Source organism: Micromonospora cathayae, from assembly GCF_028993575.1.
In the GTDB taxonomy this organism is placed as follows: Bacteria; Actinomycetota; Actinomycetes; order Mycobacteriales; family Micromonosporaceae; genus Micromonospora; species Micromonospora cathayae.
Genome location: NZ_CP118615.1, coordinates 2,158,737 through 2,214,396 on the forward strand (window position 1 = coordinate 2,158,737; position 55,660 = coordinate 2,214,396).

General features: G+C 72.6%; 53 protein-coding genes, 1 tRNA gene and 1 pseudogene (2 of these 55 only partly in view). 23 read left to right on the forward strand and 32 right to left on the reverse strand.

Annotation, left to right across the window (positions count from 1 at the left end; genetic code table 11):
• From PVK37_RS10005 to PVK37_RS10030, 6 genes are all read right to left on the reverse strand, one after another.
• Nucleotides 1-411, reverse strand: partial view of a hypothetical protein gene (locus PVK37_RS10005; RefSeq protein WP_275033543.1) — the 5' portion only. 294 nt of this gene lie to the left of the window's left edge; the window shows 411 of its 705 coding nt (coding positions 1-411); it begins with the start codon at nucleotides 409-411; the stop codon falls past the left edge of the window.
• Nucleotides 412-445: 34 nt separating this feature from the next.
• The gene (locus PVK37_RS10010; RefSeq protein WP_275033544.1) at nucleotides 446-1,489 is read right to left on the reverse strand and encodes a MarR family transcriptional regulator; all 1,044 of its coding nucleotides are present in this window, start codon (nucleotides 1,487-1,489) and stop codon (nucleotides 446-448) included.
• Between the two features lie 139 nt (nucleotides 1,490-1,628).
• Nucleotides 1,629-2,021, reverse strand: coding sequence for a VOC family protein (locus tag PVK37_RS10015; RefSeq protein WP_275033545.1), 393 nt, complete (start codon nucleotides 2,019-2,021; stop codon nucleotides 1,629-1,631).
• A gap of 31 nt (nucleotides 2,022-2,052) precedes the next feature.
• A complete protein-coding gene (locus tag PVK37_RS10020; protein WP_275033546.1) occupies nucleotides 2,053-2,508 on the reverse strand; it encodes a GNAT family N-acetyltransferase in 456 nt (151 codons plus the stop codon).
• A gap of 85 nt (nucleotides 2,509-2,593) precedes the next feature.
• The gene (locus PVK37_RS10025) at nucleotides 2,594-3,049 is read right to left on the reverse strand and encodes a lamin tail domain-containing protein (protein ID WP_275033547.1); all 456 of its coding nucleotides are present in this window, start codon (nucleotides 3,047-3,049) and stop codon (nucleotides 2,594-2,596) included.
• Nucleotides 3,050-3,301: 252 nt separating this feature from the next.
• Entirely contained in the window at nucleotides 3,302-3,526 is a 225-nt protein-coding gene (locus PVK37_RS10030; protein WP_275033548.1) for a GntR family transcriptional regulator, read from the reverse strand.
• A 481-nt stretch (nucleotides 3,527-4,007) separates the two neighbouring features.
• On the opposite strand from PVK37_RS10030, the gene PVK37_RS10035 reads away from it, so the two are divergent.
• Nucleotides 4,008-5,279 carry a helix-turn-helix domain-containing protein gene (locus PVK37_RS10035; RefSeq protein ID WP_275033549.1) on the forward strand — a complete coding sequence of 424 codons (1,272 nt, stop codon included), beginning with the start codon at nucleotides 4,008-4,010 and terminating at the stop codon, nucleotides 5,277-5,279.
• Nucleotides 5,280-5,303: 24 nt separating this feature from the next.
• Here PVK37_RS10035 and PVK37_RS10040 read toward each other — a convergent pair whose 3' ends face one another.
• Nucleotides 5,304-5,603 (reverse strand): type II toxin-antitoxin system HicB family antitoxin, encoded by a 300-nt coding sequence (locus tag PVK37_RS10040; RefSeq protein WP_275033550.1) that lies wholly within the window; start codon nucleotides 5,601-5,603, stop codon nucleotides 5,304-5,306.
• 261 nt (nucleotides 5,604-5,864) lie between these two features.
• Between PVK37_RS10040 and PVK37_RS10045 the strand changes: the two genes are divergently transcribed.
• Nucleotides 5,865-6,449 carry a hypothetical protein gene (locus PVK37_RS10045; protein WP_275033551.1) on the forward strand — a complete coding sequence of 195 codons (585 nt, stop codon included), beginning with the start codon at nucleotides 5,865-5,867 and terminating at the stop codon, nucleotides 6,447-6,449.
• A gap of 120 nt (nucleotides 6,450-6,569) precedes the next feature.
• Here PVK37_RS10045 and PVK37_RS10050 read toward each other — a convergent pair whose 3' ends face one another.
• Complete coding sequence (locus tag PVK37_RS10050) at nucleotides 6,570-6,971, reverse strand: hypothetical protein (protein WP_275033552.1); 402 nt, start codon at nucleotides 6,969-6,971, stop codon at nucleotides 6,570-6,572.
• Nucleotides 6,972-7,264: 293 nt separating this feature from the next.
• Here PVK37_RS10050 and PVK37_RS10055 point away from each other — a divergent pair, with 293 nt between their 5' ends.
• Entirely contained in the window at nucleotides 7,265-9,049 is a 1,785-nt protein-coding gene (locus tag PVK37_RS10055; protein ID WP_275033553.1) for a M4 family metallopeptidase, read from the forward strand.
• A 77-nt stretch (nucleotides 9,050-9,126) separates the two neighbouring features.
• Here PVK37_RS10055 and PVK37_RS10060 read toward each other — a convergent pair whose 3' ends face one another.
• Nucleotides 9,127-10,200, reverse strand: coding sequence for an alkene reductase (locus tag PVK37_RS10060; protein WP_275033554.1), 1,074 nt, complete (start codon nucleotides 10,198-10,200; stop codon nucleotides 9,127-9,129).
• A 124-nt stretch (nucleotides 10,201-10,324) separates the two neighbouring features.
• Between PVK37_RS10060 and PVK37_RS10065 the strand changes: the two genes are divergently transcribed.
• Nucleotides 10,325-10,702 (forward strand): MerR family transcriptional regulator, encoded by a 378-nt coding sequence (locus tag PVK37_RS10065; RefSeq protein WP_275033555.1) that lies wholly within the window; start codon nucleotides 10,325-10,327, stop codon nucleotides 10,700-10,702.
• Here the strand turns inward: PVK37_RS10065 and PVK37_RS10070 are convergent.
• Nucleotides 10,656-11,459, reverse strand: a complete 804-nt coding sequence (locus PVK37_RS10070; RefSeq protein ID WP_275033556.1) for a GNAT family N-acetyltransferase — start codon at nucleotides 11,457-11,459, stop codon at nucleotides 10,656-10,658. The genes PVK37_RS10065 and PVK37_RS10070 overlap by 47 nt on opposite strands.
• A gap of 192 nt (nucleotides 11,460-11,651) precedes the next feature.
• Between PVK37_RS10070 and PVK37_RS10075 the strand changes: the two genes are divergently transcribed.
• The gene (locus PVK37_RS10075; RefSeq protein WP_275033557.1) at nucleotides 11,652-14,372 is read left to right on the forward strand and encodes a PQQ-dependent sugar dehydrogenase; all 2,721 of its coding nucleotides are present in this window, start codon (nucleotides 11,652-11,654) and stop codon (nucleotides 14,370-14,372) included.
• Nucleotides 14,373-14,443: 71 nt separating this feature from the next.
• Here the strand turns inward: PVK37_RS10075 and PVK37_RS10080 are convergent, their stop codons facing one another.
• The 3 genes from PVK37_RS10080 to PVK37_RS10090 form a co-directional block, all read right to left on the reverse strand.
• Nucleotides 14,444-15,664, reverse strand: a complete 1,221-nt coding sequence (locus tag PVK37_RS10080; protein WP_275033558.1) for a S8 family peptidase — start codon at nucleotides 15,662-15,664, stop codon at nucleotides 14,444-14,446.
• A gap of 284 nt (nucleotides 15,665-15,948) precedes the next feature.
• Nucleotides 15,949-16,374 (reverse strand): hypothetical protein, encoded by a 426-nt coding sequence (locus tag PVK37_RS10085; protein ID WP_275033559.1) that lies wholly within the window; start codon nucleotides 16,372-16,374, stop codon nucleotides 15,949-15,951.
• A gap of 30 nt (nucleotides 16,375-16,404) precedes the next feature.
• Nucleotides 16,405-16,902 carry a GNAT family N-acetyltransferase gene (locus PVK37_RS10090; protein ID WP_275033560.1) on the reverse strand — a complete coding sequence of 166 codons (498 nt, stop codon included), beginning with the start codon at nucleotides 16,900-16,902 and terminating at the stop codon, nucleotides 16,405-16,407.
• A gap of 54 nt (nucleotides 16,903-16,956) precedes the next feature.
• On the opposite strand from PVK37_RS10090, the gene PVK37_RS10095 reads away from it, so the two are divergent.
• Nucleotides 16,957-17,499: a DUF6817 domain-containing protein gene (locus PVK37_RS10095; protein WP_275033561.1), complete on the forward strand. Its 543-nt coding sequence runs from the start codon at nucleotides 16,957-16,959 to the stop codon at nucleotides 17,497-17,499.
• A 46-nt stretch (nucleotides 17,500-17,545) separates the two neighbouring features.
• Here PVK37_RS10095 and PVK37_RS10100 read toward each other — a convergent pair whose 3' ends face one another.
• Nucleotides 17,546-18,757, reverse strand: coding sequence for a DUF4352 domain-containing protein (locus tag PVK37_RS10100; protein ID WP_275033562.1), 1,212 nt, complete (start codon nucleotides 18,755-18,757; stop codon nucleotides 17,546-17,548).
• A 290-nt stretch (nucleotides 18,758-19,047) separates the two neighbouring features.
• Between PVK37_RS10100 and PVK37_RS10105 the strand changes: the two genes are divergently transcribed.
• Nucleotides 19,048-19,563: a DUF6624 domain-containing protein gene (locus tag PVK37_RS10105; RefSeq protein WP_275033563.1), complete on the forward strand. Its 516-nt coding sequence runs from the start codon at nucleotides 19,048-19,050 to the stop codon at nucleotides 19,561-19,563.
• 62 nt (nucleotides 19,564-19,625) lie between these two features.
• Here the strand turns inward: PVK37_RS10105 and PVK37_RS10110 are convergent, their stop codons facing one another.
• The 5 genes from PVK37_RS10110 to PVK37_RS10130 form a co-directional block, all read right to left on the reverse strand.
• Entirely contained in the window at nucleotides 19,626-20,288 is a 663-nt protein-coding gene (locus PVK37_RS10110) for a 4'-phosphopantetheinyl transferase family protein (RefSeq protein ID WP_275033564.1), read from the reverse strand.
• Nucleotides 20,289-20,488: 200 nt separating this feature from the next.
• On the reverse strand, nucleotides 20,489-21,265 hold the full coding sequence (locus PVK37_RS10115; RefSeq protein ID WP_275033565.1) for a peptidase: 777 nt from the start codon (nucleotides 21,263-21,265) through the stop codon (nucleotides 20,489-20,491).
• Nucleotides 21,266-21,270: 5 nt separating this feature from the next.
• Nucleotides 21,271-22,587 (reverse strand): VWA domain-containing protein, encoded by a 1,317-nt coding sequence (locus tag PVK37_RS10120; protein WP_423791068.1) that lies wholly within the window; start codon nucleotides 22,585-22,587, stop codon nucleotides 21,271-21,273.
• Between the two features lie 215 nt (nucleotides 22,588-22,802).
• Nucleotides 22,803-23,456, reverse strand: a complete 654-nt coding sequence (locus PVK37_RS10125) for an HNH endonuclease family protein (RefSeq protein WP_275033567.1) — start codon at nucleotides 23,454-23,456, stop codon at nucleotides 22,803-22,805.
• Between the two features lie 490 nt (nucleotides 23,457-23,946).
• Nucleotides 23,947-25,728: a dolichyl-phosphate-mannose--protein mannosyltransferase gene (locus tag PVK37_RS10130; protein ID WP_423791022.1), complete on the reverse strand. Its 1,782-nt coding sequence runs from the start codon at nucleotides 25,726-25,728 to the stop codon at nucleotides 23,947-23,949.
• A gap of 17 nt (nucleotides 25,729-25,745) precedes the next feature.
• On the opposite strand from PVK37_RS10130, the gene rsmI reads away from it, so the two are divergent.
• A complete protein-coding gene (gene rsmI / locus PVK37_RS10135; RefSeq protein WP_423791023.1) occupies nucleotides 25,746-26,612 on the forward strand; it encodes a 16S rRNA (cytidine(1402)-2'-O)-methyltransferase in 867 nt (288 codons plus the stop codon).
• Between the two features lie 50 nt (nucleotides 26,613-26,662).
• Here rsmI and PVK37_RS10140 read toward each other — a convergent pair whose 3' ends face one another.
• Nucleotides 26,663-27,778 (reverse strand): hypothetical protein, encoded by a 1,116-nt coding sequence (locus tag PVK37_RS10140; RefSeq protein ID WP_423791024.1) that lies wholly within the window; start codon nucleotides 27,776-27,778, stop codon nucleotides 26,663-26,665.
• Between the two features lie 151 nt (nucleotides 27,779-27,929).
• On the opposite strand from PVK37_RS10140, the gene metG reads away from it, so the two are divergent.
• Nucleotides 27,930-29,732, forward strand: coding sequence for a methionine--tRNA ligase (metG, locus tag PVK37_RS10145; protein WP_275033571.1), 1,803 nt, complete (start codon nucleotides 27,930-27,932; stop codon nucleotides 29,730-29,732).
• A gap of 58 nt (nucleotides 29,733-29,790) precedes the next feature.
• On the opposite strand, the gene PVK37_RS10150 is transcribed toward metG, so the two are convergent.
• From PVK37_RS10150 to PVK37_RS10165, 4 genes are all read right to left on the reverse strand, one after another.
• A complete protein-coding gene (locus PVK37_RS10150; RefSeq protein ID WP_275033572.1) occupies nucleotides 29,791-30,219 on the reverse strand; it encodes a VOC family protein in 429 nt (142 codons plus the stop codon).
• A gap of 10 nt (nucleotides 30,220-30,229) precedes the next feature.
• Nucleotides 30,230-30,688: a helix-turn-helix transcriptional regulator gene (locus PVK37_RS10155; protein WP_275033573.1), complete on the reverse strand. Its 459-nt coding sequence runs from the start codon at nucleotides 30,686-30,688 to the stop codon at nucleotides 30,230-30,232.
• 44 nt (nucleotides 30,689-30,732) lie between these two features.
• Nucleotides 30,733-31,584, reverse strand: coding sequence for an alpha/beta fold hydrolase (locus tag PVK37_RS10160; RefSeq protein WP_275033574.1), 852 nt, complete (start codon nucleotides 31,582-31,584; stop codon nucleotides 30,733-30,735).
• Between the two features lie 116 nt (nucleotides 31,585-31,700).
• Nucleotides 31,701-32,948, reverse strand: coding sequence for a hypothetical protein (locus PVK37_RS10165; RefSeq protein ID WP_275033575.1), 1,248 nt, complete (start codon nucleotides 32,946-32,948; stop codon nucleotides 31,701-31,703).
• A gap of 89 nt (nucleotides 32,949-33,037) precedes the next feature.
• On the opposite strand from PVK37_RS10165, the gene PVK37_RS10170 reads away from it, so the two are divergent.
• Nucleotides 33,038-33,934 carry a TatD family hydrolase gene (locus tag PVK37_RS10170; RefSeq protein WP_275033576.1) on the forward strand — a complete coding sequence of 299 codons (897 nt, stop codon included), beginning with the start codon at nucleotides 33,038-33,040 and terminating at the stop codon, nucleotides 33,932-33,934.
• 18 nt (nucleotides 33,935-33,952) lie between these two features.
• Here the strand turns inward: PVK37_RS10170 and PVK37_RS10175 are convergent, their stop codons facing one another.
• The 7 genes from PVK37_RS10175 to PVK37_RS10205 all read right to left on the reverse strand — a co-directional run bounded on the left by PVK37_RS10175 (nucleotide 33,953) and on the right by PVK37_RS10205 (nucleotide 41,837).
• Complete coding sequence (locus PVK37_RS10175; protein ID WP_275033577.1) at nucleotides 33,953-35,047, reverse strand: Lrp/AsnC family transcriptional regulator; 1,095 nt, start codon at nucleotides 35,045-35,047, stop codon at nucleotides 33,953-33,955.
• Nucleotides 35,044-35,892: an alpha/beta fold hydrolase gene (locus tag PVK37_RS10180; protein ID WP_275033578.1), complete on the reverse strand. Its 849-nt coding sequence runs from the start codon at nucleotides 35,890-35,892 to the stop codon at nucleotides 35,044-35,046. The genes PVK37_RS10175 and PVK37_RS10180 overlap by 4 nt, the downstream gene beginning before the upstream one ends.
• A 5-nt stretch (nucleotides 35,893-35,897) precedes the next feature.
• A complete protein-coding gene (locus tag PVK37_RS10185) occupies nucleotides 35,898-37,058 on the reverse strand; it encodes a M24 family metallopeptidase (protein ID WP_275033579.1) in 1,161 nt (386 codons plus the stop codon).
• A gap of 7 nt (nucleotides 37,059-37,065) precedes the next feature.
• Entirely contained in the window at nucleotides 37,066-37,998 is a 933-nt protein-coding gene (locus tag PVK37_RS10190) for an ABC transporter permease (protein ID WP_275033580.1), read from the reverse strand.
• A complete protein-coding gene (locus PVK37_RS10195) occupies nucleotides 37,995-38,960 on the reverse strand; it encodes an ABC transporter permease (protein ID WP_275033581.1) in 966 nt (321 codons plus the stop codon). Before PVK37_RS10195 ends, PVK37_RS10190 begins: the two co-directional genes overlap by 4 nt.
• Before the next feature lie 67 nt (nucleotides 38,961-39,027).
• Nucleotides 39,028-40,629, reverse strand: coding sequence for an ABC transporter substrate-binding protein (locus tag PVK37_RS10200; RefSeq protein WP_275033582.1), 1,602 nt, complete (start codon nucleotides 40,627-40,629; stop codon nucleotides 39,028-39,030).
• Entirely contained in the window at nucleotides 40,629-41,837 is a 1,209-nt protein-coding gene (locus tag PVK37_RS10205) for a dipeptidase (protein ID WP_275033583.1), read from the reverse strand. The genes PVK37_RS10200 and PVK37_RS10205 overlap by 1 nt, the downstream gene beginning before the upstream one ends.
• Before the next feature lie 134 nt (nucleotides 41,838-41,971).
• Here PVK37_RS10205 and PVK37_RS10210 point away from each other — a divergent pair, with 134 nt between their 5' ends.
• The 7 genes from PVK37_RS10210 (at nucleotide 41,972) to PVK37_RS10240 (ending at nucleotide 49,672) form a co-directional block, all read left to right on the forward strand.
• Nucleotides 41,972-43,096, forward strand: a complete 1,125-nt coding sequence (locus PVK37_RS10210) for an ABC transporter ATP-binding protein (RefSeq protein ID WP_480212895.1) — start codon at nucleotides 41,972-41,974, stop codon at nucleotides 43,094-43,096.
• Complete coding sequence (locus tag PVK37_RS10215; RefSeq protein ID WP_275033585.1) at nucleotides 43,083-44,168, forward strand: ABC transporter ATP-binding protein; 1,086 nt, start codon at nucleotides 43,083-43,085, stop codon at nucleotides 44,166-44,168. Before PVK37_RS10210 ends, PVK37_RS10215 begins: the two co-directional genes overlap by 14 nt.
• 181 nt (nucleotides 44,169-44,349) lie before the next feature.
• A complete protein-coding gene (rsmA, locus tag PVK37_RS10220) occupies nucleotides 44,350-45,225 on the forward strand; it encodes a 16S rRNA (adenine(1518)-N(6)/adenine(1519)-N(6))-dimethyltransferase RsmA (RefSeq protein WP_275033586.1) in 876 nt (291 codons plus the stop codon).
• Nucleotides 45,226-45,302: 77 nt separating this feature from the next.
• Entirely contained in the window at nucleotides 45,303-46,250 is a 948-nt protein-coding gene (locus PVK37_RS10225; protein ID WP_275033587.1) for a 4-(cytidine 5'-diphospho)-2-C-methyl-D-erythritol kinase, read from the forward strand.
• 345 nt (nucleotides 46,251-46,595) lie between these two features.
• On the forward strand, nucleotides 46,596-48,401 hold the full coding sequence (locus PVK37_RS10230; RefSeq protein WP_275033589.1) for an ABC-F family ATP-binding cassette domain-containing protein: 1,806 nt from the start codon (nucleotides 46,596-46,598) through the stop codon (nucleotides 48,399-48,401).
• A gap of 168 nt (nucleotides 48,402-48,569) precedes the next feature.
• Nucleotides 48,570-49,025, forward strand: coding sequence for a DUF4383 domain-containing protein (locus tag PVK37_RS10235; protein ID WP_275033590.1), 456 nt, complete (start codon nucleotides 48,570-48,572; stop codon nucleotides 49,023-49,025).
• Nucleotides 49,026-49,201: 176 nt separating this feature from the next.
• Nucleotides 49,202-49,672 carry a DUF4383 domain-containing protein gene (locus tag PVK37_RS10240; RefSeq protein WP_275033591.1) on the forward strand — a complete coding sequence of 157 codons (471 nt, stop codon included), beginning with the start codon at nucleotides 49,202-49,204 and terminating at the stop codon, nucleotides 49,670-49,672.
• Nucleotides 49,673-49,726: 54 nt separating this feature from the next.
• Here the strand turns inward: PVK37_RS10240 and PVK37_RS10245 are convergent, their stop codons facing one another.
• Nucleotides 49,727-50,362 carry a TetR/AcrR family transcriptional regulator gene (locus tag PVK37_RS10245; RefSeq protein ID WP_275035067.1) on the reverse strand — a complete coding sequence of 212 codons (636 nt, stop codon included), beginning with the start codon at nucleotides 50,360-50,362 and terminating at the stop codon, nucleotides 49,727-49,729.
• A 390-nt stretch (nucleotides 50,363-50,752) separates the two neighbouring features.
• Here PVK37_RS10245 and PVK37_RS10250 point away from each other — a divergent pair.
• The 6 genes and pseudogenes from PVK37_RS10250 to PVK37_RS10275 form a co-directional block, all read left to right on the forward strand.
• Nucleotides 50,753-50,824 (forward strand) — tRNA-Gln (locus PVK37_RS10250).
• A 163-nt stretch (nucleotides 50,825-50,987) separates the two neighbouring features.
• A pseudogene (gene glmU / locus PVK37_RS10255) lies at nucleotides 50,988-52,456 on the forward strand (bifunctional UDP-N-acetylglucosamine diphosphorylase/glucosamine-1-phosphate N-acetyltransferase GlmU).
• Nucleotides 52,457-52,496: 40 nt separating this feature from the next.
• A complete protein-coding gene (locus tag PVK37_RS10260) occupies nucleotides 52,497-53,477 on the forward strand; it encodes a ribose-phosphate diphosphokinase (RefSeq protein ID WP_275033592.1) in 981 nt (326 codons plus the stop codon).
• 346 nt (nucleotides 53,478-53,823) lie between these two features.
• The gene (locus PVK37_RS10265; RefSeq protein ID WP_275033593.1) at nucleotides 53,824-54,513 is read left to right on the forward strand and encodes a 50S ribosomal protein L25/general stress protein Ctc; all 690 of its coding nucleotides are present in this window, start codon (nucleotides 53,824-53,826) and stop codon (nucleotides 54,511-54,513) included.
• Nucleotides 54,514-54,713: 200 nt separating this feature from the next.
• Nucleotides 54,714-55,304: an aminoacyl-tRNA hydrolase gene (gene pth, locus PVK37_RS10270; RefSeq protein WP_275033594.1), complete on the forward strand. Its 591-nt coding sequence runs from the start codon at nucleotides 54,714-54,716 to the stop codon at nucleotides 55,302-55,304.
• A 95-nt stretch (nucleotides 55,305-55,399) separates the two neighbouring features.
• On the forward strand, nucleotides 55,400-55,660 hold the beginning of the coding sequence (locus PVK37_RS10275) for an inositol monophosphatase family protein (protein ID WP_275033595.1). 579 nt of this gene lie beyond the right edge of the window; the window shows 261 of its 840 coding nt (coding positions 1-261); it begins with the start codon at nucleotides 55,400-55,402; the stop codon falls past the right edge of the window.

Below are 55,660 nucleotides of genomic sequence, written 5' to 3' on the forward strand. Positions count from 1 at the left end.
CGGTCCAGGTTCGGCGACATCGACTGCAAGGTCGGGCGCAGGGGTCGCCCGTATGGTCACCGGAGTCGCACTGCTCGCGGCCCACGCGTGGGACATGACGTGCAGCCGGTCCGTGGGGTCGTCCGGCAGGTGTGCGAGGTCGGCGTCGGTCACTTCGAGAATGTCGACCTGAACCTGCCCGGCGTCGGTCGGGATCATAGCTCCGGATGGACCGCTAGGAGCCGCTCCGCTTGCCAACAGAAGTTCGAGTTGGGCGGGTGCATTGGCGTGCCGCCGGTCCACGGTGTCCAGGTCGCTGGTTGCGCGGTACGGACGCGCCAACCGGCAGATGACCGCAAGGCCGCCCACCACGATGACATCACGTCCAGTGCGTTTCGCGATCTCCGGGATGGCAAAGGCGAGCGCGGACATCGTGGTACCGGCGAGGTCGACAGCCGGTCGATCGTCACCAGACACGAGGGCCCGTCTCATGGGGAGGAGTCCAGCCTTCGAGGATTTCGCGGCCCCGTCCCGGGTCGCTGGCGAGATCGAGCGCCACGAACAGCGGGCGAGCCAGCGGCCAGGTTTCGTGGGGCCGGTCGATGCGGCTGGCGCAGATCAACGGAATCGGAGCTATCCGAACAGTGGCGGCACGGCTCTCACGGGTGTGGGCCATGCCGAGCAGGTTGACGGCTCTCCGGACGATGGCCTGGTCGGGTACGTAGAAATCGGGGGGATAGTCCGACCGGATCCCGACGGGCGCGCCGTACGCTGCGGCCGCGACGGTGTCGGTCAATGCCCAACCGGTCGTGGCCTCGATATTGGTCATGCCCAACCGGAGCACGGCCTGCACCGAGCCGGCCCCGCTGGCGGTCGACGGTGCCCGCTGTAGGTCGGTGAGCTGCGGCTGCCAGCGTTCAGCGAGTTGCCAGAACAGGTCGGGAACGACTGGTTTGCGCCGCTCGTCGACGAGACCAGCGCTGCGTAGGCCCGTGATAGCGCTTGAGACCGAGCTCGGCGACCTCCCGAGGGCTCTGGCGATCTGCCGGATGGACGCTGGATCGGTCGGATGGAGGAGCATCAGGGCCGCCACCTCCTCGGCCACCCGTCCGGCCAGAGGCAAAGAACGATCCGGCGGTGTGCTCAGTCGGGGAACGTCGACGTCGACGTAGAGGCCCTTGCCGACGAGATGCAGGTGGCCGCGAAGGTCGAGCCATCCCCATCCGGCGGCGCGAAGTACACGGCGAGCCTGCTCCGTTATCCGGTCGGCGACAACCACTCTGAGATCCGGGTTCCCGTCGGGAGATACCCATCGACTGAGTCGGTGTTCCAGGCCCTCCGCTGAAGCGAGGGAGATCCGCTTGAGCTGGACCGAGATCCGTCCACCGGCGGGATTGACCAGGAACAGGTCCATCCCGGTGGCGCCCGCTGGTTCTTCGACCGTCAGGCCGATCGCCAGGACGGCATCCCGTAGTTCCTCAATTCCGTTCGTCCCGCCCCTGGCCTGCATGGTCCGATCCTAGCCTGTTCGGTGTTCGGTCATGACCGAACACCGAACAGTGGGGATGGGCCGTCCTGCGGCACCACCGATGCCGACCTGGTCGGCCCGAGTCACGCTCGGCTTACCCCGTACCGCCCCGGCGGGCTGGTTACTTGACGGACCGCACCTCGGCCACCCGACGCCGGAGCAGGCAGAACTCGTTGCCCTCGGGGTCGGCGAGCACGTGCCAGGACTCCTCGCCGGTCTGCCCGACGTCGACCGGGCGCGCCCCGGCGGCGAGCAACCGCTCCAGCTCGGCGTCCTGTTCCCGGTCGGTGGGGTTCACGTCGATGTGCAGCCGCAGCTTGCCGGCCCTCGGCTCGTCGGACCGGCTGAGGATGATCGTGGGCTGCGGGCCGCCGAAACCCACGCCGGGCGGCCCGATCTCGATGTCCCCGTCGTCGCGGTCCAGTTCGACGTAGCCCAGCACCTCGCACCAGAACCGGGCCAGCAGCTCGGGATCGCGGCAGTCCAGGACCAGTTCGGTGATACGGCACGCCATGAGGGTCACCGTAACCTCTCCGGCAGGCTCGTCAGAGATCCAGGACGCCGACGGTCTGGCCGCCGCTGCGCTCCCCGGTCGGCCGGAAGCCCAGCTTCAGGTAGAACGCTTCCGGCCCGCCGGGTCGGGGCTCCCAGGTGACGTACGCCCGGGAGCCACCCCGGGACCGGATCTCCGCGCACACCGCCCGGACGGCGAACCGGCCGTACCCGTTGCCCTGGGCGTCGGCGGCGACGTTCAGCCGCCAGAGGCCGGACCGGCGGTCGGCCGGATCACGGTCGGGGTTCCACGGGATGTCGAGGAAGGCCATCAGGAAGCCGACCAGCCGCTCCCCGTCGTAGATCAGGCGGGGCCAGGCGTGCTCGGGGTGGACGTACGCCTCGGCCAGCGACTTGACCACCGGCGCGACCAGATCCTCCTGTTCGGGGCGTACGGACAGCGCCAGCGCCGCCTCGTAGTTTGTCGGGGTGACACTCTCCAGCCGCATGCGGCGGACCCTAGCGATCCGACGACAGGGCCGCGACCGCATTCCGCCGGCCCGGGGGAGGACGGGCCGGCGGAATGCGGGGACGTCAGCAGTTGGTGTATCCGCTGCCGACCTTCGTCCAGGTGCAACTGTCGATGAGCGTGCCGGACGCGTTCCGCAGGTACGCGGTGTCGCCGGTGTTGTTCCAGACGTACCAGGAACGGCCCCAGTACCGGTCGGTGCCCTTGTTGGTGCCCTTTCCGGTACGGATGAGAATGCTGTTTCCGGCGGCGACCTTGAAGTCGCTGGTGAACTTGTAGGTGTAGCCGGCCTTGTCGCGCACGTACCAGCCCTTGAGGTTGATGACCGTGCTGCGCTTGTTGGTCAGCCGGACGTACTCGGCGTTCAGGCTGCTGTTGGAGCCGGTGTCGCTGCCGGGCGAGTCGTAGTAGACCTTGGTGAACATGACCGCCGGGGCGGCCTGCGCCGGGGCGGCGGCGACGAGCGAACCGCCGAAAGCGATGGCGAGTGCCGAGGCGAACCCGATCAGCCTCTTCTTCACATGGTCCTCCGGTGGAAAGTGCGGCCCCTCACCGGCTGAATGCGGTGGGGCGTTGAATGCGCGCAGAAGCTAACCACGGCGGGCGAGAGTTCCGGTACAACCGCACAGGTTCAGGAGCGATGGCTGCTCGGATACCCTTCGGCCGTCCATAGTGGTTGGTCGCCACCGGTCGTAGGAACCACTAATGGACAATCAGACAGAGCCCGCCGGACAACGGCGGCATTCTCGGCCCGACGCGTACCCGTGATCTGGCTATCGGGGCTTCTGGTCGGTGACGTAGACACCCTTGCCCTGCCGGCCGTCGATCAGCCCCTCGGACTTGAGCACGATCATCGCGGTGCGGATCACGGTGTTGCTGACCTCGTACTGCTTGCAGAGGGCGTTGAACGAGGGCAACTGGTCGCCCGGCTTCAACTCGCCGGAGCGAATCTTCTCCCGGATATCACGGGCGACCTGGAGGTAGGCAGCTTCAGACATGGTGGTGCTCCCAGCTTGGCGGCTGGTCCAAGCAGATCACACCCCATAGCTGACTTACAACGCTTTGCGCTAGCAGTGGTTGACGACTAGCGCATTGCGCTTTAAGTTGCTCGTGGGGTTACTCCAGCTTGGCGGCGGGGTGACTCTCCGTAGGTGCCCTGCCTGGCGGGACAACGGCTGGCTGGGTGCCTACGGGCCCACAGGCGTCGGCGGGAGGTGTCGTGACCGGACCGAACGGTGCAACCAACCAGAGCCCAGGCGACAACCCCATCCACCCGCCGCCGGGCGGCAACCAGCGGCCCCACGTCAGGCGACTGCGCGTCTCGTACGACGAGTATGTCCTCACGGCGGCGCTGACGCTCGCCCGTCGGCACCGGCCGGTCTGGTCCTGGCGGCGGTGGCGGCGCGTCTGCCGCTGCGGGGCGGACCTGCCCTGCGCGACCCGGCACCGTGTCCCGCTCAACCGTGGTCACTGGCCCCGATGACCGATCGGCGACGCGGCAACGCGGGAGCACACCGCTACGACGCCTCCCGCCCGGGACGCGGGGTGGCGAACAACAGTGACCGGCTGCCCATCGGCCGGCGGGTGGCGTACTGGCGCGGGCGGCGGAGAATGTCGCAGCAGATGTTCGCCGACCGGCTCGGCAAGTCGAAGAGCTGGGTGGACAAGGTCGAACGCGGGGTCCGCTCGCTGGACCGGGTCTCCGTCCTCCAGGAGATCGCCGCCGTCTTGCAGATCGACACCGCTGTGCTGTTCGGCCGGGACGCCCAGCCGGTCGAGGTGACCGAGCGCGCCGAGGGCGTGCAGCGGATCCGGGTGGCGCTGTCCCGGTACGACATTCCGCTGGGCCGGCCGGCGGGCCGCCGCCCGGTGCTGCCGGTGGACCGGATGCTGCGGGAGGTCACGCACGCCTGGACGACGTTCCAGCATGCCCGGTACCAGCAGGTGATCGACCTGCTGCCGGACCTGCTCACCGACGCCCAACGCACCCAGGCCGGTGATCCGGCGGCGGGCCGGGTGCCGCTGGTCGAGGCGTACCGGATCACCGCGTCACTGCTGGTCAAGGTCGGCGACGCCGAGCTGGCCCGGCTGGCCGCCGACCGGGCGATGATCGCCGCGACCGGTGACCGGACCCTGGTGGCCGCCGCAGCCGTCCAGCTCGGCGAGGTGTTGCGCGCCGCCGGGCAGGCGCGGGTGGCGAAGTCGGCGCTGCTCGCCGCCGCGTACCGGATCGCGCCTCCGGTGATCGAGCACGGTACGCCGGCCGAGCTGGCCCTGTGCGGCACCCTGCTCGTGCAGGCCGCCCTGGCGGCGGCACAGTACGGCGACGAACCGGGCGCAGTCGAGCTGATCGACGACGCCGCCGGCATGGCGGACCGGGTGGGGGAGGGCCACGACCACCATCGCACCGGGTTCGGGCCCACCGCCGTGGAGTTGGCCCGCGCCGCTGTGTCCCTCGAACTGGGCGACGCCCGCGACGCGATCTCCCGGCACGAGAAGGCGGTCCGGCGGGGCGGCTGGCGGTGGCTGCCCACCGGGCACCGCGCCGCCCACCTGGTCGACGCGGCACAGGCGTACCTCCAGGCCGGCGACCCGGTCAACGCCGGGCGGGTCCTGGTGGACGTCGAACGGACCGCGCCCGCCGAGATCCGGCACCGTCCGGACGCCCGGGAGGTGCTCGCCCAGGTCGCCCGCGACCCGTACGCCCCGGAGCCGGTCATCCACCTCGCCGTCACCCTCGGCGTGGGCTGACCGGTGGCCGTGCCGTTCGGTGGATCAGGCGGCGAGTTTCCGCACCACGTACTGGTTGAGACTCAACCCGTCCTCCGCGGCGTGGATCGCCAGCTCGCGGTGCAGGCTTTCGCCGACCCGGACGTTGAACTTGCCCGAATAGCTACGTTCGGCGAACGGCACCGGCACCTCCTCGCCCTGCTGCGCCATGTCCGTGATGACCTCACGCAGCAGGTCTTCAAGCCCTTGCAGAGCATCGATCTGGGAGGAGGCCAGCCAGGAAAGAGACGGGAGCTCGGCGCAGGTGGCAACGAACATCGGATCGCGCTCGTCCTGGTGGAGCACGCTGAGGGTCGTCGATGTTGCCGGTGCCGGGCAGAACGTGCTGGAATGGCTCACATCGCCGCAGCGCGGGGGCAACCGCGCTGGGAACGGCCAGCACGGGAGCATCGCAGTGTCGGCAGCGCGCCGCCCTGGGCGGACGTCCGCGCGCCGCATCGCCGGGCCAGCTCCACGACAGCTCGACGACGGCGGGAACCCACCCCCTCGGAGCTGTCCGATCAGGTCTGCCAGCGCACCAGAACCGGCGACGAGGTGAAAGCGATCATGATTACCCGGGAGAGTCTCGCGGGGTGGTACCGGAACCGCTTCGTGTGGGTGGCGGTGATCCTGCTGGCGGTGTCCGCCGGCGTGACCGTACTGGTCAACTCGGCCGGCCCGGAACCGGAGCCGATGGACCTACGTGGTCAGCTCACGACCCGGATGCGGGTCATGTTCGAACAGGCCGATCCGGGGCAGCACAACCACGCGGCCCACAACGTCCAGCAGGTGACCAACGGGGAGGACGAGAAGCCGGCGGTGATCTGCGGGGTCCACGTCTACGGCTTCGAGCCGGCCGGGGCCACCCAGCTCGCCGACGTGCGGACGGTCTACGGCTTCCACCTCTGCGGGGTGGCCGAGAAGAAGCGTCCCTGGGACGTCGCGGTCAAGCTGGTCGGTCCGATGATCGTGGACATGTCCACCGAGCCGCCGGGCATCCAGGTGGTCGAGGCGACCGAGAACGTCAGGTTCGTCGACCGGCTGCGGGAGATGTTCCCGGCGAAGTACGCGGATCTGGCGAGCAAGGAGGCGCTGGGCCCGTCGGAGATGGCCGACCTGCGCCGCCGGTACGACGCCGCGGCCGGATTCTGAGCCGTCCCGCCGGACGGCTGCCCGCTGGCTGCCGTTCCGCCGGCTGCCGGCTCAGCTGGTTGGCTGCTTGCCGGTTGCCGGCTCAGCCGGCCGCCTGCTCGGTCGGCGACAACGCCTGATCTAGTCGACGACCCAGCCGCGCAGCGCCGCCAGGGCCGGGGTCAGCGACGCGACCACGACGAGAACCGCGCCGACCGTACCGACGACGAGGCTGCGTGATCGCGGATGGTGCCGCAGCCGACCGAGGGCGGCGAGGACCGTACCCGCGGCGACCAACGGCACCACGGCCAGGCCGAGCACCAGCAGCCCCTGCGCCTGCCGCCAGGCCCCCGGCCACAGGTCGGCGTCGCCGGTGTACGCGTCGCCCTGGTACGGCAGGTAGAAATGCCCGGCGAAGGACGCCGCCCGGCCCAGGGCGACGACGACGGCGACGAGATAGGCGGCGGTCAGCGCGAACTGCGCGACGGTCAGCGCGCGACCGGTCCCCGGCTCGACGGCCACATCGACTGCGGACGTTGTCATGCCCCGATGCTAGGTGCTGTCCCGTGGGGGCACGACGGTTGCTGGCTGCCTGAGCTGTAATCGCTTCGGCGTGTCGTCTACCGGAGCCACCCAGGAAGCCGGTGTGACATCGGGCGACCCGCAGCACGGGATCCACGGGACGGAACCTGGTCGGAGGGTGGGGTGGCGACCGGTGTCGGCTGTCCCTGATCGGACACCGGCCGGTGCCCTGATCCGGGCCGATCTCGACCACCTCGGCGTTACGCTGGGTGATCGAGTCGGTGCTGACGGCTCGGGTCGTACGGAGGGTTCCGATGGCACCGTTGCAGACGTTCCGCTACCACGTCGCGGAGGACCCCCAGGTCGGCCCGGGTGTGGCGGCCCGGTCGCCCCGGTCGTTCGCGGCGGAGCCGGCGGCCGGGCTGGAACCGGCCGCGCCGACCTTCACCAGCGACGAGGCGGCGGCGCGGTACTACCTCGACGAACTGCTGCGGCGGGACGACCGCCCGGTCATCCGGGCCGTGGCGGCACCCGAGCGGGTGGAACGGGTACCGGGCCTGGTGGTCCTGGACGAGCGGGACCTGCGTCCGTTGGGTACGCGCCAGGTGCGGTTCGCGCAGACCCACCGTGACATCCCGGTGTTCGGGGCGACCGCGACCGTGGAGCTGAACCGCGAGCGTGAGCTGGTCAGCGCCAGCGCCGAACTGGACGAGGTGTCCGGGGTGGAGCCGGTCGAGTCGCTCACCCGGGCGCAGGCGCTGGAGCGGGTGGCGGCCTGGACGGGTACGAACCTTCCCCCGGATGCTGCCGCCGCCGGGAAGTTGATGTTCTTCCGGGACGAGGAGACCGGCCGGTGGCATCTGGCCTGGTACCTTCCGGCCCTGCCGACCGAGCCGCCGCCGACGGAAGCCGGCCAGACCGGCGGGACGGCGTCCGACGGCAGCGGGGGCGGTGGGCCGGGCGGGGCGGACGAGGGGCACGGGTTCGGGCGGCGGCCGGTGCCGCCCAGCTACACCTTCCTGGTCGACGCGCACGACGGCGGGATCCTCTACACGTACAGCGCGATCCCCACCGCGTTGCCCACCCCGGCCCGGTGCACCGGCATCGACGAGAACGAGGTCCGGCAGACGTTCCTCGGCCGGCTGGCCGGCGCGGACGGCACCGCCGTCGTGCTGGACGACCCGCTGCGGTCGGTACGCACGTACGACCTGGAGTTCGTCGACATCGACACCGGGCCGGAGGTGCCGGCCAGCCCGGTCCCGGCCGACACCTCCGACTACGGCACCACGAACCGGGCCGCCGTGTCGGCGCACCTCAACGCCGGCCGGGTGCAGGACTTCTACAAGTCGGTGCTGCAACGTGACGGCATCGACGACCTGGGTATGACGCTGATCTCGCTGGTCAACGTCACCGCCGCCAGCATGCAGGAGCCGCCCGCCCTGCTCAACGCGTTCTGGTGGCAGCAGCGGATGTGGTACGGCCAGATCATGCGGGACGGGCGGCTGGTCAGCCTGTCCCGGTACCTGGACGTCATCGCCCACGAGCTGACCCACGGTGTCATCGAGTCGACCTCCGGCCTGGTGTACGCGACCCAGTCCGGCGCGCTGAACGAGTCGTTCGCCGACGTCGCCGGAGTGATCATCAACAACTGGTACACGGCGGCCGACCGTACGGACGTGCGTACCTGGTCCTGGGAGATCGGTCCCGGGTTGCGGCCCGACGGCCGGCCACTGCGCGACTTCGCCGACCCCGGCCGGCTCGGCTATCCGGCGCACATGAAGGACTTCCGGCAGTTGCGGCCGGGCGAGCGGCCCGGCCCGGACAACGACAACGGCTGGGTGCACCTGAACAGCAACATCCACAACAAGGCCGTGCACCACCTGCTGACCATGAGCCGGGACGGCTCGACCGTGTTCACCGTCGAGGACGTCGCGATCCTGACGTACCTGGGCATGGCGCGTCTCGCGCCGACGGCGACGTTCCCGGCGGCCCTGGCGGCGGTGCTGGACGTGGCCCGGACCTACTTCGGCGGTGACCCGGAACGGGACGCCAAGCTGGAGGCGGTCCGTGAGGCGTACCGGCTGGTCGGCATCACCTGAGGCCCGGCAATCGTCCAGGCTCCACCTGAGGCCGGCACCACCGGAGGCCCGGCTGGCCCCGGTCCGGGTGGTGGCCGTCAGGCGGTGTGCCGGTAGGCGGGGTAGGTGAGGTAGCCGGCGTCGCCGCCGGTGAACCAGGTGGCCTCGTCGTGCGGGGCGATCGGCAGGCCCTGGCGGAGCCGCTCGACCAGGTCGGGGTTGGCGATGAAGGCGCGGCCGAAGCTGATCAGGTCGGCTCCGAGGGTCAGCCAGTGGTCGGCCGCCGCCCGGTCGGCCTGCCGTGGACCGAGCGGGAAGACCGGGTTGACGATCAAAGTGCCCGGCCAGGCGGCCCGGAGCCCGACCAGGGTCTCCTCGTCGGTGCTGGCCTCGAGGTGCAGGTACGCCAGCCCGAGCGGGGCCAGTTCGGCCAGCAGCGCCCGGTACAGCTCGGGCACGTCGCTCTCCCGGGCACCCCAGAGGCCCGCGCCGGGCGACAGCCGGATGCCGGTCCGCTGCGCGCCCACCGCCTCGACGGTCGCGGCGACGGCCTCCACCGCGAACCGGATCCGGTTGGTGACCGAACCACCGTAGGCGTCGGTGCGCAGGTTGGCGGTGTCGGAGAGGAACTGGCTGATCAGGTAGCCGTTCGCGCCGTGCAGTTCCACGCCGTCGAAGCCGGCGTCGATGGCCCGCCGGGCCGCCTCGGCGTACGAGCGGGCGTGCGCGGGCACCTCCTCCGTCGACAGGGCCCGGGGTACGGGGGCGGGCTGCCGCCCGGTCGGGGTGAACACCTCGCCCTCGGCGGGTACGGCCGACGGTCCCACCGGCTGCGTCCCGGTGGTGTCCGGGTGCGACACCCGGCCACCGTGCATGAGCTGGGCGAAGATCCGACCGCCGTTGGTGTGTACCGCGTCGGTCACCGGCTGCCACGCCTTGACCTGCTGGTCGGTGTACAGGCCGGGGGTGCCCGGGTTGGACTGGCCGACCAGGCTCGGCTGCACCCCCTCACTGACGATCAGCCCGGCGGTGGCCCGTTGGGCGTAGTAGGTGGCCATCGACGGCGTGGCCAGGCCGTCGGCGGCTGCGCGGACCCGGGTCATCGGGGCCATCACCACCCGGTTGGGCAGGGTCAGTCCACCGAGCCGGTACCGGTCGAACAGGGTGGTCATCGCGTGTTTCCTCCACACGTCTCGGGCTGTCCGATCTGGTCGGTCGGACCTGCCGCTACGCTAGGACCTGACATTGACGTCAGCGGCAAGTGTTGCGACGTGGGTCACGGTCGGGGGAGGTACGGTGCGGATCGGCGAGGTGGCGACGCGGGCCGGGGTGAGCGTCCGCTCCCTGCGGTACTACGAGGAACAGGGCCTGGTCAGCAGCACCCGCAGCCCCAGTGGCCAGCGCCACTACACCGAGGACGTGGTCGAGCGGGTGCGGTTCGTCCAGCGGCTCTACGGGGCGGGACTGTCCAGCCGGACCATCGCCGAGCTGATGCCGTGCGTCGACTCGCCCAGCGAGCAGAACTCCGACGAGGCGTGGGCCCGGATGACCCGGGAGCGCGACCGGATCACCGGGTCCATCGCGGAACTGACCCGGGCCCGGGACGCCCTCGACCAGCTCATCGAGATCAACCGTCGGCACCGGGCCGGGGACGCGACGGCCGGTCGGTGCTAGGCCCTGGCTTCCCGGCCACGGCTTCGACGCCGGCCCGGTCCGGGCTGCCGGACCGGTCCGGCAGGGTGATCGCCCGTTCCGGGCCGCTGGCCTGGTCCGGCCGGGTGGTCGCGTGGTCCGGCCGGGTGGTCGCGCGGTCCGGCCGGGTGGTCGCGCGGTCCGGCCACTCCCCGGCCAGGAGGGCGAAGACGAGCTGGTCGGCCCACCCGTCCCGGAACCGGTAGCTCTGCACGTGCCGCGCCTCGCACCGCATCCCCAGCCGGGACATCAGCCGGGCCGACGCCTCGTTCCCGGCGTGGCAGCGCCCGTAGACGCGGTGCAGGCCGAACTCCTCGAACCCCCAGCGCAGCAGCGCCGTCACGGCCTCGGTGGCCAACCCGCGCCCGCCGAACTCCGGGTGGAACACGTACCCGATCTCGGCGGTGCGGTCGACCACACTCCGCCAGACCAGCTCGACGGTCCCGATCACCCGACGGTCGGGTCCGGAGGTCCCGGCCACCCGCCGGTCGGCCTCGACGGTCCCGGTCAGCCGCCGGCCGGTCTCGACGGCCAGGGTCAGCACGTCGCCCGGGGAGCGCAGCGCGTTCTCCCCGGCCATGGCCGTCACCGACTCCCGCGACTGCTCACGGGTACGCGGCTCGGAGTGGAGCGTCCACCGGCACACGTCGGGCCGCCGCTGGTACGCGTAGACGTCGTCGAGGTCGTCCAGGGTGACCGGCCGGAGGGTGAGCCGTGCGGTACGGATCGGGGTGAACACCGGCGGAGCGTACCGCCGATCCATGCCCGACTGTCGATGCTTCGGGGGTAGTTCTCCGGTTTCGGCGGTGACGGGTGGTAGGCCGGTAGTCACGTCATGCTCACTCCCGGCGGTCCCCGGTGTCGCCGTCCCGGCCCTCCCCATAGCGTGTCCGAGCACTGTGGACTGTCGCCAAGGGGGGTATCGAGCAGCATGTCGGACAGGGTAGGGAAACGTCGGCTGGGCCGGATCGGCCTGGTCGCGGCGTTACTGGCGGCGGTGACGACACCGGTCGTCACGACAGCCACACCGGCGAGCGCGGTGACGCTGCCGACCGGCTTCCAGGAACAGGTGGTGTTCAGCGGGCTCAACCTGCCGACCAACATCGAGTTCGCCCCGGACGGGCGGATCTTCGTGGCCGAGAAGGGCGGCCGGATCCGGGTGTACGACGACCTGGCCGACACCACCCCGACCACCTTCGCGGACCTCTCCGCCAACGTGCACAACCAGCACGACCGGGGGCTGCTCGGGCTCGCCGTCCACCCGCAGTTCCCGGCCCAGCCGTACGTGTACGTGCTCTACTCCTACGACGCGCCGCCCGGCCAGACGGCCCCGTACTGGAACGACAACTGTGCGGCCGTCGGCGGCACCAACGGCGGCCAGTGCGTCATCACCGGCCGGCTCTCCCGGCTCACCGCCGCCGGCAACCAGATGACCGGCAGCGAACAGGTGCTCGTCCAGGACTGGTGCCAGCAGTACGCCAGCCACTCCGTCGGTGACCTGGCGTTCGGCGCGGACGGCATGCTGTACGTCTCGGCCGGCGACGGGGCCAGCTACGACGTGGTCGACTACGGCCAGCGCGGTACCCCGATCAACCCGTGCGGTGACCCGCCCGGCGGCGCGATGACCCCGCCCACCGCCGAGGGCGGCGCGCTGCGCTCCCAGGACCTGCGCACCCCCGCCGACGCGACCGGCCTGGACGGCACGTTGCTGCGCCTCGACCCGGCCACCGGCCAGGCCGCCCCCGGCAACCCGCTGGCCGGCAGCGCCGACCCGAACGCCCGCCGGATCGTCGCCGACGGCATGCGCAACCCGTACCGGATCACCGTCCGACCCGGCAGCAACGAGGTGTGGCTCGGCGACGTCGGCTGGACGAAGTGGGAGGAGATCAACCGGGTCCCCAACCCCACCAGCGGGGTGACCAACTTCGGCTGGCCCTGCTACGAGGGCGCCGGCCGGCAGGGCGGGTACGACGGGGCGAACCTGAACGTCTGCGAGAACCTCTACACCGGGGCCGGGCAGACCGCGCCCTTCTACGCGTACGACCACGCCGCGACCGTCGTCCCCGGCGAGACCTGCCCGACCGGCAGTTCGTCCGTCGGCGGGGTGGCCTTCTACCCGGCGGCCGGCGGCAGCTACCCGGCGGCGTACCAGGGTGCCCTGTTCTTCTCCGACTACTCCCGGGACTGCATCTGGGCGATGCTGCCCGCCGCGCCCGGTGGGCTGCCGGTGGCGAGCAACCGGCAGACCTTCGCCGCCGCCGCGTCCAACCCGGTCGACCTGGCCATCGGCCCCGGCGGCGACCTGTACTACGTCGACATCGGCGGCGGCGCGATCCGCCGGATCCGCTACTTCCCCGGCAACCAGCCGCCGGTCGCGCAGATCAACGCCACGCCGACCTCCGGTCCGGCCCCGCTGACGGTCAGCTTCAACGGCACCGGCTCCACCGACCCCGACCCGGCCGACCAGGGCAAACTGCGCTACGAGTGGGACTTCACCAACGACGGGACGGTCGACGCCACCACCGCCACCGCCCAGTACACCTACCCGGCGGGCGGCCCGTACACGGCCCGGCTGCGGGTGGTCGACACGCTCGGGGCCAGCGCCACCGCGACGGTACCCATCCAGACCGGCAACAGCCTGCCGACCGCCGTCATCGACACCCCGGCAGCCGGCTTCACCTGGGCGGTGAACACCCCGATCACGTTCACCGGGCACGCCACCGACCCGGACCAGGGCACCCTGCCGGCGTCCGCGCTGGACTGGCGGATGAACCTGCACCACTGCTCCGCGCCGGACAACTGCCACATCCACGTCCTCCAGGAGTGGGACGGGGTGGCCGGCGGCACGATCGCCGGCCCGGACCACGAGTACCCGTCGTACCTGGAACTGGTGCTCACCGCCACCGACGCCGGCGGGCTGACCCACTCGACCAGCCGGCGACTCGACCCGAAGACCGTGAACCTGACGGTCGCCACCAACCCGCCCGGGTTGCAGGTGGTCTTCAACTCCGGCCCGCAGACCACCCCGTTCACCCGGACCGTCATCCAGGGTTCGACGAACACGGTCAGCGCGGTGACCCCGCAGAACGCCGGCGGCACCACGTACGACTTCGCGTCCTGGTCGGACGGGGGCGCGCAGACCCACCTGATCACCGCGCCGGCCGTCCCCACCACCTACACCGCCCGGTACCTCGACCGGGGGGCCAGCGTCCGGCTGCCGCAGTCCCAACTGGACGTGGCCGACGTGAGCAGCCAGGAGACGTTGCAGACGAACGGTCGGGCGACCAACGTGCTGGACGGCAACACCGGCACCTACTGGCACACCCGGACCCGGTCGTCCGCCCTGCCGCACCCGCACTGGATCGACCTGGACCTGAACGGGTCGTACCAGGTGAACCGGCTGCACTACCTGCCCCGGCAGGACAGCGCCAACGGACGGATCACCGGCTACGAGGTGTACGTGTCGAACGACGGCTACACCTGGGGCAACCCGGTGGCGACCGGCACCTTCCCGAACACCGCCGCCGAGCAGACCGTGACCATCCCGCCCACCACCGGCGGGTACGTGCGGCTGCGCACCCTCGGTGAGGTCAACGGACAACCGTGGACCACGGTCGCCGAGCTGAACGTCGGCGTCGTACCGACCGGCTGAGTCGGGCCCGGCAAGGGGCTCCGCCGACGTCCGGCGGAGCCCCTGCGCGGAGGGTCTCAGAGCAGCGGGTCTCAGAGCAGCGGGGACAGGTACAGCAGCTTGTTGGGGGAGCCGGTGCCCGGGTTGGTGACCACCGGACTGGCGACGGCGGTCAGGTAGGCGTGCACCTGGGCGGGCGTCCAGGTCGGGTTGTTGCCGAGTACCCGGGCGGCGACCCCGGCCACGTGCGGCGCGGCGTGCGAGGTTCCGCTCCACGAGACGGTGGCCGTGTTCGAGGTGTACGTGGCCGACACGATGTTCACGCCGGGCGCGAAGAGGTCCACGCAACTTCCCCAGTTGGAGAAGCTGGCGCGGGCATCGTTCGACTGGGTCGCGCCGACGGTCAGGGCGGTCGGTACCGAGGCCAGCGGGTAGTTGCAGGCGTTGGCGTTCGAGTTGCCCGCCGCCACGACCACCGTGACCCCGTCGGCGACGAGGTTCGCCACCGCCGTGTTCACCGCGTTGCTCAGGCCGGCCATCAGCGCGATGGTGGCGACGGCGGGCGGATCCCAGGGCTGGTGGTCGGCGACCACCCAGTTGATGCCGTTGATCACGGTGGTGACGGTGCTGGGCAGGCCGGTGCAGTCGCCGGCCACCTTCACCGCGACCAGCAGGACGTCCTTCGCCACCCCGTACGTGGTGCCGCCGATGGTGGCGGCCACGTGCGTGCCGTGCCCGACGCAGTCCTCCGCCGGCAGCGTGCCGTCGATGGCGTCGTACCCGTGGTACGCCTGACCGCCGAACTCCTGGTGGCTGACGTGGATGCCGGTGTCGACGACGTACGCCCGGACCGGGTAGCCCTCGCTGACGTAGTTGTAGCTGGTGCTGAGCCCGACCGGCGCGTCGATCCGGTCCAGGTTCCAGGGCGCGTTCGGCTGCGTGGTGGACAACTCGACGGTCTGGTCCCGTTCGACGTACTCCACCGACGGGTGGGCGGCCAGCCGGCGGGCGACCGCCTCCGAGGTGCGTACCGAGAAGCCGTTGAGCGCCTCACCCCACACCCGGTCCGGCCGGATGCCGAAACGCTCGGCCAGTTGCCCCACGAGGGTGGCGACGGCGGACTGCCGGGTGCCGGCCCGGCCGCCGACCGCGCTGTCCCGGAGCACGACCAGGTAGCTTCCGGGAACCGCGGTCGCGCCGGCCGGCCCCCGGATCTCACCGACCGCCGCCGGAGCCCGGTCGGCTGCCGCAGCCCGGTCGGGGGCCGGACCGGCGAAGCCGGTGGCGGCCAGGGCGGTGGCGAGCAGCGCCACGGCCGTCAGTCCACGTCGGCGGGCACCGGCCGTCGGTCCACGTCGGTCGGGGTGGGCCGTCAGCCCTCGCCCGTAGCGGCCGGCCGTCGGCCCACCCCGGCGGGGGCCGTTGGTCGGTCCGACCCAGCGGGGGCCGGTGGCGGTCACCCATGGGAGTCTCATCTGCGCGCCCCTTTCTGGCCGGCCACTCCAGCGCTTCCGGCACCGGTCCGGTGGCCTCGGGATGGTTGCCAGAATCTACAGAACCGGCGGCCCCGGCAGAATCGTCAGCACATCGGTGAACGTCATTTCTTCGCCGGGCGACAAAGTTGCGGCGCACGTGTATCAGAACGCCGGCTGGCGATTCGGGTAAGGGTCCGGACGAGGTCGACGGCCGGGACGGCAGACTCAGGCCCCCCGGCACCGCCCCGGTGCGGCAGGACCATCCGCAGGTCGAGCGCCCGGGACGGGGTGACGAACGCCCGCCAGTAGGCGTCGACAGGCAGAGACGCCTCCACCGACACCGTCGCGCTCCCGTCCACCCGCACGGACAGGGGCTCGCTGCGGGTCCAGTCCAGGGCCGCCTGGACGACCCGCAGGCCGGCGGTGACCGGAACGTCGACCGATTGGCCCGGCCGGAGCCCGGCCACCCGGAGCCCGTCCACGGTCACCCAGACCCGGCGCAGTACGGCCCCCGCGTCATACGGTCGGCTGAGGTGCAGAATGCCCATCGGACCCCCATCCTTCCGGTGACCTTGAGGCTACCCGTCGGGCGTCAGCTCGCGGACGTGCCGCAGACCGGGCTGCCCGTCCAGGGTCACCTCGCCGACCGGGGTGAAACCCGTGGCCCGCAGCACCCCGAGCGACCCGGCGTTGGTCAGCGTGGCCGAGGCGTACAGCCGGCGCAGCCGGTACGTGTCGCGGGCCAGGGTGAGGACCCGGCGGACGGCGTCGGTGGCGACACCTCGGCCGGTGACCCGTTCCGCCACCCGGAAACCCAGCGCGGCGCTGCCGTCGGCCGGGTCCACGTCGACCAGGTTGACCCGCCCCAGTACGGCCCCGTCGCCGTCGACCAGCAGGTGGAAGTGGTGCCGGCCGGCGGCCTGCTCGGCGAGGATCTCCGTGTGCCGGGCGGCGAAACCGGTGAAGTAGTCGTCGCCCCGGTCCGGCACGGACCGCGCGAACCAGGCCCGGTTCTCCCGTTCGAAGTGCAGCAGCGCGGTGGCGTGGTGGGCGGCGAGCCGCTGGAGTTCGTACATCCGGGCCACGGTAGCGATCCGCGCCCCGGGCCGGGTCCCCCTACAGTCGGGGGAATGAGCCGACTTGACGACGCATGTCGATGGCTGCGGGAGCGGGGCGCCGAGACCGTCGACCATCCCGGCGGCACCCTCTACGCCCACCTGCTGCGGGTCCACGACCGGCTGGGGGCCGCCGGCCACGACGAGGCCGTCCGCCTGGCCGGGCTCACCCATGCCGCGTACGGCACCGACGGCTTCGACCTCGTCCTGCTCGACCCGGCTGACCGGGAACCGCTGCGGGCGCTGGTCGGCGTGGACGCGGAACGACTGGTCCACCTGTACGGGGCCTGCGACCGGCGGCGGAGCTGGCGGAACCTGGCCGGGACCGGGCAGCTCGTCGACCGGCACACCGGCCGGGTCGAGACGCTGGCCCCGGGGCAGCTCCGTCCGTTCGTGGACCTCTGCGTCGTCAACGAGCTGGACGTCATGGCGTACGACCCGACGGTGGCGCAGCGGTACGGCGACTACTTCCGTACCCTTTTCGCCGCCTGGTCGCCGGTGGCCTCGCCGGACGTGACGGCCGAGGCGCGGCGGCTGCTCGGCGACGACGGCGGCTGACCGCGCCCGGCCCGGCGACGGCGGCACCCCGGCGTCGCCGCCCCCGTCACGGTTTCCAGGAGCCGGCGGCCTCGAAGTTGTGCTGGTACTCGACCACGCCCTTCTTGTCGGCCACGTCGAAGACCACGGTGCCGCTGCGCTTGCTGCCGGTCCGCAGGTTGACCCCGGAGTCGAGCGGGTTGCCGCAGCCGGAGAGCGCGCCGATCAGCCCGTTGGTGGTGGTGCCGTCGTCGGCCACCCACTCGAAGTAGAACGGGTTGATCGAGGCGGTGCCCTTGGTGACCCGGGCGGTCACGTCGGCGATCAGGTACATCCCCTCGTCCGGGTCGGGCGCGAACGACCGGCAACCCTTGTTCGAGGTGGTGAACCGGTTGATGGTGACCTCGAGGGTGCCGTCGCTGTCGGTGATCACCAGGGTGTCGCCGACCTTCATGTCGAAGGTCTCGCCGTCGTTGCGGGTCCGGGTCGGCTCGGGGGCAGCGGCGGTCGGGCTGGACGCGAGCCCCGGCGCGGCGTCCGTCGGCGCGATCAGCGGCGCGTTGGAACTGCCCGACGTGGGCAGTCCGTATCCGGGATCCTGGTCGGGGATCTCGTCCCCGGTCAGCGCCACGACGGCCAGCCCGGCGCAGCAGAGCAACACCAGCGCCGCCGCGATGATGCCGACGACCAGCAGGGCCTTCCCGCCGCCACCGGACGACTTGGCCGGCGCGTACGGCGGTCCGGGCGGATACCCGGGGCCGGGCCCGTACGCCGGGCCGGGCGGCAGCGCCCCGCCCAACGGCGGCGGGTACCCGGGCGCGCCCGAGGCCGGCGGATAGCCCGGCGCGCCGGAGACCGGTGGCGGGTAGCCGGGCGCGCCGGAGACCGGCGGGTACCCCGGCGCTCCGGAGGACGGCGGCGGGTAGCCGGGCGCTCCCGAGCCCGGCGGTGGGTAGCCCGGCGCGCCGGAGGACGGCGGCGGGTAGCCCGGCGCACCCGAGGACGGTGGCGGGTAGCCGGGCGCGCCGGAGACCGGGGGGTACGCCGATTCGGGCGCGCCGCTGGTCGGGTACGGCGGCACCGGGGTCGACGGCTCCGGCTGGTACGCCGGGTAGGGCGTGGTGGGCGGGTAGCTGCCCCCCGGCGGGTAGGCCGGCGAGCCGGGCGGGTACGCGGGTGGCGGTGCCGTCGGATCCGGGTGGTACTGCGGATCCGAGTAGCCGTACGGGTCAGGGTCCGGCTGGTAGGGATCCTGCGGCGGGCCTGGGGGGTGACTCACGGTGCTCCCGGATACAGAGGGACGAGAGGGCTCGGCGCTCTCCCCACCCGGGGGTGCCGAGGCACCGACACATCCTTCCCTGCGGCAGCTCCGCAGGCGTCCCCTGTTCGTACCGAACACGCGGACTGACCGACCGTGCCGACCGGGACACCACCGTGCCCCACGATCGATTCTGCCAGGCCGGGGAAGCCGTCCCGTCCGACCCTGGACGGATTTTCCGGCCCGGTGCGTCACCTACGGTCGGTTCCGGGTCGGCCGTCGACCCACGAGCCGAAAACGGGAGCACCGGAATGACGGACGGGAACGACGAACTGGCCGCGCTGGCGGACGAGCTGACCGCGATGACCGACGAGGACCGCAGCCGGCAGCCGGGCGCGCTCGGCCCGGACCTGCCCGCCCGGTTGGCGTACCGGGAGGTGACCACGCGGAACGCGGACCGGCTCGCCACGATCCTCGACCGGTACGGCTGGCCGGGGCGGAGCCTGGTCGGCGCGGAAGCGGCCCGGCGGGCCTGGCTGGTCGCGGCGCACGCGGACCGGCAGCTCGACGTGCAGCGGCGGGCGCTGCGCCTGATGGAAGCGGCGGTGGCGGCGGGCGAGGCGGAGCCGGCGCAACTCGCCACCCTCCGTGACCGGGTGCTGGTCAACGAGGGCCACCCCCAGCGGTACGGCACGCAGATCGCCGACGTGGTCGACGGGGAGCCGGTGCCGTGGCCGGTCGAGGACCCGGATCGGCTCGACGTGCGCCGCGCCGAGGTCGGTCTCGAGCCGTTCGCCGTGCACGTCAGCCGTCACGCACCCCGCTGACGGCGGCCCGGCCGACGGCCCGGCCAGCCAGGGAAGACGACCGTCAGCCGGGAAGGCGACCGTCAGTACGGGAGCAGGACGGCGGCGGTGCGGACCAGGCCGTCGGCCACGACGAACCGTCCGGTGATCAGGCCGGGCGGGTCGTCGACCTTCTCCCGGGCCTGCTCGACCTTGGCCGGCGCGACGCGGGCGGTGAAGACCCCCGCGTCCGGGTCCAGCTCGACGTGGGCGTCGTGGAAGTCGAGCCAGGTGCCGACCACCGGGTGCCACACCTTGTAGACGGTCTCCTTGGCGCTGAAGATCACCGCGTGCCAGGAGGTGCCGGCCGGGAGCTGCGGGCAGCGGTCCAGCTCGGCCGGCAGGCAGATCAGCCGGCGTACCCCGTCGTCGAGGATCTTGTGCTGCTCGGCGTCCATGCCGACCGAGCGGACCTCGTCGCGGCGGGCCGCTGCGGCGGCAGCGTACCCCCGGGTGTGGGTGATGGTGCCGACCACCTGCGCCGGCCAGACCGGGGAGCGGTCCTCGGCGGACGGGACCGCCACCGGCGGCAGGCCGAGGTCGGTCATGGCCCGGCGGGCGCAGACCCGGCCGGCGGTGAAGTCGCGCCGCCGGCTCTCCACCGCCCGCTCGCCGAGGCAGGCTTGCTCGGCGGGCAGCAGCTCACCGACGAAGTCCGCCGGCCCGGCCACCGCCACTGCGACCGACGGTGGCAGCAGGTCACGCATCACGCTCCCCCTTCAGGTACGCCGACAGCCGTGCCAGGCCGGCGGCGGGCCGACCCCACGGTACCGGGGAGGGCCCGCCGCCGGACATCGACGGCGAACTCATTCTCGCGGAGTTGCCGGGTGCCGACCACCCCGCCGGTCGGCTCCGGCCCGGGTGCCCCCGCGGCACGGCACGCGTCCACGCGGGGGCACCCGTGCGGTCACGGGCGGCGGCGGGTGAGGGCGAAACCGACGATGCTGGCGACGGCGGCGAGGACACCGCCGGCCGTGGTCCAGATCCACCGGGACGACAGGTCGGGCAGCCAGCCCGTCCAGTCCCAGCCGTCGTCATCGTCGGCGGGAAGCGCGGCCGGGTCGCCGGTGAGGATCTGACCGGCCTTCGTGTTCGGATGCAGCGGGGTGGACAGCTCACCCTCGTCGGCCCCGGCGTCACCGTCGTCGGCCGAGACCAGCAGGTCCACGTCGATCGGCGCGCCCAGGTCCGGCTCGGGCAGCGCCACCACGGAGAGCCGGACGTAGTACGTGCCGGGCAGCGGGTCGGCGGACCACGGCTCGGCCCAGGACCGCACCCGGCGCAGCGTGCAGCCGAGGGAGACGCTGCCGGCGGACCCGGCCACGGTCGGGGTCTGCGCCCCGGCGGTGCACGCCTGTCGGCGGCGCAGCCCGTCGAAGACGTCGACCGTCCAGGTGGCCGCCCCGGTGCGCGGCTTCGGGAAGGTCACCGTCACGGCGATCTCGTGGGTCTGCCCGGCGTCGGCCGGGAACGACCAGTACAGGTGGTCACCCAGCGCGCCGCCCACCCGCACCGGCTGCCCGGCGCTGATCCCGGTGGCGGTCAGGAACGAGGTGCCCGCCGTGGTCACCGTGGTCGCGCCGGGCGAGGGGGTCGGCTGGGCGGCCGCCGGGCCCGCCGGGAGCAGGGTGAGCGCGGCGACGGCCAGCGCCGCCGCCCCGGCCCGCGTCGATCGGGTACGCATCGTCGTCACTTCTCCCCCCAGGTGGCGACCCACCAGCGGGTCAGTACGCCGGCGAGCAGCCCGGTGAGCAGGCCGGCCACGGTCAGCAGGAGCAGCAGCACCCAGCCGCGTCCCAGGTCGGGGCCGTCCGGCGTGGGCGAGGCGTCGACCACGTCGATGGTCAGCTCGACCGGCATCCCGGGTTCGGTGCGGGTACCGGCGGCCGGCGCGAAGGCGTTGCTGACCACCAGGCAGACCGTCGTCGGTCGATCGGCGTCGGGCGTGGCGGAGACCTCGGTACCCGCGCCGGTGTCGTCGTCCGCGTCGTCGTCCCCGTCGTCGCCGGTGGCGGACCAGCGCAGCCCGGCGGAGAGCACGTCGGTGCGTCCGCTGCCGGCGTCACTGCCCCGGACCAGCTCGCGGCCGTCGGGTGCGGTGGCCCGCAGCAGCACCGCGTGGTCCGGTCGCAGCGGCCGGTCCAGCGAGATGCTCACCGAGGCCCGCAGCTCCTGGTCGGCCCGGACCGGCACCCGGTACCAGCGGTGCTCGGAGAACCGCTCCCGGTCGGTGTAGACGCCGGGGGCGAGCAGCGGCGCGTCGGCGCACCCGGCGGCGCCGCCGACCGTGGTGGGGGTCCGGGTGTACGTGTCACGGGCCCGGTCGACCAGTTGCTTGATCCGTCCGGTGAGTTCCTCGGCGCTCTGCGCGGCGGTGTACGTCCCGCCGGTGGCGGTGGCGATGCACAGCAACTGCCGGCGGACCTTCTCGTCCGGTGCCAGGCCGAGGGTGTCCACCACCAGTTTGGTGCCCTGGGCGGCCAGTTCCCGGGCCACCTCGCACGGGTCGGGTGGGGCGCAGGTGTCCTCCCCGTCGGTGATCAGCACGATCCGGCGGGTGGTGGCCCCGGTGCCGAGGTCCTTCGCGGCCTCGCGCAGGGCCAGGCCGACCGGGGTGAAGCCGGTGGGCCGCAGGGTCGCCACGGCGGCCTTGGCCTGGTTACGGTCGACCGGACCGACCGGCACGATCTGCTGGGTGTCCCGGCAGCCGACCTTCTTGTCCTTGCCGGGGTAGGTGGCCCCGAGTACCCGGATGCCGAGCTGGGTCTCGTCGGGCAGCGCGTCGACGACCTCGTTGAACGCCTGCTGGGCGACCGCGATCCGGGTGCGTCCGCCGATGTCGGCGGCCCGCATCGAGCCGCTGACGTCGAGTACCAGCTCCACCCGGGGTGGCTCGGGTGGCGGTTCGTCGTCGTCATGGTCATCGGCGGCGGCGGGTGCCGGCCCGGTCAGCAGGATGGCCGCCAGCAGCCCGACGAGGACGGCGAGGCGGCGTTTCTCGATGATCACGGCCGGCACCCTACCGTCCAGTGTGGAACCGCCCCCCTCCCGCGTCCCTCCGCGTCCCTCCCGCCCCTCTCTCCGCGTTGATCATGAAGTTGTTGTCCGGAGCACCGGCGTGTCGCGTCGACAACTTCATGGTCAACGCGGAAGGGGAAGGGTGGGGGTGGGTGGGGGTGGTGGCCCGGCCGGGTGAGGCGGGTCGGCCGGGCCGCCGCCGGTCAGAACGCGTGCGTCACGGTGACGGTGATGTTGGAGCAGGAGTTCGCGTAGCTGGTCAGGGCGTTCTTCTCGGTCGTGTCGACGGTGAGCCGCCAGCGGGTCTTCACTGCCGCCCACTCGGCGACGTACCGGCACCGGTCGTTGGTCGGCATCCAGGTGGCCGGGTCCTGGTCGCCCTTGGCCTGGTTGACGTTGTCGGTCACGGCGACCAGCGAGCGGACGTCGCCCAGGTCGTTGGCGAAGGACTGGCGGCGGGAGGTGGTCCAGCTCCGCGCGCCCGAGTCCCACGCCTCGGCCAACGCGACCATGTGGTCGATGTCCAGGTCGGAGGGGTTGGTCCAGTAGGTCGCGTCGTAGTAGGAGTACCACCGGCCGCCGGTGAGGGTGCAGCCCGAGCCGACCGAGGGCCGGGTGGTCGCCTCGGCGATCAACACCTCGTACCGGGTGTTGCAACCGTCGCTGTCGGCGTCGATCCAGTGCGGGAAGAGGTCCCGCGAGTAGCCGGTGCGGATCTCGGTGGCGACGGGCAGGTTGGCGATCAGGGTGCGTAACGGCTGCGAGATCGTCGCCGCCTGGGCCGGGGCGGCCAGGCCGGCGGTGGCGACGGTGACGGCGGCCAGCAGGCCGCCCAGCCAACGGAGGGTACGGGACATGACAACTCCATCCGGATCACGGTATTGCCGTCATTCGACGTTACGGAGATGCCCATGGATCCCGAGTCAGGTGAACTTAGCGAAAATTATCGATGCAGGTGCCGGGCTGTCGCAGGTCCGGGCGGGGTGGCGTACCACCGCAAGGTGGATGTGGCCGCACGGAAAGTTATATGTCGGATGTAAACTATTTGCCCGGCGGGGCGTGGGTCGGGAATCTGACCCGAGGTGACCCGTTGTGCCGGTGATCCGAGGTGGTTAAGCTCTCTCTTGCGCGCCCCAATCGCCCGCTTCCCCCGTGGCAGGCGATCGGGGCGCGTCTCGTTGTGTGCCCGGGACCCACGCCGCCCGGCCTGCCCCGCGGCCCTGTCGACGATCCGACCTCCCGACGCCGCCCCTCCGGTCCCGGCCCGCCGCCGGTGCACCCGTCGCTGGACGTGACCCGGCAGCTCGGACGGTGCCGTGCCGGGGGCGGCCCCGGCACGGCATGCGGTCAGATCCAGCGACCGTCCAGCCACATCCGCGCCGACCAGTCCGCGTACGGGATGAGCTGGCCGACGAAGATCGGATAGAAGTAGGCGAAGCAGATCGCCACCAGCAGGACGTACACCCCGGCGACGACGCTGCCGATCAGCCGGCGGTCGTACGCCTCCTGCGCGGCGGCCGACCCGGGTGGAGCCGGCGCCCGCGCCCCGGCCGGCGAGATGATCGCCCCGAGCACGTACACCACCGCCAGCACCAGGAACGGCAGGGCCGGCGCGGTGTAGAACGAGAACATCACCCGGCCGTCGCTGATCGCGAACCAGAACCACGGCAGCAGCCCGGCCGCCACCGTGAGCAGGATCGCCCCGGCGCGCCAGTCCCGCCGGGCGATGCCCAGCCAGGCCGTGGCGGCCAGCGCCGGCAGGAACGACCACCACAGCAGCGGGGTACCGAGCAGCAGGATCTCACTGGCGCAGCTCGGCGCGCCGCAGTTGCCCTCGCCCGACCAGTGGAAGGCCACCGGGCGGCCGAGCAGCAGCCACTGCCACGGCCAGGACTGGTACTTGTGCGGGGTGCTGAGCGTGGTGTGGAAGTCCAGCGCCGCCCGGTGGTACGTGTACAGGTTCTGGAGCGCCCCGAGCACCGGCGTGTCGCTCAACCCGGGGGTGTTCGGGTAGCGCTCGGCGAGCCGGTAGTACCCGTCGTCGGAGAGGAACCAGCCGGTCCAGGTGGCGAGGTAGGCCAGCGCCATCGTCACCCCGGCGAGCACCAGCCAGGGCAGCTCGTCCAGCAGCGCGTCCCGCCAGGGGCGGCGTACCCCGACCGACCGGCGGAGCCCCACCTCCCACAGGATCACCATGAGCGCGAACACCGGGACGAAGTACAGCGCGCTCCACTTGACCCCGAACGCCAGGCCCAGCAGCAGCCCGGCGGCCAGCCGCCACCACGGCACGGCGAACGGGGGACGACCGGCCCGACCGGGGGCGGTGGGGTCCAGGCCGGCGTCGACGGCCCGCGCCCAGCGTCGCCGCCGGGCGTCCCGGTCGAGCACCAGCGCGCCGAACGCGGCCAGGACGAACAGCAGCAGGAAGATGTCGAGCAGGGCGGTGCGGGAGAGCACCAGGTGGAAGCCGTCCAGGGCGAGCAGCAGACCGGCCGCGCAGCCCAGCACGGTGGACCGGAACATCCGCCGGGCGATCCGGACCAGCAGCAGCACCGAGAGCGTACCGGCGATCACCGCGGAGATCCGCCAACCGAACTCGGGGGCGGTGGTCAGCAGGGCACCGGGCACCGAGATGTTGTGCTCGGCGTCCTGGTAGCCGAAGGCCCACTCGCCGAGCCCGATCAGCCACTTGCCCAGCGGCGGGTGCACCACGTACGACGGGGCGTTGTCCTTGAAGTTCCACTCGACGCCGTGCTCGACCAGCGCCCAGCCGTCCCGGGCGTAGTAGACCTCGTCGAAGATCTTGCCCTTGATGTCGCTGAGCCCGACCAGCCGCAGGATCGCGGCGATCGCCACCACCACCGCCGTGGCGAGCCAGGAGTTCCCGTCCAGCCGGCCGTCGATGGTGGCCAGCCGGCGGCGGACCACGTCCGGCAGCCGGCCGCCCCCACCGTCGGCGGGCGGGCCGGCGGAGGACGCTCCGGAGGAGGACGGTCCGCCGGAGTCCGAGGTCTGCTCCACGGGCCCGCTCTCCGGCTGGCCGGCGCTGGCGCTCTGGGCTGCTGTCGACGCCTGGGTCACGTCGCGATCGTAGGCTCCTGGAGGGCCAGCCGGCGTCCTCGTCTCCATTACCGGGAAGTGTGTCGATGAAAGAGCGGGTAACTGTGGGTGAAATGTCGGAAACTGGCCGCCTGATTCTGCTCGGCGCGCCGCTCGGCAATCCCGCCGACGCCTCCGCCCGGCTCCGGGACGTCCTCGCCACCGCCGACGTGGTCGCCGCCGAGGACACCCGCCGGCTCACCCGCCTGGCGCGGGACCTCGACGTCACCGTGCCCGGCCGGATCGTCTCCTACTTCGAGGGCAACGAGGAACGGCGTACCCCGGAACTGGTCGAGGTGATCGTCGCCGGGTACACCGTCGCGCTGGTCACCGACGGCGGCATGCCCAGCGTCTCCGACCCCGGCTACCGGCTGGTCCGGGCCGCCCTCGACGCCGGCGCACCGGTCACCGCCGCGCCCGGCCCCAGCGCCGTCACCACCGCCCTCGCCCTCTCCGGCCTGCCCTGTGACCGGTTCTGCTTCGAGGGCTTCCTGCCCCGCTCGCCGGGCGCCCGGCGGTCCCGCCTGCGGGCGCTGGCCGCCGAGGAACGCACCCTGGTCATCTTCGAGTCCCCGCACCGGATCGCCGCGGCCCTGACCGACCTGGCCGCGGCCTTCGGCGCGGACCGGCCGGCCGCGCTGGCCCGCGAGCTGACCAAGACGTACGAGGAGGTGCTGCGCCGCCCGCTCGGCGAGCTGGCCCGGTGGGCCGCCGAGGGCGAACCGCGCGGCGAGATCACCCTGGTGGTGGCCGGCGCCCCGGAGACCACCCCGGAACCGCCCGGCGAGGACGAACTGCGCGCGGCGGTCGCCGAGCGGGAGGCGGCCGGCGAGTCCCGGCGGGACGCCATCACCGCCGTCGCCACCGAGTACGACCTGCGTCGCCGGGACGTCTACACGATCGTCCACCGCTGACCGGCCCACTTCCCCCTGGTAGGGGTCGTCGGAAGGCCGCCTGGTGGCGGTCAGAACGCCGCCGCGAGGAAACCCAGGGCGACCAGGAGCGGGGCGGTCCAGGCGGCCAGGGTGGCCCAGCGCCGGGAGCGGGGGTCGGCCAGCCCGGCGGTGCCGGTGACCCGGGTGATCCCGGACGCGCACGCCAGCATCAGCGCGAACCCCAGCAGCCAGCGCAGATGCCGGCCACCGCCGGTGTCGACGTACGCCGCCGCGCCGTCCGGGCCGGTCATCCGGGCGGCCAGCGCCGTCCGCGCCTGCCGCTGCTCGGCGGTCACCCCGCTGACCCGTACGCCGTGGGCGAGGAACCCGCCGTCCCCGGCGGTGAACGTGCCCCGGCAGCGCTGGGTCAGACCGCTCCCGGTGCAGTCGACCACCACCGTGCCCGCCGTGCCGTGCCCGACGGCCAGCCAGAACGGCTCGGCGCTCACCCAGGCGAAGAAGGCCACCAGCAGGCTCAGCCCGAGCAGCGCGGGCAGCCCGGACCGGGGATCCCGCTGCCGGGTCGCCCGGGTCCGTGGACGTCGTCGGGGCCAGGCCCACCGGGTCGACGGCGCATCGGGTGCCGCCAGCTCCGTCCGGATCGGGGTGCCGTCCCAGTGCACCTCCTCGATCGGCAGCCAGAAGTCGTCCTCGTCGGCGTCCGGGCCGTCGTCGGCCGGCACCCCCGGACGCGGTGGACCGCCCGGTTGACGGACCGGTACCCGGCTCGGTACCTCGTCCACCGGCGCCCCGGTGGTCGGTTCGATCCGGTACGCCCCGGTGGGGTGTTCTTCGTCCGGATGTTCCGGGGTGTCGGTCCGGTCCGTGTCGACCGGCCGGTGGTGGTCGGGTGGTCGGGGCGGGGTGGCCCGGGGCTGTGGCGCGACCGGCCCGGTCCGTTCCCGGTCGGTCGCGCCCCGGTCCGCGGCGACGGGACCGGCCGACGGGCGGCCGTCCGGGGCGGGGTCGGCCGGCAACCGGCTGTCCGGGGCGGGACCGGCCGGCGGCCGGCTGTCCGGGACGGGGTCGGCTGGCAACCGGCTGTCCGGGGCGGCACCGGCCGCCCTCCGGACGCCCGGGACCGGAGCGTCCGTGCCGGGCTGCTCGTGCTCGCGGGCGGCTCCTCTGCCAGTCACGGCATTCATTGGACACCGACCTGTCGGGCTCAACCCGCAGCTCACCCCGCGTGTCGACGACAAATCGGACGGGCCGGGCCGGTGGGTCCCGGCCGGCTGACCAGCGGGTACCGCCTATTGGTTCGCGATCAGTTCCACGCGGTCACTAGGCTTGTTGGTCATGAGTCACGTTCTCGCGGCGGTAGCCTGGCCGTACGCCAACGGCCCACGCCACATCGGCCACGTCTCCGGTTTCGGCGTCCCCTCCGACGTCTTCGCCCGGTACATGCGGATGGCCGGCCACGACGTGCTCATGGTCTCCGGCACCGACGAGCACGGCACCCCGATCCAGGTGCAGGCGGACGCCGAGGGGGTCACCGCGCGGGAGCTGGCCGACCGGTACAACCGGGTGATCGTGGAGGACCTGCACGGCCTCGGCCTGTCGTACGACCTGTTCACCCGGACCACCACCCGCAACCACTACGCCGTGGTGCAGCAGCTCTTCGAGGGGATGTACCGGAACGGGTACATCGTCCCGAAGGTCACCATGGGCGCGATCTCCCCGTCCACCGGCCGCACCCTGCCCGACCGGTACATCGAGGGCACCTGCCCGATCTGCGGGTACGACAGCGCCCGGGGCGACCAGTGCGACAACTGCGGCAACCAGCTCGACCCGATCGACCTGATCGACCCCAAGTCGAAAATCAACGGGGAGACGCCGCAGTTCGTCGAGACCGAGCACTTCTTCCTCGACCTGCCCGCCCTGGCCGACGTGCTGCGGCGGTGGCTGGACACCCGGGAGGGCTGGCGGCCCAACGTGCTGCGGTTCTCGAAGAACCTGCTCGACGACCTCCAGCCCCGGGCCATCACCCGGGACCTGGACTGGGGGGTGCCGATCCCCCTCGACGGCTGGCGGGACCGCACCGACAAGCGGATCTACGTCTGGTTCGACGCGGTGATCGGCTACCTGTCCGCGTCCATCGAGTGGGCCCGCCGCACCGGCGACCCCGAGGCGTGGCGGAAGTGGTGGTCCACCGACGGGGCCGGCAAGGACGCCCTGGGCTACTACTTCATGGGCAAGGACAACATCGTCTTCCACTCGGTGATCTGGCCGGCGCTGCTGTCCGGGTACTCCGGCGAGGGCGCGAAGGACGGCACGCCGGGTGACCTGGGCCGGCTCAACCTGCCCACCGAGGTCGTCTCCAGCGAGTTCCTGACCATGGAGGGACGCAAGTTCTCCTCGTCCCGCCGGGTGGTCATCTACGTCCGGGACTTCCTCGAACGGTACGACGCCGACGCGCTGCGCTACTTCATCGCCGTCGCCGGCCCGGAGAACAACGACACCGACTTCACCTGGGCGGAGTTCCTCCGCCGCAACAACGACGAGCTGGTGGCCGGCTGGGGCAACCTGGTCAACCGGTCGATCTCGATGGCGGCGAAGAACTTCGGGGCCATCCCGCCGGTCGACCCGGCCGGGCTGACCGAGGCCGACGAGGCGCTGCTGGCGGTGGCCCGCGCCGGCTTCGACACGGTCGGCGACCTGATCGCCCGGCACCGGCAGAAGCAGGCCATCGGCGAGGCGATGAAGGTGGTCGCCGAAGCCAACCGGTACCTCTCCGACCAGGCCCCGTGGAAGCTGAAGGGGGAGGACGACAAGCCCCGGATGGGCACCATCCTGCACGTCGCCCTGCAGGTGGTCAGCGACGCGAACACCCTGCTCACCCCGTTCCTGCCGCACTCCGCGCAGAAGGTGCACGAGCTGCTCGGCGGCACCGGCGTGCACGCCCCGATGCCGTCGCTGGTCGAGGTCGAGGACCTCGACGGCGGGCCGGCGTACCCGGTGCTCACCGGCGACTACACCGTCGGCGCGCGCTGGGAGTCGGTTCCGCTGACGGCCGGTCGGCCGCTGGCCGCGCCGAAGCCGGTGTTCCGCAAGCTCGACCCGTCGATCGTCGACGAGGAACTGGCCCGCCTCGGCGGGTGAGCGACGCCTGACAAGGCGGTGGTCGGCCGGGGCACCCCGGCCGACCACCCGGCGTCGCTCAGCCGAAGTCGTCGGGCGTGAACTCCCGGGGCTCGACCAGCACCAGCCAGTTGCCCGAGTTGTCACGGGCGACGGCCTCCACGCCGTACGGGCGGTCCTCCGGGGTGTTGATGAATTCCACCCCCTTGGCGCTGAGCTCCTGGTAGGTGCGGCGACAGTCGTCGACCCGCAGGCCGAGGGCGAACATCCCACCCTCGTTCAGCGACCGGCGGATCGCCTCGGCCGTCTGCGGCGAGTACGGCGGCCCCGGCACGGTCAGGTGGACCTCCAGTTCGGGCTGGCTCGGATGCTTCACGGTGCACCAGCGGTACCCCTCACCGAGAGTGAGGTCGGTGCCCTCCACGAACCCGAGGACCTCCAGGTAGAACTTCTTGGCGGCGTCGATGTCCTGCACGTACACCGAGGTCAGCGAAATGTTGGTGATCATGTGGGCCACGCTAGGAGCCCTCGGCCGGGCCCGGCTTCTCCTCGCTTGCGCAACCGCGACGCTCGGCCAGACCCCACATGAAGACGAAACATCCCGGGATGCGGGGTGCCCCGGTCGCCGCCCACCGGCGCTGGAACTCGCTCGGTGAGGTGCCGACGATCTGCCGGAAGCGGCTGCTGAACGAACCGAGGCTGGCGAAGCCGACCGCGTGACAGACCTCGGTGACGGTGAGGTTGGTGGCCCGCAGCAGGTCCTGCGCACGTTCCACCCGTCGCCGGGAGACGTACGCCGCGGGGGACATCCCGTACGTGGCGGTGAAGAGCCGGTGGAAGTGGTACTTGCTGAGGCTGGCGACCGCCGCGAGAGCCGCGAGGTCCAGCGGCTCGGCGTAGTGCCGGTCGGCGTGGTCGCGGGCCCGTCGCAGGTGTACCAGCAGGTCACCCGGTGCCCGACGGGGCGGGGTGGGCATAGGAAAGTCTAGCCCGCCGCCCCGCCCGCCCCGTCCGGCCCGGCTCAGGCGTGCGCCATCGCCCGGGTGCCGATGAACTCGGTGATCGCCCGGTTCACCTCGGCGGCGTGGGTCCACGGGATGCCGTGCGGCGCGCCGCGCAGGGTGACCAGCTTGGCGTCGGGCAGCATCTGGGCCAGCCGCTGCCCGGTCGCCGGGAACGGCAGGACGGCGTCCGCGTCGCCCTGCACGATCAGCACCGGTATGTTGATCCGGGGCAGGTCGCCCCGGAAGTCGGTCAGCCAGGCGTCCACACAGTCCAGGGTGCCCTTGGCCGACGCCCGCGCGCCGATGTTCCAGTGCGCCCGGTACGCCTCCTCGCTGACCAGCTTGCCCTTGTTCTGCTGGTAGTTGAAGAAGGCGTCGCAGAAGCTGCTCAGGTACGCGAACCGGTCCTTCATGATCGCCTGCTTGAAGCCGTCGAAGAGCTTCTGCTCGACGCCCTCCGGGTTGTCCGGCGTCTTCAGCAGGAACGGCGCGAGCGGGGCCAGCACCACTGCCTTGCTCACCCGGTTCGACCCGTACGCGCCCAGGTAGCGGGTCACCTCACCGGTGCCCATCGAGTGCCCCACCAAGATCGCGTCCCGCAGGTCGAGTTGGGTCATCAGCACGTCCAGGTCGGCGGCGAAGGTGTCGTAGTCGTACCCGAACGTCGGCTGGCTGGAGTTGCCGAAACCCCGCCGGTCGTACGTGATCACCCGGAACCCGGCGTCCAGCAACGCCATGGTCTGTTTCTCCCAGGTGGCCCCGTTGAACGGGAATCCGTGGATGAGCACCACCGGCCGCCCCGAACCGTGATCCTCGTAGTAAAGGTCGATCGGGGCGCCGTTCTCGGTGCCGACGGTGACGAAAGGCATGCGACCTCCTGAGCACGTGACGGTACGGACGTCCGCGCTTTCCCGGGCCACCGACGGTTATGCCGCCAGCGACAGGTCGGCGGGTGGTGAAGCTGCCAGCAGCAGGCCGTCGACCGTCACGCCGCCAGTGGCAGGTCGACGATCCGGTCGTCGGTGACCTCGACGGCCGGGGCCCACGTCTCGTAGACGCCCCGCTCCTGGCACTGCGCGCCGGTCGCCGTCACCGACTCCGGGTCCGGCCGGCGCAGCCGCAGCCGCAGCCAGCCGGCCTCCTCCCGCAACACCAGGCACTCGACGTCGCGCCAGCACGCGTACCGCAACCGCCGGCCGACCGACTCGACCGGGTACCGGGCGGTACGGGTCATCGCCAGCACCCGGAACCCGCCCGGCAGGTCGGCCACCGCCTCGTACTCGCCACCGGCGTAGCTGCCGACCAGGCGGGTGGACCCGGCCGGCTCGGTGACCGGCACGTACTCCTGGTCCGGGGAGAGACCGGGCACCGCCGCGAGCAGGTGCCGCCAGCGCGGCCCGGCCATCCGCAGCCAGCCGCGCTGCTCGGCCTGGTAGGTGTAGAGCACCACCTCCACCCCCTCCGCCGGGTAGGCGAGCAGGGTGGCGTTGGCCGGCATCGGCAGGTCGGCGAAGTCGCGGGTGACGAACTCCGGGATGACCTGGGTGTCGCTCGGCGCGAACCCGGTCCCGAGCACCGGCGCGCCCAACCGGTCGTGGGCGGGCAGCGCCGTCAGGCCACGGTGCGCGTCGCCGACCGGCAGGTCGTAGTCGCCCGGGTCGGCGGCCCGCCAGCGCAGCGCGTACACCACGTCCCGGCCCTCCGGCCCGACCTCGCCGTCGGTCCGCAGCACCGCCAGGCCCGCCGGGGTACGCAGGTGGGCCACGTCGTGCTCGCGGTGGCAGAAACCGTGCGGCAGCCAGCCGCGTACGTGCCCGGCGAGCTGGCGGGCGGAGAGCACCTTCACCATCCGGGTGCCCCGCCGGATCCGCGCCGAGGCCCGCAACGTGGCGAGCAGCGGATGGCCGGCCGCCGCCGGCTGCTGGGTGAGCGCCTGGACCTGCGCCCAGTCCCGTTCGCGGTGCAACGGCACCAGCAGGGGATCGTCCGGCTCCTCGGCGGGCACCGCCGCGCCGGACACCCCGGTCACCTCGCTGGCGTGCACGAACCGCCGCCACGGCAGTGGCGCGCCGGGCCGGGGCGCCCACTCGAAGCCGGGCACCTCCGTCCCGCTGAAGATCTCGTACGCGGAGCCCCGGGCCAGTTCCTCCGCCGGGTACACCGCACCCCGGTAGGTCACCCGGGTCCCGGCCCGGTCCCGGCCGGCGTCACCGGTCTGGGCGGAGACACTCACCGGCCAGACGCTAAGCGCCCCGGATGCCGGCCGGATGAACGGAGGATTGCCGGTGGGGGACGCCAACCGGCGTTCCGTCCGGGTGTGTGATGCTGGCGGTGATGAGCGAGCCGACCGAATCCCGCCGACAGCGTGCCGCCCGCCGGGCCGGGGAGTTCCCGCCCGCCCCCGAGCCGCTGCCCCGTCCTGTCCCGGACAGTCACACCCACCTCGACATCACGGTCAGCGAGGCCGGTACGCCCGGCGGCCCGGCCGACGACCCGGTGGCCGCCGCGATCGGGGTGGCCGCCTCGGTGGGGGTGGACCGGCTGGTCCAGGTGGGGGTGGACGTCGCCTCGTCCGAGTGGGGCGCCGACGTCGCCGGGCGCTACCCCGCGGTGGTCGCCACCGTCGCCCTGCACCCCAACGAGGCGCCCCGGCTGGCCGACCTGGACGAGGCGCTGCGCCGGATCGAGGCCCTCGCCGCCCTGGACCGGGTACGCGGCATCGGCGAGACCGGCATGGACTTCTTCCGGACCGGCGACGAGGGGCGGGCCGCGCAGGAGGAGAGCTTCCGGGCGCACGTCGCGATCGCCAAGCGGTACGGCAAGCCGCTGGTGATCCACGACCGGGACGCGCACGCCGACGTGCTGCGCATCCTGGACGACGAGGGCGCCCCGGACACCGTCGTGCTGCACTGCTTCTCCGGCGACGCGGAGTTCGCCGCCGAGTGCGTCCGCCGGGGGTACCTGCTCAGCTTCGCCGGCACGGTGACCTTCGCCAGCGCCGGGGCGCTGCGTGAGGCCGCCGCCCTGACCCCGCCCGGGCAGCTGCTGGTGGAGACCGACGCGCCGTACCTGACCCCGATGCCGCACCGGGGGCGGCCGAACGCGTCGTACCTGATCCCGCTCACCGTCCGGTCGTTGGCCGCCACCACCGGCACCGACCTCGACGAGCTGTGCGGTCACCTCTCCGCCAACGGCGACCGCGTCTTCGGTACCTGGTAGGGCTGCCGTTCCGGACCCTCAGCCGCGGCGGCTGCGCGGGGTGCGCGGACCGCTGCTGCCGCCGGCCCGGGGCGGGGCGACCCGGGCCGGGCTCTCCTCTTCCCGGGTGTCGACGGCGGTGCCGGCGCTGAGCCGGCGGGCCGCCCACGGGGTGACCACGAAGCCGCGCTTCACGGTGAGCAGCTGCACCCCGGCGGTCCACGCCTGGATGCCGTCGATCCCGGCGAGGGTCTTGGTGGTGAACGCGAAGACGTCGGCGTGGCTGGGCAGGATCACCTCGCACATCAGCGACTCCTGCCCGAGGGTGGCGGCCACGTAGCGGACGCCGCGCAGCGCGGCCAGTTCCCGGGCCACCGCGTCCAGCCGGGCCGGGGCGACCGACAGCCAGAACAGGATCTCCGCCTCGAAACCGAGCGCCGCCGCCGGCACCAGCGTGATCACCTGTACGCAGCCGGCCTGGTACAGCGTCTCGAACCGGCGGCGGACGGTGCTCTCGCTGACCCCCAGGCCCAGCGCGACCGCCTGGAAGCTGGCCCGCCCGTCGGCCTGGAGGGCGGACACGATCCGCTCGTCCAGTTCGTCGAGGTGCCCCGGGGTGCAGTCGTGCACCGGCGGCGGGCCGGCGAGCTGGCCGGCGTTGCTGAGCAGGTGCTGGCTCCACTCGTGGTTGGACTTGTAGGTGTGCAGTTCCAGGTCGGCGACGCTGCCCTGCACCCCGGGTGTGGCCTGCAACCCGTTCAGCAGCACGCTGTGCATGCTGGTGCCCTTGGGCACCATCACCTCGGCGACCAGGTCGTACACCCCGGTGACCAGGGCGACGAAGCGCACCTCGGGCATCGCGGCGAGCGCCTGGGCCGCCGGCAGTTGGCTCCCGGGCGAGCAGCGGATCCGGACGATCAGCAGGTCGGCCGGGCCGCCGCCGCCCGGCTGCGGCACGGCGGCCACCTTGACCAGCTCGTCGGCGAGCAACTGCTGGGCGCGGCGGGCCACGGTGGTCACCGACGTGCCGGTGAGCTGCGCGATGTCCGTCCAGCTCGCCCGGCCGTTGACCTGGAGGGCGGCCACGATGCGCCGGTCGGTGAGGTCGAGGTCGTACATGTCGATGGGCATCATGCCGTAGGCGTCGCCAGTTCCGCCAGGAACGCGCGGACCACCGACTGGAACCGTTCGGCCTCTTCGAGTTGCGGGGAGTGTCCGGAGTGCTCGAACACCACCAGCCGGGCGTCCGGCACCAGGGACGCGATGGTCTCGCTGCACGCCACCGGGGTGATCCAGTCGTGCCGGCCCACGGTGACCAGGGTGGGGCAGGTGATCCGGGGCAGCAGCGGGGTGATGTCGTAGTTCGGCTGGTTGACGGCGAACGCGTAGTTGTGCGTTGCGTACCGGTAGGGGGTGGCCTCGACCCGCAGCCGGACCTTCGCCCAGTCGAGGTCGTGGTCGTAGAGCGGGAGGATCTCGGCCCAGCAGTCCTTCAGGTCGGCGTCGTCGCGCACCGTGCCGGACATGATCCGGTCCAGTTTGGCCCGGTCGATCTCGACCCGGGACGATGCGAGCGCGTTGCGCAGGGCCAGTTCCTGGTTGCTGTGGTCGGCGGCGGTGTCCCGCAGGACCAAGCCGGCGACCCGGTCCGGGTAGCGCAGCGCGTACTCCATGGCGATGAAGCCGCCGTACGAGCCGCCGGCCATCACGATCCGGTCCGCGCCCACCCAGGCGCGCAGCCCGTCCACGTCGGCCGCCCACTGCTCGTGGGTGAACGGCGGGTTCCCCTCGCTGACGCCGGAGCCCCGGGCGTCGAAGACCACCACCCGGTACGTGTCGGCGAACGGCCCGAACGAGGCGCGCGGCTCGGCCAGCGAACCCAGCCCGGGCGCCCCGTGGTGGACGATCATGGTGGGTTTGCCGGGGCCGTCGCCGAGCACGTCGACGTTGAGCCGGTTGCCGTTGATCTCCACGAACATGTCCGTCAGGCTCCGATCACGATGCGGTCGAGGTCACGGGGGTAGCTGGTCAGCCGCTCCGGGCCGTCCGCCGTGACCAGCACGGTGTCGGAGATCCGGTAGCCGGCGTGGCCGGGCACGTAGACACCCGGCTCGCTGGACAGGACCATGCCCGGTTCGAGGACGGTCTCGTCGCCGTCGGCGACCCAGGGCGGCTCGTGGAAGCCCAGCCCGATGCCGTGCCCCTGCCGGTGCCGCAGGTACCCGGCGAGCCCGGCCCGGCGTACCACGTCCAGGCAGGCGCGGTTGGCGTCCACGCAGCGGGTGCCGGGGCGCAGCGCGGCCGTGCCGACCTCCTGCGCCAACCGGACCACCTCGTAGTACCGGCGCTGCTCGGCGGTGGGCTCACCGAGCAGGAAGGTCCGTTCGCTCTCCACGAACCGGCCGCCCACCGCGCAGCCCAGCGACAGCATGAACGGCTCACCCCGGCGCAGCCGGTCGCCGCCGGGCAGCCGGTGCGGCTGCGCCGAGTTCGCGCCGCCGTACACCAGGCCGCCGGTGAGCATCGGCACGACCACCACGTCGTCGTGTTCGGCGTACATCATCCGCGTGCCGAACCGGGTGACGTGCCCGGCGAGTTCGGTCTCGGTGGGCAGGTCGTCGGGGCCGGCGGCGGCGACCAGGCGGGCCCCCTCGGCGAGCATCGCGTCGGCGATCCGGGCCGCCTCGGTGTGCAGGACGATCTCCTCGGGCGTCTTGACCAGCCGCAACCGGCCGACCAGGTCACTGGTCACCGGCTCGGCCCCGGGGAAGGCGGCGGCGACGGCGGCGACCCGGCCGACCGAGGTGGACGCGGCGTGCCCGAGCCGGCGGGGTGCCACGTCGACCGCGTCGGCCAGCACCGCGAACGGGCTGCGCTCACCCGGGAACTCCGGGTAGACCACCAGGGTCGCGGCGGCCCGCTGGTCGGCGGCGTACTCCCGTTCCAGGTCCGGCACCAGTAGCAGCACCTCGCCCGCCCGGGGCAGGTAGACGACCACCGGCCGTTCGTTCGGGAAGTGCGCGAACCCGGTCAGGTACGCCACGTCGAGCGGGTCGTCCAGCAGCAGCGCGTCCAGCCCGGCCTCGTCCAGGCCGGCGCGGACCCGGTCGTGCAGGGCGGTGAAGAAGGACGGTGGCAGTCGCACCGGGAGGTCACCTCGTCCGGGGGTTGCGGGCGTCGTTGTACGCCACGGCGAGCAGGGTGGTGGCCACCACCAGCAGCAGGATGGCCAGGGACGGGAAGAGGGTGGTCCACCACGCGGTGGCCAGCGACCCGGAGCGCTGGGCCTGGTGCAGGATCGTCCCCCAGGACCAGCTGTTCGGGTCGCCCAGACCGAGGAAGGACAGCCCGGCCTCGGAGAGCACCGCCCGGGACGTGGTCAGCACCACCGACACCGCGATGACCGGGGCCACCCCGGGCAGCACGTGCCGCCGGATGATCCACAGGTGCGAGCCGCCGATCACCCGGGCCGCCGACACGTACGGCATCGGCACCACGGCCAGCCCCTGCGAGCGGACCACCCGGGCCACCTCGGGCCAACTGAACAGGGCGATCACCACGACCAGGGTGGTCACGCTCGGCCCGGCCAGCGCGGCGACCAGGATCATCAACGGCAGTACCGGCAGCGACAGCGACAGGTCGACGATCATGCCGAGGACGGCGTCGGCCCACCGGAAGTAGGCGGCGGCCACCCCGACCAGGACGCCGATCACGATGGCCAGCAGGCTGGCCGCCAGGCCGACCACGATGCTGACCCGGGTACCCCAGACCACCTGGGCGAAGACGTCCCGCCCCAGGTCGTCGGTGCCGAACCAGTGCGCGGCGCTGGGGCCGGCGAGCACGTCCTCGCCGTACCCGCTGGGGTAGTCGGCGATCAGCCCGGCGGCGACCGCGACCACCATCAGCACGACCAGCACGGCCGCGCTGACCAGGCCGAGCGGGTTGCGGCGGAACGCCTGCCAGGTCTGCTGCCCCACCGACTCGGGTGGGGCGAGCGCGGTGCCGGACTCGGGTCCGCCGACGGTGTTCTCCGGCGGTCCGCCGACGGCGGGGTCCGGCGGGACGGGGGTCAGGGGAGTGGTCATGCGGTCCGTACCCTCGGGTCGAGCAGTCCGTACGCGATGTCGGTGAGCAGGTTCGCCACGATCACCGCGAAGGCGAGCATCAGGAAGGCGCCCTGGAGCACCGGGAAGTCGAGCTGGCCGACGGCCTCGAAGATGCTCCGCCCGACGCCCGGGTAGGCGTAGATGCTCTCGGTGAGCACCGCGCCGCCGACCAGGAAGCCGAGTTGCAGGCCGACCAGGGTGGTGGTGGGCAGCAGGGCGTTGCGCAGCGCGTGCCGCCAGACCACCCGGCGTTCCGGCACGCCCTTGGCGCGGGCGAGCGTGCAGTAGTCCTCGCCGAGCGCGTCGATCAGCGTGCTGCGCAGGGTGAGCACGTACGAGCCGAGCTGCACCAGCACCAGCGACAGGCAGGGCAGCACCAGGTGCTGGGCGATGCTCGCCCAGGCGGCCAGGCCGTACACGTCGTCGTCGATGGCGCCGCCGATGGGCAGCAGCCCGAACTGCACCCCGAAGACGTACAGCAGGAACACCCCGATGCTCGGGACGAACAGCGACTGGCCGGTGATCCCGCCGACCTGGATGAGCCGGTCCAGGGTGCCCTTGGCGCGGGTGGCGGCGGCCACGCCGAGCGGGATGCCGAGCGCGACGGTGACCGCCAGCGCGGAGCCGGCCAGCAGCAGCGTCCACGGCAGCCGTTCCAGCAGGATGTCCAGTACCGGCTGGTTCTGCCGGAAGGAGACCCCGAGGTTGCCCTGGGCCAGTTGGGTCAGGTACTCCCAGTACTGCACGCCCAGCGGCCGGTCCAGGCCGTAGTCGCGGAGCAGGTCGGCGCGGAGTTCCTCGGTCATGCCGGGGTCGGCGATGGCCAGCGCCGGGTCACCGGGCAGGAGGCGGAGCAGGAAGAACGTCACGGTGACCGCGAACCACATGGTCAACAGGCCGCGCAGCAGGCGGCGTACGACGAATCGGATACCGGCGGACACGGCGCCTCCTTCGCGGGGTCGGGGTGTACGGAAGGGCCCCCTGGTGCCCGGGGGCCCTTCCGTACGGTCAGTTGTCGGTGGCCTGGGCCAGCGACTGCGGGTTGACGATGGAGAGCAGCTCGCTCGGCTGGACGAGGAAGCCCGACCAGTCCGCCGAGTGGGCGAAGGTGAACTCCTCGACGTAGAGCACGTTGTCGTACACCTGCTCCGAGATGATCTTCGCGGCGGCCTGGATCGCGGTCTTCTGCTGCGCCTGGTCCAGGTAGCCCCGGGACTCGTTGATCAGCTTGTCCAGCGCCGGGTCGCAGGCGTTGGCGTAGTTGATGAACCCCTTGCAGGTGAAGGCCAGGGTCAGGTTGGCCGGCGGGTTCTCCATGATCGCCCAGGAGCCGGCGTAGATGTCGTAGTCCCGTTCCTTGGTCTTCGCCAGGTACGTGTTGCGCTCCAGGCCCTCCAGCTTGATCTCGATGCCGGCCTCCTTGCTGGAGTCCCGCACCAGCTGCGCCCACTTGGCGATGTTCGGGTCGGCCTGGTCGTAGATCATGCGCAGGCTGAGCCCGTCGAACAGCCCGTCGGCGTTGCCGTCGGTGAAGCCCGCGCCGGTGAGCAGCTGCCGGGCCTTCGCCGGGTCGTGCGCGTACTCGGTGGCCGACGGGTCCTGCCACTGCTTCAGGGTCGGGGTGAGCACCGAGGAGTTCGACGACACCGCCGACCCCTGCAACGCCACCCGGCGGATCGCCTCGTAGTCCACCGCCGCCGCCAGGGCCTGCCGGACGGCGAGCTGGTCCAGCGGCTTGCGGGCCAGGTTGTACTGCATGTGCGCCCAGCCCAGCGACGGCACCTTGACCAGCTTGAGCTTGCTGTCGCCCTCCAGCGTCTTCGCCAGGGCCGGGGGCAGCGCGTTGGCGATCAGGTCGATCTCGCCGTTGCGCAGCGCCAGCGCCTCGGTGTTGACGTCCGGGAAGACCCGGAACACCACCTCGGCGGCCTTCGGCCCGCCGTCGACCAGCGGGTAGTCCGCCATCCGCTTGAGCACGTACCGCTGGCCGCGCTCGACGGTGGTGAGCTGGTACGGGCCGGCGGACACCCAGTTGGCGTCGTTGGCGAACTCCTGGACGCTGCCGACCTTGCCGAAGACGTGCTCGGGCACGATCGGCATCCAGAAGCCGACGTTCTCCAGGAACGTGCCGTCGGCCTGGGAGAGGGTGAACTCGACCTTGGTCGGGGAGACCGCGGTCGCCTTCTGGAAGGCCGGGATCAGGCCGGCGACCACACCGATCTTCTCCTTGGCGACCGCCTCGATGGTGAAGACCACGTCGTCGGCGGTGACCTTCTCCCCGTCGCTCCAGGTGAAGTCGTCGCGCAGGGTCACCGTGGCGCTCTTGCCGTCCGGCGCGTACGCCCACTCGGTGGCCAGGTACGGCGTCCGTACGCCGTCGAGGCCCATGCCCATCAGGCGCGGGTACATCAGGTTGGTGACCCAGGTGTCGGTCCGGCTGTTGCCGACCAGCGGGTTGTAGTTGACCACGTCGGCGGTGGTGCCGATGACCAGCCGGTCGGGTCCGCCGGACTCCCCGCCGGAGTCCGGGTTGCTGGGCGAACAGGCGGTCGCCAGCCCTATCGACAGCAGGCCCATCGCCGTGGCGAGGGTCCGCAGGGTGCCACGCATCAGTGCCAGACCTCCTCAAGAACGCGCAGGATGTTGCCCCCCAGGACCTTGCTGATCTCGTCGTCCGAGTAGTCGCGGCTGACCAGCCAGGAGACGATGTTCCAGTAGCACTCGGCCGGGTTCTCCAGACCGTCGACGTAGGGCACCCGGGGGTGCTCGACGTGTCCGTGCGCCTCGGCGATGGACAGGTGTGCGGCGAAGGTGTCGTGCAGCCCGACGTGGTCCCCGAAGAGGGTGTCCGGGCCGAACGCCACGTGGTCGATGCCGACCAGGTCCACGCAGTGGACGAAGTGGTCCATCACCGACTCGATGGAGTGCCGGGGGTGGGCGGCGGAGAGGGTGGTGTGCGGTGCCGCTTCCAGGCCGATCACGCCGCCCCGCTCCGCGCAGGCCACGATCACGTCGTCCGGCTTCATCCGGTTGGTGGGCCACACCGTGCGGGAGCCGGCGTGCGTGATGAAGATCGGCTTGGTGGAGTGGGCGATGGTGTCCAGCGAGGTACGGTCGCCGGAGTGTGAGACGTCGATGGCGATGCCCAGCTTGTTCATCCGGCGGACCGCCTTCTCCCCGAAGTAGGTCAGTCCGCCGTCGCGGCGCTCCTTGAGGCCGCCGCCGAGCGTGTTCGCCTCGCTGTAGGCGATGCCCATCTGCCGGACCCCGAAGCCGTAGAGCATGTCGATCCGGTCCAGCTCGTTCTCGATCATGGTGGCCGCCTCGGTGGCGAGCACCAGACCCATCCGGCCGGTCTCGTGCGCGTACCGGATGTCGGCCAGGTTCTCCACCCGGATCAGGTAGTCCTGGTGGGCCAGGTCGGACAGCCGCATCCCCAGGTCGGCGACCACGTCGGTCCACTTCCAGCCCATCTGGCTGGTCACGCAGCAGGTGCCGTCCATCAGGTTGTCGAAGACGGCGGTCATCCCGGACCGGGCCAGGCCGGCGTAGCCGGTCCGGTGCCGGGCGGTGCGGTTGTAGTCGACGGTCTCGCTGATGTCGGCCGGGAAGACCGACGGGTGGTCGTGCAGGGAGATGACGATCTCGTCGGTGAGCAACCGGACGACCCGCTCGCGCTGGGCGTCCGAGAGCGCGACGCCCTGGTACGCCGGCACCCGGTCGAGTTCCGGCGCGAGCGCGAACTCCCGGTAGTCGGAGCCGGCCTCCAGGTAGCTGTAGGACGTGTACCCGGTGTAACGCGGGGCGGGGTCGAGCACCCGGTTTCTCCCTTCGGTGTTCGTCGATCGGCCCTCGGTGGTGGCGGGAGAATCCGTCGCGGGGGGCCGGTCTCGGTGCTGAATGTCGGCGCTGTGCGACGAGACATTGCCAGGATCAGGCGTGACGTGTCAATATGCAGTCCATCTCCGGCGCTGATCGGGGGATCGGTGCCAGAAATCGTCACGTCACGAAATCTGGCGGAAACCAAGGGGGTCCGGTGAGTCCACGGCCGACACGCACAGTCACCGGTCCCGAGGTGGCCGCCCGGCACGGGACGGCGCTGCGGGTACGCGGCCTCGACGTCACCTTCACCACCCGACGCGGCGACGTGCCCGCCGTCCGCGGCGTCGACCTGGACGTGGCGGCCGGCGAGGTACTCGTGCTGCTCGGCGAGTCCGGATCCGGCAAGTCCGTCACCGCCCGCGCGGTCATGGGCCTGCTCGACGGCGGGAACGTCCAGGTGCGTGCCGACCGGATCGAGGTCGCCGGACACGACGTCGCCACCGGCGACCCGGACCACGTCCGTACGCTGCGCGGCAGCACCATGGCCCTGGTCTTCCAGGACGCGCTGTCCGCCCTCAACCCGGTGCTCTCCATCGGCGACCAGCTCGGCGAGGTGTTCCGGCTGCACCGTGGCGCGTCCCGGCGGGCCGCCCGCGCCGAGGCGGTGGAACTGCTCCGGCTGGTCGGCATCCCCGCCCCGGACCGCCGGGTCCGCGACTTCCCGCACCAGTTCTCCGGCGGCATGCGGCAACGCATCCTGATCGCGATGGCCGTCGCGCTCGGCCCCCGGCTGCTGATCGCCGACGAGCCCACCACCGCCCTCGACGTCACCGTGCAGGCGCAGATCCTCGACCTCATCGACCGGCTCCGCCAGGAACTCGGCATGGGCGTCCTGCTGATCACCCACGACCTGGGCGTCGCCGCCGAACTCGCCGACCGGGTCGCGGTCATGTACGCCGGCCGCATCGTCGAGACCGGCACCGTCGCCGACACCCTGGACCACCCGGCCCACCCGTACACCGCCGCGCTGCTGCGCTCCGTACCCGACCTGCTGGACCCCGGTGAACCGCTCCGGCCGATCCCCGGCAGCCCGCCCAACCTGCTCGCGCTCCCTGACGGCTGCGCGTTCCACCCCCGCTGCGCCCGCGCCGACGACCGGTGCCGTGCCAGCCGGCCGCCGCGCCGACCACTGACCGGCCCCGACCGGACCGTCGCCTGCCACCACCCCGAGGAGGACGCCGATGCCGCCGTCTGACGACCCCGCCGGCCGTCCCCCCGCCGCGCCGGCCCTGGCCGCGCGGTCCGGCTCACCCGCTCCGGCGGCCGACACCCCTGCCGCGCCGGCCGGGAGCGGGCCGGTCGGTGAGCCGCTGCTGGTCGCCAGCGACGTGCGCAAGTCGTACCGGGCCGGCCGGGGCACCGGATCCGCCCGGGTGCACGCCGTCGACGGGGTCGACCTGACCGTGGCCGCCGGCGAGACGCTCGGGGTGGTCGGCGAGTCCGGCTGCGGCAAGTCCACCCTGGCCCGGATGCTGGTCGGGCTGGAACGCCCGGACACCGGGTCGGTCCGCTTCGCCGGCAGCGACCTGGCCACCACCCGGGGCGGCCGTCGCCGCGAGCTGCGCCGGGCCGTCCAGATGGTCTTCCAGGACCCACTGACCTCGCTCAACCCCCGGCTGCCGGTGCTCGACCTGATCGCCGAACCACTCGACGTGCACCGCCTGGTACGCGGCACCGCCGCCCGCCGGGACCGGGTCGCCGAACTGCTCCACCTCGTCGGGCTGGCGCCGGACATGATGCACCGCTTCCCGCACGAGTTCTCCGGCGGACAGCGGCAACGCATCGGCATCGCCCGCGCCCTGGCCACCGAACCCCGGGTGGTGGTCTGCGACGAGCCGGTCTCCGCGCTGGACGTGTCGGTACAGGCTCAGGTGGTCAACCTGCTCGCCGAACTCCAGCGGCGGCTCGGGCTGGCCCTGGTCTTCATCGCCCACGACCTCGGGGTGGTCCGGCACGTGTCGCACCGGGTGGCGGTGATGTACCTGGGCCGGATCGCCGAGGTCGGGTCGGCCACGGCGGTGTACGGGCAGCCGGCCCACCCGTACACCCGGGCGCTGCTCGGCTCGGTGCCGGTCCGGCACCCGTCCCAGCGCGGCCGGCAGCGGGTCACCCTGGTCGGCGACCCGCCCAGCCCGGTCGCCCCGCCGCCCGGCTGCCGCTTCCACACCCGCTGCCCGATCGCCCAAGAAATCTGCCGCACCACCGAGCCGCCCACCGTCACCGGCGCCGGCGGCAGCCTCGCCGCCTGCCACTTCCCGGCCGGCTGAACCGACCGGTCCGCCGGCGGTAGCCGTCGGCCGGTGGGGCGGCGGTGGCGTCGCCGGCCCGGGTTGCCGGTCGGCGTGACGGGGAGGCCCGGCCCCGGCGGCGGTACGGTGCCGGGGCCGGTCCCGCGCGACCCCGCCCGGCGGGCGGGGCCCGGCGGGGACGCACGTAGGCTGTGGGGCCATGGCCGCAGACCTGCTCGGCCCGGCGGAGATCCGGGAGTTGGCCGCCCAGCTCGGCGTGGCGCCGACCAAGAAGCTCGGCCAGAACTTCGTGCACGACCCGAACACCGTGCGCCGGATCGTCACCGCCGCCGGGTTGGCCCCGGACGACGTGGCGCTGGAGGTCGGCCCGGGGCTGGGCTCGCTCACCCTCGGGCTGCTCCCGACCGCCGGGCACGTGCACGCCGTGGAGATCGACCCGGCGCTGGCCGGGGCACTGCCGGCCACCGCCGCCCGGTTCGTCGGCCCGGAGGCCGCCGCCCGGCTCACCGTGCACCGGGCCGACGCGCTGCGGGTCACCGCCGCCGACCTGGCCGACCCGGCCCCGACCGCGCTGGTGGCGAACCTGCCGTACAACGTGGCCGTACCGGTGGTGCTGCACCTGCTCGCCGAGCTGCCCAGCCTGCGGCACGGGCTGGTGATGGTGCAGAAGGAGGTGGCCGACCGGCTGGTCGCCGGCCCCGGCTCCAAGGTGTACGGCATCCCGTCGGTCAAGCTCGCCTGGCACGCCCACGCCCGCCCGGCCGGGAAGGTCCCGCCGAACGTGTTCTGGCCGGTGCCGAACGTCGACTCCGGGCTGGTCGCCTTCACCCGGCGCGAGCCGCCCCGGCCGGACGTACCCCGGCAGCGGGTCTTCGCGGTGGTGGACGCGGCGTTCGCGCAGCGCCGCAAGACGCTGCGCGCCGCGCTGGCCGGCTGGGCCGGTGGCGCGGACCGGGCCGCGGCGGCGCTCGTCGCGGCCGGCGTGGACCCCGGCGCCCGGGGCGAGTCGCTGACCGTCGAGCAGTTCGCCGCGATCGCCGCGTCGGCTCCGACCGGTACGCCCGCCGCCCAGTAGGCTGACGCCGTGTTCGCCGAGGAGCTGATCATGGAGAAGTCGTTCGACATCCGGCTGCGCGTCCGGGGCGTCACCCCGTGACCGAGGCGTGGCGGCCGGACGGCGACGATCCCCGGGCCGCCAGCGGTCCGGTCCGGGTCCGGGTGCCGGCCAAGATCAACCTACGGCTCGGGGTGGGGCCGCTGCGCGCCGACGGCTACCACGAGCTGAACACCGTCTACCACGCCATCTCCATCCACGACGAGCTGACCGCCCGCCGGGGTGACACCCTCAGCCTGACCATGGAGGGCGAGGGCACCGGCGAGCTGGCCCTGGACGACAGCAACCTGGTGATCCGGGCCGCCCGTGCGCTGGCCGCGTACGCCGGGCGGCCCGCGCACGCCCGACTGCACCTGCGTAAGCAGATCCCGCTGGCCGGCGGGCTGGCCGGGGGCAGCGCGGACGCCGCCGCCACCCTGGTCGCCTGCGACACCCTCTGGGGCACCGGCCTGGCCCGCGACGAGCTGGCCGCGATCGCCGCCACCCTCGGCTCCGACGTGCCGTTCCTGATCCACGGCGGCACCGCCCTCGGCACCGGCCGGGGCGAGGCGGTCAGCCCGGTACTGGCCCGCCCCACCTCCTGGCACTGGGTGGTGGCGATCGCCGACGGCGGCATCTCCACTCCCGAGGCGTACCGGGAACTCGACCGGCTCCGCGACCGGGGCACCGCCCCCGAGCCGATCGGCAGCACCGACGGGCTGCTGGCCGCGCTCCGTCAGCGGGACCCGGCGGTCCTGGCCGCCGCCCTCGGCAACGACCTCCAGGCCGCCGCCCTGTCGCTGCGGCCGGCGCTGGCCGACACGCTGAAAGCCGGCGAGGCAGCCGGCGCGCTCGCCGGCATCGTCTCCGGGTCCGGCCCCACCTGTGTCTTCCTCACCCGGGACGCCGCCGACGCCGAACGGATCGCCGGCGAGCTGGCGGCGGCCGGAGTGTGCCGGCAGGCGCGTACCGCCCACGGCCCGGTGGCCGGCGCCCGGATCGCCTGACCCACGTCCCCCGGCTGGAGCGGCTCCTCCCGGCGTGCTGGTTGCTGGTTCGCGGTGCCGGTTTGCGGCACAAGGGGCCTGACGGTGGCAGGGACGACGCCGATCTGCCGCAACTGGTGAGTCGTTCGCCGGCCCGCGGCGGGTCGGGGCGCGCACCGGGTCCAGGTCGGGCGCGCACCGGACCCGGGTCGGGGCGCGGCACCGGGCGTGGGCCGGCGGGGGGCGTGGGCCGGCGGCGAGTCGGTCTCGGAGCGGGGCGGGCCGGGACGGGCGGCTAGGCTTGGTGCCGGCGTCCCGTGGTGCCCGACACCGCACCGGGACGCCTTGATCATGAGAGGTGGGGTAGTGGCCAACATCGTCAACCTGGACCGGGTGTCCAAGGGGTACGGCGCGGCCGGGCCGCTGCTCACCGACGTCTCGCTCGGCCTGGACGACGCCGACCGGATCGGCGTGGTGGGGCTGAACGGGGCCGGCAAGTCGACCCTGCTGCGGATGCTGACCAAGCAGGAGGAGCCGGACGACGGGCGGGTCACCCACCGCCGTGATCTGCGGGTGGCCTGGCTGCCGCAGGCGTTGACGCTGACCCCCGAGGCCACCGTCCGGGACGTGGTGCTCGGCACCGCCTGGCTGGGCGAGAGCATGGGGGCCGAACACGAGTGGGCCGGCGACGCCGGGGTGCGGGCCATCCTGGACGGGCTGGGCATGCCGTACCTGGGTCTCGACCAGCCGGTCGGCCCGATGTCCGGCGGGGAGCGGCGGCGGGTGGCGCTCGCGGCGCTGCTGGTCCGCGAGTCCGACCTGCTCATCCTGGACGAGCCCACCAACCACCTGGACGTCGGCGGCGTCGACTGGCTGGCGAAGCACCTGCTCGGCCGCCGGGGCGCGCTGGTGGTGGTCACCCACGACCGCTGGTTCCTCGACGCGGTCTGCACCAACACCTGGGAGGTCGCCGACCAGACGGTCCGCGCCTACGAGGGCGGCTTCGCCGCCTGGACGCTGGCCCGCGCCGAACGGGAACGGGTCGCCGCCGCCACCGAGGCCCGCCGGCAGAACCTGCTCCGCAAGGAGATCGCCTGGCTGCGGCGCGGCCCGCCGGCCCGGACCTCCAAGCCGAAGTTCCGGATCGACGCGGCCAACGCGCTGATCGACGACGTCCCGCCGCCGCGCGACACCATGTCGCTGCAACGGCTCGCCACCGCCCGGCTCGGCAAGCAGGTGTACGACCTGGAGCAGGTCACCCTGCACGCCGGCCCGAAGGAGATCCTGCACGACGTCACCTGGCAGGTCGGCCCCGGTGACCGGATCGCCATCCTCGGCGCGAACGGGGCCGGCAAGACCACCCTGCTGCGGATGCTCGCCGGGGTGACCCGCCCGGACGGCGGGCGGCTCGGCACCGGCTCCACGGTCCGGCCGGCGTTCCTCTCCCAGGAGCTGGCCGAGCTGCCGAGCGAGCTGCGGGTGCTGGAGGCGGTGGAGGAGGTGGCCCGGCGGGTCCAGCTCGGCGACCGGGAGATCTCCGCCGCGCAGCTCGCCGAGACGTTCGGTTTCGACGACCGGCGGCTCTGGACCCCGGTCGGCGACCTGTCCGGTGGGGAACGCCGCCGGTTGCAGATGCTGCGACTGCTCGCCGCCGAACCCAACGTGCTGCTCTTCGACGAGCCGACCAACGACCTGGACACCGACACCCTGGCTGCCCTGGAGGACCTGCTCGACTCCTGGCCCGGCACGGTGATCGTGGCCAGCCACGACCGGTACCTGATCGAGCGGGTCACCGACGTCGCGTACGGCATGTTCGGCGACGGCCGGCTGGTGCACCTGCCCGGCGGGGTCGACGAATACCTGGCCCGCGCCGCCGGGCGCACCGCGCCGGCCCGCGCCGACGCCACCCCGGCGACCGGCCCGACCCCCGCCGCGACCGCCGGCATGTCGGCGGCCGAGGCCCGGCAGGCCCGCAAGGAGCTGACCCGGCTGGAACGGCAGCTCGGCAAGCTGGAGCAGAAGGAGACCGCCCTGCTCGACCAGCTCGCCACGCACGCCACCGACTACGCGAAGGTCGCCGAACTCGACGCCCAGCTCAAGGAGGTACGCGCCGAACGGGAGCAGACCGAGGAGACCTGGCTCACGCTGGCCGAGGAGATCCCCGGGAGCTGACCGCCTCCGGACCCGTCGGGAGATCCCGCCGACGGCCGCCACCTCGACCGGCTCCCGCCCGAGCCGGCCGTCCGGGGCCCGTCGGGTGGGGTCCGTTGCAGCAGCGTCACCCGCGATGCGGGAGAATCGTTCGCGAACCCTCATCCGTTCGGCGTTGGAGACTCAGACATGGCCCACACCCCCGTCAACCATCCCGCGCGGCCGATCTACCGGGCGATCGGCGGGCTGACCGGTCTGTACCTGGTGGTCTTCGGTGTGCTCGGCGTCATCGCGAGCCTCGGCGACGAGTTCTTCGCCCAGGATGACACCAAGGCCCTGGGCCAGGGGACCAATCTCGCTTTCTCGCTGCTCAGCATCCTGATCGGGGCGCTCGTCCTGGCCGGCACCGCGCTCGGCCGCAACCGGGACGTGGCGATCAACCAGTACACCGCGTACGGCCTGATGGTGATCGCCATGTTCAGCCTGGCGTTCCTCCAGACCGACGCGAACATCCTCAACTTCAGCGTCGCCACCGTGGTCGTGACCATGCTGCTCGGCCTGGTCCTGCTGATGGTCGGCATGTACGGCAAGGTCGGCACCGAGGAGGACCAGAAGGCCTGGCAGGACGCCCGCCTGCTGCTCTGACGGCCCGGACGCCGGGTTCGCCCGCGACGAGGCTCGCGGACGGTGCTGGCCACGACGGCCATCGGAGCCATGGCCGCGGCGGATTCCGACGACGGCGCGCGGCGGTTCGCCGGACACCCTCCCCCGTTCCAGGTGACAATCCGGGAGATCGGTCACCGAAGACGGAGGAGGGTGTCATGCCGCACTTTCCGGTCAACCATCCGGCGCGTCCGCTGTACCGGGCCTTCGCCGGCCTCGTCGGCGCGTACATCCTGGTCTTCGGGGTCTGGGGCCTGGTGGAGACCTGGGGGCAGCCGCTGTTCGACCGGGGCAGCCACTGGGCGCTGGGGCTACGGACCAACCTGGCCTTCTCGCTGGCCTCGGTGGCCTTCGGGATCGTGCTGCTGGTCGGCGCGTCCCGCCGGGGCAACCTCGGCCACTACATGAACCTGACCGCCGGGGTGGTCTTCATGGTCACCGGAGTGGCGATGATGAGCGTGCTCCAGACCAGCGCGAACTTCCTGAACTTCTCGATGTCCACGGTCATCGTGTCGATGATCTTCGGGCTGCTGCTGCTCGCCACCGGTCTGTACGACAAGGTCGGCCCGGCCGACCACGCCGAGGCCGAACGGCGGGGCCGCAACCACACCATCGCCAGCCCACGCTGAGCCGTCAGCCTGCCGCCACCGGGCCGCTCCCGACGGCCCCGGTCGCTCCGGCCCTCAGCGGCCCCGGACGGTGATCAGCCCGGGTTGCGCCTCCAGGTGCGACAGGCCGTTCCAGGCCAGGTTCACCAGGTGCGCCGCCACCGTCTCCTTGCGGGGCCGACGCACCTCCAGCCACCAGCGCCCGGTGAGCGCCACCATGCCCACCAGCGCCTGCGAGTACAGCTCGGCCAGCTTCGGGTCGTACCCCCGGCTCTTGAACTCGGCACCGAGGATGTGCTCGACCTGGTGGGCCACGTCGTTGAGCACGCTGCTGAAGTTGCCGGTCGCGGAGAGCAGCGGCGACTCCCGGACCAGCACCCGGAAGCCGCTGGTCTCCTCCTCGATGTAGCTGAGCAGCGCCAGTGCCGCCTGCTCCAGCAGTTCCCGGGGGTGCCCGGCGGTGAGCGCCGTGGTGATCCGGTCCAGCAGGGCGCGGACCTCCCGGTCCACCACCACCGCGTACAGGCCCTCCTTGCCGCCGAAGTGCTCGTAGACCACCGGCTTGGAGACCTTCGCCCGGGCCGCCACCTCCTCGATCGACGTGGCGTCGAAGCCGCGCTCGGCGAAGATCTGCCGGGCGGTCGCGATGAGCTGCTCCCGGCGCTGCGCCGCGGACATCCGTACCCGGGAGGACGGTTTGGCCGCCGGCACCGCCCGTCGCCGGCCGTCGCCGACGCCGGTCCCGCCGTCGCCGCCGGTGGCGCGCGCCGTGCCGTCACCCCGCTCACGTTCGGCGGGGCTCTGGCGGGGGACGGTGCCTCGGGAGTGCTCGTTCACGCTGCCGCCCCACTGGCGTCCGGCCGGATGGTGCTCCTGCTGGCTCCGACCGTACCCGTGGTGGACCCGTCCACCCGATCGGCCCGTCGTCCGGTCCTGCCCCCGTTGCGCCCAGTCACCCGGCAATACTGCCAGGTACCTCCCGGCGGCACCGCCCGGTTTCACCCGCCGCCCGGCAGCCAGCGGGCCGGGCCGGGTGGGGCAGGGAGCCCGATGTGAGCTTCGTGGTACGGGTGGGAGACGCTAAGCTGTCTGGCGTCACATTCGGCCGTGGTGTAACTGGCAACACCCAAGATTTTGGTTCTTGTGTTTCAGGTTCGAATCCTGGCGGCCGAGCGTTCTGCTGTGGGTGATCCCCGCTCCTCGGGGTATCAAAGGGGCTAACCGCCTGATCTGGTTAGCATGACCGCAGACTGTCCGACCGCCGACGGGAGCATTCGTCGTGTCCCAGCCGCACCCCCGCATCGTTGTCGTGCTCGCCGCAGGTGAGGGCAAGCGGATGAAGTCGGCACTGCCCAAGGTGCTGCACCCGCTGCTGGGACGGACCCTGGTCGGTCACGTGCTGGCCGCCGCCGCGCCGCTGGGCGCGGAGCGCACCGTGGTCGTGGTCGGGCACGGCGCCGACCAGGTCCGGGCGCACCTGGCCGAGGTCGCGCCGGAGGCCACCCCGGTGCTCCAGGCGCAGCAGCTCGGCACCGGGCACGCCGTCCGGATCGCCCTGGAGGCGGTGCCGGAGGCCGCCGGGACGGTCGTCGTCATCAACGGGGACGTGCCGCTGCTCCGCCCCGAGACGGTGGACGCGCTGGTCGGTGCGCACGAGGAGGCCGGGGCGGCGGCCACCGTGCTGGCCGCCGAGGTGCCCGACCCGACCGGCCTCGGGCGGATCGTCCGGGACGCCGCCGGGCACCTGGAGCGGATCGTCGAGGAACGGGACGCCACCGCCGTGCAGCGGGCCATCCGGGAGATCAACGCCGGCATCTACGCCTTCGACGTGGTCCGGCTCCGGGCGGCGCTGGGCAAGCTCTCCACCGACAACGACCAGGGCGAGGAGTACCTCACCGACGTGTTCGGGCTGTTCTCCTCGGCCGGCGAGCCGGTGGCGGTGCACTGCGCCCCCGACCACACCGAGACGCTCGGCTGCAACGACCGGGTCGAGCTGGCCGCGCTGCGGCGGCTGCTGCGGGACCGGGTCAACGAGGCGTGGATGCGCAGCGGCGTCAGCCTGCTCGACCCGGACACCACCTGGATCGACGTGACCGTCACCGTCGAACGGGACGCGGTGATCGACCAGAACACCCAGCTCCGGGGTGCCAGCGTGGTCGGGGCCGGCGCGCTGGTCGGGCCGGACGTGACGCTGGAGGACACCGTGGTCGGGGCGGGCGCCAGCGTGGTCCGCAGCCACGCGGTCGGTGCCGAGGTCGGGCCCCGGGCCAGCGTCGGCCCGTACGCGTACCTGCGCCCGGCGGCGAAGCTGGCCGAGAAGGTCAAGGTGGGCACGTTCGTCGAGGTGAAGAACTCCGAGATCGGCACCGGGTCGAAGGTGCCGCACCTGACGTACGTCGGGGACGCCACCATCGGCGAGCAGACCAACATCGGTGCGGCGTCGGTGTTCGTCAACTACGACGGGGTACGCAAGCACCGGACGGTGATCGGCAGCCACGCCCGGACCGGCGCGGACAACATGTTCGTCGCCCCGGTCGAGGTGGGCGACGGCGCGTACACGGCGGCCGGGTCGGTGATCGACAAGGACGTGCCGCCGGGCGCGCTGGGGGTGGCCCGGGCGCGGCAGCGCAACATCGAGGGCTGGGTGGCGATGCGCCGTCCGGGCACCGCCGCCGCCGAGGCCGCGCAGCGGGCCGGGGAGGATGCGCCGCAGTAGTGCGCAGGGCAAGGGAGGGTGAGGCAATCCACGGGAGCGCCTGGGCGGTTCGATGGGCCGCCGGGGAGGTAGATACTGCAACCGAGTAGTCCCGGATCACCACCACCTACCACTGGGAGCAGACGGTCCATGGGCAGCATCGTCGCCGAAAACCGCAAGAGCATGATGCTCTTCTCCGGACGCGGCTTTCCGGAGTTGGCCAAGGAGATCGGTGAGGTGCTCGGCGTCGCGCCGACTCCCGCCGACGCGTACGAGTTCGCCAACGGCGAGATCTTCGTACGGTTCAAGGACTCGGTGCGTGGCTCGGACGCCTTCGTGGTGCAGTCCGTGACCCACGGCGTCAACACCTGGGTCATGGAGACCCTGATCATGGTCGACGCGTTGAAGCGCGGGTCGGCCAAGCGGATCACCGTGGTGCTGCCGTTCTACCCGTACTCGCGGCAGGACAAGAAGCACCGGGGCCGGGAGCCGATCTCGGCCCGGCTGATCGCCGACCTGCTCAAGACGGCCGGGGCGAACCGGATCCTCACCGTGGACCTGCACACCGCGCAGATCCAGGGCTTCTTCGACGGCCCGGTGGACCACCTCTTCGCGATGGACATCCTCGCCGAGTACGTGGAGCGCAAGTACGCGGGCCGGCCGATGACCGTGGTCGCGCCGGACTCGGGCCGGGTACGCGTCGCCGAGCGGTGGACCGACCGGCTGGGTGGCTGCCCGCTGGCGTTCATCCACAAGACCCGCGACCCGCTCAAGCCGAACCAGGTGGTGGCGAACCGGGTGGTCGGTGACGTGGAGGGCCGGGTCTGCCTGATCGTCGACGACATGATCGACACCGGTGGCACGATCGCCCGCGCGGCGGACATCCTCCAGGAGTCGGGCGCGGCGGACGTGATCGTGGCCTCCACCCACGCCCTGCTCTCCGACCCGGCCACCGAGCGGCTGAAGAACAGCCCGATCAGCGAGGTGGTGGTGACCAACACCCTGCCGCTGCCGCCGGAGAAGCAGCTCGACAAGATCACCGTACTGTCGATCGCGCCGCTGCTGGCGCGGGCGATCCGGGAGGTCTTCGACGACGGTTCGGTGACCACCCTGTTCGGCGGCCTGAGCTGACGTCGGCGACGGCGGGACGCCGGTCGTCCCGCCGTCACCGGACGGTCGCCGTCCGTGGTCGTCGGGGTTCAACCGGACCCCGTGGTCGCGGTTTCGCCGGACCCCGAAACGGGGTACGGGTCAATGGCACGGGGACTGCTGAAGGGCGCGGAAAGCGCTCGGGTAGACTGGTGCGGTTGCCACGGCGAGGGTGCCCTGCGGGCCGCTGAGAAGCGCCGCACGGAGTGCACCGTCATCGACGCGGTGCTCCGGGCAGTCCGTCGGACAGATGCGCCCCAGCGAGCCCCTCGCCCCAGCACCGCCAGACGACAAAAGCCGCCGTAGCGAAAGCATCAGGAGTTTCCCCGTGTCCGAGGTAAAGATCAGCGCCGAGCCCCGCACCGAGTTCGGCAAGGGTGGTGCCCGTCGTACCCGCCGGGCCGGCAAGGTGCCCGCCGTGCTGTACGGCCACGGCGAGAAGCCCAAGCACATCGCGCTCCCGGCCCGCGAGTTCGCCGCCGCGATCCGCAAGGGCGGGGCGAACCAGCTCTTCGCGATCGAGGTCAGCGACGGCACCCAGGTGCTCGCCCTGCCGAAGGCGATCCAGCGTGACCCGATCAAGGACACCTTCGAGCACGTGGACCTGCTCCTGGTCCGTCGCGGCGAGAAGGTCACCGTCGAGGTGCCGGTGCAGCTGACCGGTGAGGCCGCCCGGGACACCCTGATCGTGCACGACCACGACACCCTCTCGGTGACCGCCGACGCCACCAAGGTGCCGGACCACCTCGAGGCGTCCATCGAGGGCCTTGAGGCCGGTACCCAGATCACCGCCGCCGACGTGGAGCTGCCGGCCGGCGTCGAGCTGGCCGCCGACCCGGAGACGTCGGTCGCCGCGGTCACCGCCGCGCCGACCGCCGAGCAGCTCGAGGCCACCCTCCCCGAGGTCGAGACGGCCGCCGAGGAAGAGGAGGCCGTGGAGGCCGCCGAGGGCGCCGAGGCTCCGGCCGCCGCCGCGGAGGGCGAGGAGGCCCCGGCCGAGGCGAAGACCGAGGCCTGATCGAAGGCATGTGGCAGGCGTCCCCGATCGGTTCGGGGGCGCCTGCCGTCGTATCGGTGGGGTGACGCATGCCGGGTTGGTTCGGATGGTGGCGTCGGCGCGGACGGCCACGGGCTGCGGTTCCGGCCCCGGCTGCGGTTCCGTCCGGAGCCCCGGCTGCGGCGCCGGGTCGGGTCGGCGAGACAGGAGAGGCGGAGCGGGTGGCGGACGAGGACCGGCCGTGGCTGGTGGTCGGCCTGGGCAACCCGGGTCGGGAGTACGCCGGCAACCGGCACAACGTCGGCTTCATGGTGGCCGACCTGCTCGCCGCCCGGGTGAGCGGGAAGTTCGGCCGGCACAAGCGGGCGATGGCCGAGGTCGCCGAGGGGCGGCTGGGCTTCGGCGGGCCGAAGCTGGTGCTCGCCAAGCCGTTGACCTACATGAACCTGTCCGGCGGTCCGGTCGCCGCGCTGGCGCAGTTCTACAAGATTCCCCCCGCCCAGGTGGTCGCGGTCCACGACGAACTGGACGTCGGGTACGGGCAGTTGCGGGTGAAGTGTGGTGGCGGCGAGGGCGGCCACAACGGGCTGCGCTCGATGACCAAGTCCCTGGGCACCAAGGACTACGTCCGGGTGCGGTTCGGCATCGGCCGTCCGCCGGGTCGGCAGGATCCGGCCGACTACGTGCTGTCGGACTTCTCCGCGGCTGAGCGCAAGGAACTGGAGTTCCTGGTGGACCGGGCGGCCGACGCGGTCGAGTCGGTGATCACCAAGGGTGTCGAATGGACGCAGAACGCGTACCACGGCGGTTGAACCGGGTGGTCGGACGGCCGCGAGCCGCAGGCGGCCGCCGTGCGGACGGCCGGTAGTCTGCGGCTTTGGGTGTGGCCCGAGCGGCGGGAGTAGGCATGGGCAGTCCTCCGATGATCGACGGCGCGTTCGCCCGGTGGCTGGCGACCCGGGCCGGGCAGGCGCTGCTGGACCTCCGGGCGGAGCTGGGCTTCGCCGACCCGGGGGCGCTGAAGTCGGCCGGGGACAAGGTCTCGCACGACCTGATCCGGACGGAGCTGGCCCGCTGGCGGCCGGCGGACGCGGTGCTCTCCGAGGAGGACGAGGGCTCGCGGCTGGCCTGGGCGGCCGAGGTGAACGCCGGTGCGGTGTCCCGGCTG

What these genes read in the sequence shown, in the direction of transcription:
- PVK37_RS10010 (WP_275033544.1), bottom strand. Translation starts at nt 1,489, where the DNA reads ATGCAGGCCAGGGGCGGGACGAACGGAATTGAGGAACTACGGGATGCC.
- PVK37_RS10015 (WP_275033545.1), bottom strand. Translation starts at nt 2,021, where the DNA reads ATGGCGTGCCGTATCACCGAACTGGTCCTGGACTGCCGCGATCCCGAG.
- PVK37_RS10020 (WP_275033546.1), bottom strand. Translation starts at nt 2,508, where the DNA reads ATGCGGCTGGAGAGTGTCACCCCGACAAACTACGAGGCGGCGCTGGCG.
- PVK37_RS10030 (WP_275033548.1), bottom strand. Translation starts at nt 3,526, where the DNA reads ATGTCTGAAGCTGCCTACCTCCAGGTCGCCCGTGATATCCGGGAGAAG.
- PVK37_RS10035 (WP_275033549.1), top strand. Translation starts at nt 4,008, where the DNA reads ATGACCGATCGGCGACGCGGCAACGCGGGAGCACACCGCTACGACGCC.
- PVK37_RS10045 (WP_275033551.1), top strand. Translation starts at nt 5,865, where the DNA reads ATGATTACCCGGGAGAGTCTCGCGGGGTGGTACCGGAACCGCTTCGTG.
- PVK37_RS10050 (WP_275033552.1), bottom strand. Translation starts at nt 6,971, where the DNA reads ATGACAACGTCCGCAGTCGATGTGGCCGTCGAGCCGGGGACCGGTCGC.
- PVK37_RS10055 (WP_275033553.1), top strand. Translation starts at nt 7,265, where the DNA reads ATGGCACCGTTGCAGACGTTCCGCTACCACGTCGCGGAGGACCCCCAG.
- PVK37_RS10060 (WP_275033554.1), bottom strand. Translation starts at nt 10,200, where the DNA reads ATGACCACCCTGTTCGACCGGTACCGGCTCGGTGGACTGACCCTGCCC.
- PVK37_RS10075 (WP_275033557.1), top strand. Translation starts at nt 11,652, where the DNA reads ATGTCGGACAGGGTAGGGAAACGTCGGCTGGGCCGGATCGGCCTGGTC.
- PVK37_RS10085 (WP_275033559.1), bottom strand. Translation starts at nt 16,374, where the DNA reads ATGGGCATTCTGCACCTCAGCCGACCGTATGACGCGGGGGCCGTACTG.
- PVK37_RS10090 (WP_275033560.1), bottom strand. Translation starts at nt 16,902, where the DNA reads ATGTACGAACTCCAGCGGCTCGCCGCCCACCACGCCACCGCGCTGCTG.
- PVK37_RS10095 (WP_275033561.1), top strand. Translation starts at nt 16,957, where the DNA reads ATGAGCCGACTTGACGACGCATGTCGATGGCTGCGGGAGCGGGGCGCC.
- PVK37_RS10105 (WP_275033563.1), top strand. Translation starts at nt 19,048, where the DNA reads ATGACGGACGGGAACGACGAACTGGCCGCGCTGGCGGACGAGCTGACC.
- PVK37_RS10110 (WP_275033564.1), bottom strand. Translation starts at nt 20,288, where the DNA reads ATGCGTGACCTGCTGCCACCGTCGGTCGCAGTGGCGGTGGCCGGGCCG.
- PVK37_RS10115 (WP_275033565.1), bottom strand. Translation starts at nt 21,265, where the DNA reads ATGCGTACCCGATCGACGCGGGCCGGGGCGGCGGCGCTGGCCGTCGCC.
- PVK37_RS10125 (WP_275033567.1), bottom strand. Translation starts at nt 23,456, where the DNA reads ATGTCCCGTACCCTCCGTTGGCTGGGCGGCCTGCTGGCCGCCGTCACC.
- PVK37_RS10130 (WP_423791022.1), bottom strand. Translation starts at nt 25,728, where the DNA reads ATGGAGACGAGGACGCCGGCTGGCCCTCCAGGAGCCTACGATCGCGAC.
- rsmI (WP_423791023.1), top strand. Translation starts at nt 25,746, where the DNA reads ATGAAAGAGCGGGTAACTGTGGGTGAAATGTCGGAAACTGGCCGCCTG.
- PVK37_RS10140 (WP_423791024.1), bottom strand. Translation starts at nt 27,778, where the DNA reads ATGAATGCCGTGACTGGCAGAGGAGCCGCCCGCGAGCACGAGCAGCCC.
- metG (WP_275033571.1), top strand. Translation starts at nt 27,930, where the DNA reads ATGAGTCACGTTCTCGCGGCGGTAGCCTGGCCGTACGCCAACGGCCCA.
- PVK37_RS10150 (WP_275033572.1), bottom strand. Translation starts at nt 30,219, where the DNA reads ATGATCACCAACATTTCGCTGACCTCGGTGTACGTGCAGGACATCGAC.
- PVK37_RS10155 (WP_275033573.1), bottom strand. Translation starts at nt 30,688, where the DNA reads ATGCCCACCCCGCCCCGTCGGGCACCGGGTGACCTGCTGGTACACCTG.
- PVK37_RS10160 (WP_275033574.1), bottom strand. Translation starts at nt 31,584, where the DNA reads ATGCCTTTCGTCACCGTCGGCACCGAGAACGGCGCCCCGATCGACCTT.
- PVK37_RS10170 (WP_275033576.1), top strand. Translation starts at nt 33,038, where the DNA reads ATGCTGGCGGTGATGAGCGAGCCGACCGAATCCCGCCGACAGCGTGCC.
- PVK37_RS10175 (WP_275033577.1), bottom strand. Translation starts at nt 35,047, where the DNA reads ATGATGCCCATCGACATGTACGACCTCGACCTCACCGACCGGCGCATC.
- PVK37_RS10180 (WP_275033578.1), bottom strand. Translation starts at nt 35,892, where the DNA reads ATGTTCGTGGAGATCAACGGCAACCGGCTCAACGTCGACGTGCTCGGC.
- PVK37_RS10190 (WP_275033580.1), bottom strand. Translation starts at nt 37,998, where the DNA reads ATGACCACTCCCCTGACCCCCGTCCCGCCGGACCCCGCCGTCGGCGGA.
- PVK37_RS10200 (WP_275033582.1), bottom strand. Translation starts at nt 40,629, where the DNA reads ATGCGTGGCACCCTGCGGACCCTCGCCACGGCGATGGGCCTGCTGTCG.
- PVK37_RS10210 (WP_480212895.1), top strand. Translation starts at nt 41,972, where the DNA reads ATGCAGTCCATCTCCGGCGCTGATCGGGGGATCGGTGCCAGAAATCGT.
- PVK37_RS10215 (WP_275033585.1), top strand. Translation starts at nt 43,083, where the DNA reads ATGCCGCCGTCTGACGACCCCGCCGGCCGTCCCCCCGCCGCGCCGGCC.
- rsmA (WP_275033586.1), top strand. Translation starts at nt 44,350, where the DNA reads ATGGCCGCAGACCTGCTCGGCCCGGCGGAGATCCGGGAGTTGGCCGCC.
- PVK37_RS10235 (WP_275033590.1), top strand. Translation starts at nt 48,570, where the DNA reads ATGGCCCACACCCCCGTCAACCATCCCGCGCGGCCGATCTACCGGGCG.
- PVK37_RS10240 (WP_275033591.1), top strand. Translation starts at nt 49,202, where the DNA reads ATGCCGCACTTTCCGGTCAACCATCCGGCGCGTCCGCTGTACCGGGCC.
- PVK37_RS10260 (WP_275033592.1), top strand. Translation starts at nt 52,497, where the DNA reads ATGGGCAGCATCGTCGCCGAAAACCGCAAGAGCATGATGCTCTTCTCC.